We start from the raw sequence: 57671 nt of genomic DNA, 5'->3' as shown, positions 1-57671 counted from the left end.
TACGGCTTCGGAGGAGGTTTTGTACATGGAGGTTTGCTCCTGAAATGGAAGGAACCGTTGAGCAAAAGATAAACACTGGCATATGTTATACAAATAGCGTCCCTTCCCCGCGAAGGGACCTTCATTTGGAACATTCTCCTTTACAAAATGGACGAAAGCTGCGATTCCGCTGGGCCAATGCCAATGTTCCCGTTTACCGGAGCAGCATATATTATGGCATAATTTTGTTTATAAGGGAGGATGAATGATGCATCAGCAAGCAACCAGCATTATCGAACATATGGCCTCCTCGCATTGGGAAATGTCGAAAATTCTGGAGTCGGAGAGGCATGTCGCCGTACGGATGGCCGAGCTCGTTCATGAAATTCCCGAGTATAACCCGACTTTTGATGATATTCCGGCATTGATGGAAGGTTCTCTGCTTGTCACCAAAAACGTTGCGGCCTATCTGAACAGCCTTGCCGATCTGTCCGACGCCATTGGGGATAATTTGAATTTGATCATGAAAGAACAGCGAAGCTCCGACGGGGAAGAATAACGTATGTTGATAATGGAAAGAGGGTAACCATGAGCAGAGAGGACTCTTATTACAGAATCTTGCAATCCGTTTCCCGATTACAGTTCAATATATCGCTAATTCTTGAAGCAAAAGCTATCGATGCCTCCCGTTCAAGCCAATGGCTTTGCCATCACATATCCTCCATGCAATTTGAAAATCAAGGTGAACAGGTTGCAAAAACCGTGGAAATCCACGATCATCTGCTGGAAGTCATTGACGGTTTGACCAAAATGGAGCTGGCGCTTTCGAAGAACCTTCAGGCTCTTTTAGGGGACCAAGAGGGCGGCGGCGCCAATGATCCGGGGATCACAGGTTGATCAATCCAATATCGTTCGGAGGAAATTCAAAGTGAACTGGCATGAGGAAGAAGCGCGAACAAAGCTTCATATTCTAATTTCGCTTGCCCGAAGTCAGCGTGCGCTGTCCAGAATTTTGGAAAGCGTAGCGGACGTTGCGGAAAAAACGGAGCCGGCCGGTGAGAGGCTTGTTGAGCAAATGGAAGCGCTCAGCAAGTACCAAAGGCAGATTGCAGTCAAAATGATTGGAATCAAAATACGAAAAAAAACCAGCGGAATCCCTCAAAAACCGTGGATCAACCAAACGCTGGTTCATTACCGTCCTCAAACTATTTCTGCGAAGGAATAGTTTTTTTATTGCCTCTCTGTACTTTACTTCACGTCAATCCGCATGCTCAATGTACGATCCCATTAAATGCCTACGATACCTGTCCAAACCCCCTTTCCCCCGGTCACATATGCTGTATGGTCAAGTATTACTCCGAATCCGGGGACAAAGTCCAGCGGTAATATGTCAAGTCCCTGATTCGTGGAAATTGGAAATTATTTTGGCCCAAAACGCGATGACTCAGGGAAAAAGGCAACACCAAACTAAACCCAGTCGAAAATCGAGTTAATTACCAGATTTTAACTGGGAATCCGTGAAGGACTTTGGCAAAGGAGGCGTTAATCCTTCGCAGTTGTCACCTTCCTTCCAGGCGTGTAGAGTTGGCCGTTGCGTAGCAGCACATCGACCAGACGCACAAGTTTTCTTGCCGTTAAGACGAGGGCGCGTTTGTGTTGATGCTTAGGCACTTCAACGTACTTCTTCCGGTAATACTCGCCGAATTCCGGTTCGCGGTTTTTCACCGAGTTGGCAGCTTCAACAAGGTAATAACGAAGGAATCGGTTGCCGGAACGAATGCGTTTGGTATCTTCGGCCTCAAAGCCCCCGGACTGATGTTTACGCCATGTCAGGCCTGCATATTTAGCTACGGCGGCCTGATCGCTAAAGCGTTCGATGTCGCCGATCTCCGCCAGAATGCCGGCGGCGTACACCCGGTCGATGCCCGGAATGGAGCGCAGGCACTGAGCGCCGGGGATGCCAGCCAGAATGCGTTCGATCGCCTTGTCCAGCTCTTTCAGTTGGCTCTGAATACTCCGGATGGCCTGTATGGAAGTGCCGAGAACCAGATCAATGGAATCCTCTACGACCTTTGAAAGGCGGTAGGACGCTCGTGCAGCCTTCTGGATGCAGCGGGCGACATGCTCCGGGTCAGGGAAACGGTTCTTTCCCTTCTCCTTGAGATAGTCGGCCAAGTCGGCGACTTCCATGTCGGCAATCTCATCGAGGCTGAACTTTTCCGAGAGCATCTCCATGATGGCGTGGCCGAAAACGGAGCTGTCGACTTCGGAACGAAACGCATTGCATTTGTAGAACAGATTCTGCAGGAAGTACTGCTTCTCGCGTGTCAGGTTGTGAACCAGATGGTACCGCATGCGCGTCAGGCGCTGAAGCGCGATGTACTGCTCCTGCATGACGATGGTCGTCGTGAGACGGCCGAAGCGCAGGCGTTCGGCGATGATCCAGGCATCGATCCGATCGGTCTTGTCCATATCCGCGTAGGCTTCCCGGAACTTGTTGATAAGCTTCGGGTTGATCGTGAACACCTTGGTTTTCCGCTCTTGAAGCGAGGCATCCTCATGCAGGTACATAGCCGGATGCCAGCTATAGACCGAGGTTGCTTCAAGGCCGATATGGATTTCGGAAGCCGGCAGCTTGTCCGCAGCAGCCACGATGCGGTCGCGCAGATGCGAGGCACCGTGCAGATTGTTTTCTACCTTGAGCGTTTCAAGCGTATCGCCTTCCGGATTCATGAAACACGCTTCCAGTTCTTCTGAACTGACGTCAATACCGACAAATAATTTCAAGGGTGATCCCTCCCTTCTGGATTCGGGATTTAGGGAATTGGACTCTTCGGGATGCCCCCAGCGCGCTCGCCGATCAGTCACCCTCGCATATGAGAACTTCCTTCGGTCCATGAGCTGCCTCGAAGCTGCTATCTTCGAGCATGGGTTGCCGAAGGGGACAGCCAGCGGGTAAGAAGTTCAAACGAGTGCTGGGGAAACAGACTTTAGATGTAGTCGAACTACAGGAGTGAGACGAATTTCCCCAAATGACCCTAAGCTCATTGTCTGGGAACATCACGAAAAGTCCAAGACCCTAATTGTATTTTTTAAAGTTGTCAAAGAGCGGTTTTCTCTCTGGACCCCGACTTCCGCTCCTTGCCCTTCGGGCTGCGGTGCGGGTCGGCTACGTCCACCATAGTTTCACTGCAGATTAACTGGAAATTCTTCAAAAAGAAGATTCTAAACATACTATACGAGGAGTGATAGCCATGCTGCCTCCCTACGTAGGCATCCTCGTCAACGATGTGATGTACGCTGGAATACCTTTAGGAAAAACCAAATACGAGAGGATCGATTATTACCTAGAGGCGGGCAAGAAATTCGGGATTACGCCATGCTTTTTTCGAATCCGTGATTATAAGGCAGGAAAGGCTTGGATTAAAGCTTATGTACAAACGGACGACGACAAATTTGAATTGGCTGTCGTCCCTATGCCTCAAGTCATTCATAATCGCGCCATTTATAACGGTATAAAGGAATTCCGCACACTTCGAAGCTGGTCCGATGAAGGAAGGGTGCTCTTTAACTCTTGGAACCGTTACGGCAAGCTCTTCATTCACAATGTGCTGATGAAAAACCCCGGTTTGCAGCCCTACTTGCCGCGGACCCGCAAAGCCACCCCCGCCAATGTAAAATCGATGATGAAACAATTTGATTCCATCATTATTAAACCTGACCGAAGCAGCAAGGGACGCGGAGTCATGAAATTATCCCGCACGCAAAAAAAGTGGAAATTGCTTTATCCGTCCACACTTCATGTGCGCAATACCAAATGGCATTCGATTGTATTCAACGGCCTCAAACTGCCCCCCGTCCTGCGCCGCAGATTGCAAAACGGAAAATATATCGTTCAGCAGTGTGTCGCCCTGGCAACCTATAAGAAACGTCCGTTCGACCTCAGGGTTGCCGTCCAGCGAGGAGCTGCGGGCGAATGGAAAATTACAGGAATCGTCGCCAAAGTGGCTTCAGACCGGATATTTTTGACCAATGTATCCCAGGGCAGCACGATTCACCGGTTGGAGGAGATTTTGCAGCAGGAATATCCCCACCTGACACACGAAGAAGTGATACGGAGTATCCATCATTTGGCCCTAAGCGTGGCTGATCAGCTGGGACAAAGCCTCCCCTGCATGGCCGACCTGGGACTGGATATCGGTTTGACCACAGACGGTGTCCCTATGTTCATTGAATGCAACGGGAAGGACCAGCGATACAGCTTCCTTAACGCCGGTATGCTGAAAGAGTGGAAAGCCTCCTACGAGAATCCGATGGCTTTCGCCAAACATCTTCTTACCTCCGGCAAGGAAGTCGATCGCCCTCACGCCGGCAAAGCGGATCGTTGACTGAGTTTAGCGAAATGCCGGAACAAGCGGAATTCCACCCAGAGGCCGGGAGGCACGAGACGTATAAAAGGCTTGCTCCTGCCGGGAACAAGCCTGTATTGATTTATTCATACACGCTTCCGATGGCAATCCAGTTGACAACCCCTTGGAACTCGCCGGAAACATTGCATCGTACGACTTCGATAACCGCACCGCTATCCTGTTTGCTCTGGATCACGGCGTAGCAGCCGGGGTGGCTCGTTGTTCCGACAAGAACATAGTTATCGTCAGCGTACGGCCGATCAAAAATGACGGGAATGGCCGCACTTTCCGTTTCACTGGAGAAAGAGAAGCTGCTCAGACCGAACTGCTGCGAAGTGGTCAGCAGCTTTCTTTCCGGTGCGGGGAAAAACAACGGATGCTGCCGTTCGTTCTTATCGTCCAGGATCGTATTTTCCTTATCGTTCTCCGTCTCTATATCGATCGCATGCAAATATATTTTGTCGCTCTTCGGCTTTTCTGTTCCTTCTGCCGCAGGCTCTTTGGTATGCGCCTTTTCGGACTTTTCGTTTGATTCCTTTGCCGGAGCCTCCGCTTTGTTCTCGGCCGGATTCGGGGCCAAACGTTCCTCCTCCGGACGAATTTCAGCAGCAGGCTTCTTATCCGCAAGCCCCTTCGTCTCCCGCTTTCCTTCTCTAACGGAAAGTCCGTTCAGCAGCGTTTGAAGCTTAGGTTCCAAATGAAGCAGAGAGATCGTTCCCGGGATCAGATGATATCCGGATATAGTTTCCTGCTTAATATGGAATCCATCCACCGTTTCATCACCCAAATGCTTCGACGTGACGGCCCCGTCGGCCAGCCGGCTGCTGTCCACCGCGCCCAGCGCGATCTTCTCCATCGTCACCGCATACGGCCTCAAATTGGCTTCACCCACGGCATCGACTGCCAGATGCTTCGATTTAACCGAACCGGACGTCAGATGCTTCGATTTAACGGAACCGGACGTCAGATGCTCCGAGCCAACAGAGCCCTCAGCCAGCCGGCTGCCGTTCACCGCTCCCGGCGCCAGCTTCTCCGTCGTCACCGCCTCCGCACCCAGTTGGGCTGCACCGACCGCTCCTGCAGCCAGGTGCTCCAATCTGACGCACTCCAAGGTCAAATGCTCCGGACCAACGGAGCCTTCAGCCAACCGGCTGCCGTCTACCGCGCCGGGTGCCAGCTTCTCCGTCGTCACCGCCTCCGCACCCAGCTGGGCTGCACCGACCGCTTCTTCGGTCAGGTGCTCCGAGCCGACAGAGCCCGACGTCAAATGCTTGAAACTGACGGAGCCTTCAGCCAGCCGGCTGCCGTCCACCGCGCCAGGCGCCAGCTTCTCCAAGGTGACGGCCTGCGGTCCGATTTGTGCTTCGCCGACCGCTTCAGGAGCCAGGTGCTCCGAACCGACAGAGCCCGCAGCCAACCGGCTGCCGACGACCGACCCGGGCGCCAGCTTCTCTGCGGTGACGGCCTGTGGTCCGATTTGTGCTTCGCCGACCGCTTCAGGAGCCAGGTGCTCCGGACCGACAGAGCCCAAGGCCAAATGCTCCGGACCAACGGAGCCTTCAGCCAACCGGCTGCCGTCCACCGCGCCGGGCGCCAGCTTCTCCGTCGTCACCGCCTCCGCACCCAGCTGGGCTGCACCGACCGCTTCTTCGGCCAGGTGCTCCGGACCGACAGAGCCCAGGGTCAGATGCTTCGCCGTGATCGAGCCTTCGGCCAACCGGCTGCCGACCACCGCGCCATGCGCCAGCTTCTCCGTGGTCACGGCATACGGCCTTATCTGCGCTTCGCCAACCGCATCGACGGCGAGATGCTTCAAAGCAACGGCGCCCGGGGTCAGATGCTCGGATGTTACCGAGCCCGCGGCAAGACGACTGCCGACCACCGCTCCCGGCGCCAGCTTCTCCGCCGTTACGGCCTGCGGCTGAAGCTGCTCTTCTCCTACCGACTCCGAAGCGAGGTGCAGGGGACCGACGCTTCCGGGTGTCAGGTGTTGAGAGCCGACCGAACCCTCGGCCAGACGGCTCCCGTCCACCGCGCCGGGCGCCAGCTTCTCCAAGGTCACGGCCTCCGGCATCAAATGCACCTCACCGACAGCATAGAAAGTAAGGTGTTCCGAGCCGACGGAATACGAGGTCAGATGCTCCGAGGAAACGGCGCCCGCGGCCAGACGGCTTCCGTCCACCGCTCCCGGCGCCAGCTTCCCCGTCGTCACCGCTTGCAGTTGCAGCTGTTCTTCGCCTACCGACCCTTCGGCGAGCTGAAGCGATCCGACGGCACCGGGGGCCAGATGCTCCGAGGAAACGGCGCCCGCAGCCAGACGGCTTCCGTCCACCGCTCCCGGCGCCAGCTTCTCCGTCGTCACCGCTTCCGCCTCCAACTGCGCTTCGCCTACCGCTCCGGCGGCAAGCTGGACCGATCCGACGGCACCGGAAGCCAGATGCTCCGATACGACGGCACCCGCGGCCAGACGGCTCCCGTCCACCGCTCCCGGCGCCAGCTTCTCCCTGGTCACCGCCTGCGGACTCAGCTGATCTTCACCTACCGACTCAGGCTCGAGCTGTGTTGGGCCGACAGCCCCCGGGGTCAGGTGCTCCCTTGCAACAGCTCCCCAAGCCAGACGACTGCCGTTTACTGCGCCGTAAGCCAGCTTTTCCGTCGTTACCGCATTGGACATCAAATGCTCTTCACCTACGGCTTCGGCAGTGAGATGTTCCGGTCCTACGGAGCGTTCAGCCAGATGTTCCGATGTCACAGCGCCTGCAGCGATTCTCCGGCCGTCGACGGCGCCTTCGGCCAGATGTGAGGCGCTCACGGCGCCATCTGCGATTTGAAGTCCCGTCACGGCGCCTTCGGCCAGCTTCTCCGTCCTCACCGCGCCATCCTCCAAGTGCTGCGCCTTCACGGATCCTGTCCCAAGGTGCACATGCTGAACCGATCCGGGGGACAGATGATCCGCCTGCACCGCTTCCTTGGCAAGCTTTTCCGAAGTCACACTGGCATGCGCCAGCTTTGCCGTTGTGACTGCCAGATTCGTAAGCTTATCCGTGGATACCGATTCGCTGGATATTTTGGAGGTTGTTACGCTATGATTCGAGAGATGTCCGGTATGAACGGCTCCCTCTTGCAAATGCTGCTGCTGCACCGCACCGTTGCTCAGCTTCTCGGAAGTGATGGAGCGGTCGTGCAGCTTCTCCGTTGTCACAGCACGGTCCTGAAGGTGTTCCGCTGCGACGGTTTTTTCCGCCAGATGCCCCGAAATTACCGCTTTATCGGCAATATGCGCCGATCCTACCGTCCCGGGCGTCAAATGCTCGCCTTTTACCGAAGCCTTCGCCAGTTTACGGGAGTTGACCGATTGCTCGGCAAGCTTCTCGGCAGTCACGGCCCCGTCGATCAGTTGGGATACACCGACACTGGAGGCTGCCAATTTATCACCGGTGACCACACGCGGAGACAAATGCCTGTTCTCAATCACCCCTTGCTGGATATGCTTAGCCTCAATGACCGCCTCCTGCAGATGAATTCCTTGTACAGTCCCTTTGGACAGCTTCGCGGAAGTCACCCCACCGTCCTTGAGATGGACGCTTTGCACCGCTCCGTCCGAAATGTGATTGGGTTGAATCTGCTTATCGGCAATGTGTTCGCTTCGAACAAGCCCTGCCGTCAAATGCTCGTTAACAATCGAGTGCATCTTCAAATGCTCGGACGAAACGCTCCATGGCGCTAATTTTTCCTCCGTCACCGCCCCCTCCGCCAGCTTGCTGGAGGTGATTTCCCCGTCCACCAGCTTGGCGGACGTCACGGACTGGTCCCTCAGCTTTTCTGTGGTCACCGCCTCATCAGCCAATTTGGATACATTGATGGCCCCGTTGGCCATATGAATCGTTTGAATCGCGCCGCTTTTGATTTTATCGGACGTGATGGATTGATTCTGAATCAGCTCTTCCGTTATGACTTCGTCCGCCAAGTGCTTGGTGTGTATCGAATGCTCGGCGATCTTCATGGCATCGATCGTTTTATCCGCCAATTTGTCTGACGTGATGCTGTTATTTTGAAGCTTCGAACCGCTGATCGCACGGTCCTGAATCTTATCCGAGGTAACCGCGCCGGCCGCCAGATGCTCTTCTGTTACCGCTCCGGGGGCCAGCTTTTGTTGGGTTACACTGCCATTAGACAATTTCGTACCGTCTACCGCATAATCTGAAATATGGTCCTTTGCAATGCTGCCGCGTTTAATTTTGGATCCGTCCACGGCATAGCGGGCTATTTTTTCCGATGTTACCGACTCGTCGGCCAGATCGTCCGTATAAATGATAGCGCCTGATGATAGCGGGGATGAAAGCTTCAAGGAAGGGCGCCTCGAGACGGGCGGCAACGTTTTCGGTTGAGCGGACTCCGATTCCCTGACGCGTCCGGGTGCAGAAGAGCTCAAGCCGGCTTCTTCCTTCCGTGCCGTTTCTCCCGAATCCAACCAGCTCAATTCATTCGTAAGCGCATCAACCCGTTTTCCTTGTGTCGGCCTGACTTTGCCGGAACTCCGGCGGCTCACTTTTTTCATATGTGTCCTCCTATATTCCGTAATGACCTTTCATGCTACGATGAAACCTTCGCAATTAGTCATTGCTAACATATGCATTCACCTAGAAGGACGTCATACAAACTGTTAAAAATAGGCAACTATACAGGAAATGCGCGCAGACGAGCACTGTCTGACCGACGGAGAGAAAGCCCTGGGCTTTTCTTGCCGAAGAAGCCCGGGGCTGCAAGAAACCAAGCTACACGCCCCGCTCTCCCTCTTCATAACGGAAGCAGTCCGTCGTATGATCCATCACCATGCCGACAGCCTGCATGAACGCATAACAAATCGTCGACCCTACAAAAGTAAAGCCCCGCTTCTTCAAATCCTTGCTCATCGCATCGGATTCGGGCGTGCTGGCGGGCACCTCCTGAAGCGAACGCCAAGCGTTGCGTATCGTCTTTCCGCCGACAAAGCTCCAAATATAACGGTCGAAGCTGCCGAATTCCTCCTGCACCTTGAGGAACGCCTGCGCATTGGTAACGGCGGCCCGCATCTTGAGGCGGTTGCGAATCAAACCGGGGTCGGCAAGCAGCTCGTCCAGCTTCGCTTCATCATAGCGGGCTACAATGGCCGGGTCGAAGCCGTCGAACGCTTCGCGGTACCGTTCTCTTTTTTTCAGCACCGTATACCAGCTTAACCCCGCCTGCATCCCTTCCAATATCAGCATTTCAAACAGCTTCCGGTCGTCGTGAACAGGCACTCCCCATTCTTCATCATGGTATTGGATATAAAGCGGATCTTCATTGACCCAGCGGCAGCGGCAAACCATCCGATGACCAACTCCTTTTTTTCTCTATTATAGCGTATAATTAATGACGGGTATTGCTATATTCCTAACCTCAAGCGGGGGATTGCCATGAAACATGAGTTGACGGTTTACGAACAACAGATGGAAAAACAGCTGATCCGTTGGGAAAAGGAACTGCTCAAGCCTCCGGGGATGCTGGAAAAGACGTCCAGGGCGGTCCAATCGCGCGTAAATCAGGTCATTCCGGAAAAAGTCCATACAACGCTCACTACTGCGGTGAAGGGCATTGTCCAAACCGCTCTCTTCAGTATGGATTACATTCCGAAGAATGAACCGCTGTCGTTCATGTCTCTGGCCATGCGCGACCACCAGGCCGAAGAGAAGATTTCCTTTTACAAAAAGCTGGCGGCCGCAGAAGGCGCCGGCGCCGGTGCAGGCGGTATCCTGCTGGGAATCGCCGATTTTCCTATCCTCATCGGCATCAAGATGAAATTTCTGTTCGAGCTCGCTCACATCTACGGACATTCGACGCTGGATTACCGGGAGCGGCTCTTTATCCTTTATGTGTTTCAGATCGCTTTTTCCAGCCAAAATAAAAAACCGGCCCTCTTCCGAACGATTCTGGAATGGCCGGAGACCGTGAAATCACTGCCCCCCGAAGCTTCCTACGCCCAGTACATTAATTGGCGGCAGCTGCAGCAGGAGTACCGGGATACGCTCGACTTTCGCAAAATGCTTCAGCTGGTTCCCGGTATCGGCGCTTTCGTAGGAGCATGGGCCAACTATGGTCTGCTGGATGAGCTCGGGCAAGTAGGCATGAACTGCTACCGCTTGCGATGGCTGCAGGAAGCGAAGCGGCGCAAGCATGACGCCGATCAGCAGAGCCAGGACGACGACGGGGTAAAACCGTTTCAAACGGGCAGCCCTGAGTGACAAACGAACGGTGAGGAAGCCGCAGGACGATCCATAGGATATTTGCCGGCACATAAGCCCCCTTGCAGTCTCCGTCATCCGGACGAGGCAGCAAGGGGGCTGTGATATGGGAGGGCCACCCGTTAGGAAGGTTCCCTGATGGGCTTAACCTATATATACAAGAATATCCCCATCCGTGATGAGCTTCGACGTCCCCGGAGGTACATCTCCCGTGATCCGCAGCTGCACACCCTGACCCAGTTCCTCCGATGCCAAGCTGGTCCATTGGGCTTGAAGCGCCTGGGCGCGTTCGGAACAAATCGGAATAATGGCGACCTCCGGACGGGTCAAGCGAAGCGTTGCGGCGTTGAAGGCATCGTTTACACCGTGGTGTGGAGCCTTCCATACCCTGCAGCGGAGCTGCAGCCGCTGTGCCAGCCTTTTCCAGCCTTCTTCCAGCAAATCCCCGCCGAAGAGAACGCCGCCGTCCCCGGACGCTTCATCACGCGTCAAGAGATAGACGGAGCTGTCGTGGTTGGACAGTTGATGAAAACGTTCCAGCCAACCTGCCCCGGCCGCGCCGATCTTATCGCGGCATGCAAGCAAAGCTTCGGTCAAGGCGGCCCAAGCCGGGAGATAGCCGTAGGTTGCGTTTACATCCTGATAAAACTCCGGCGCCCAATGTGCAGCGAGCTCGGCGGCGGAAGCCGCCTGTACGGCCGGAGGCCATGCGCTTCCCGCCACTCCCAGCGTGATGACGAAGGCCAACAGCCGGCTTCGGATCCTTTTCTTTCCCATACCAATCCCATCCTCCCCTAATATAGCCAACGCTTGGAAGCGTCAGCTGTGGTCGGCGGGTGTCTAGACATCATTATCATAATCGAATTGGATTAGCGGAGTGTAAAAGCGATATAAAGATTTTATTAATTCCGCTCAACAGAAAAAAAAGCCTCCGCCGGGGCAAAAGCCATGGGCGAAAGCTTTAGAAGTAATGCTATTCGGTATACCGAACATCACCAGGTGACGAAGCCTTTGGCGCCGACTCCGGGATTGGTGATCATCTCTGTTACCGGAATCGCGTAAGCCACGAGAATCAAGACGACCAGCACGCCGATCCACACGCCCCAGCGTTCGAAGACGGCCGGTGTTTTTTCCGCCTGCTCGCTGACCTCGGCAATCGGAAATTCGGTCTCCCCCTTCGGCGCGCTGAGCAGCATGACGATGTTGATGATCATCAACACGACGCCGACGAACAAAATCGTTCCACCAATCGCCATCACCACATGATAAGGAATCCACATGATGGCATCCGGATGATCCTGATAGGTAGTGAATGCCGTACGCCGGGGCGATCCGAGCAAACCGACGGAGTGCATCGAGCCTGACATGAAGAACATGCCTACTGCCCAAATCACGGTTTGAATGATGCCGAGACGATGCATGAGCGGTGTCATCTGGCGGCCAAGAATCGCCGGTATCAACCAATAAGTAATGCCGAAGAAGGTCAATGCGACGCTGGAAGCTACCGTCAGATGAAAGTGTCCTGTAACCCAGAGCGTGTTGTGGATGACCGCATTCAGCTGATGGCTTGCGTTAATCAAGCCGCCGGCCCCCGCCGGAATAAAGATCAGCATGCCCATGAACGGGGCGAAAAAGCGCACGTCCTTCCATGGCAGCTTCTTAAACCAGCCGAACAGCCCTTTGGCGCCGACGGAGCGTCCGTGCAATTCGAAGGTGGCAAACAGCGAGAACGCCGTCATCAAGGAAGGAATAACCACCATAAACGTCAGAATCACCTGCACAAACTTCCAGATGTTAGAAACCCCCGGTTCCATCAGCTGATGGTGGAACCCGACCGGAATAGAGAATATCAAAAACATAATGAAGGATAGTCTGGCCAAGGCATCGCTGAATATTTTGCCGCCGATGACCTTGGGGATGACGCAATACCAGCACATATATGCCGGCAGCAGCCAGAAGTAAACAAGCGGGTGGCCGAAATACCAGAACAATGTACGGCTGAGCACCACATTGACGGTGTCCACCCATCCGAACGACCACGGAATGAGCTGGAACAGCACCTCAACGGCAACCCCCAGCGTAGCGATAATCCACAAGAGCATCGTGATGACGGCCATATAAGCGAACAGCGGCGTCGTTTGGCCGCGATGCGTCTTTTTCCAATAGCGGTAGTTGATAAAAATGCCGAGGCCGCTCATCCAGCTGCCGACCACAACGAAAACCAGCGCGATGTAGAACCAGGGCGATGCTTTCATCGGGGCGTAAAAGGTGTAAAGCACGGTCGCCTTATTCAACAAAATCAGAATGGTGGCCAGGATCGTGCCGAACGTCATCAGTCCGTAGCCCAGCCAGCCCAGCTTACGGGCAATCGGCAGCAGGTGCCCTCCCAGCGTCCGTGCAATCCCTGCAAGCATAAAGCCGATAATGAAATAGGTGGTGAACACTAACGCCATCAGAAGACCATGCGCCGTGAGCAGTTGATAGTAGCCGATCTCCATCGGAAGATGGATCATTCCCCCGCGCACCAGTCCTTGAAGCACGCCCGCTACACCGCCCAGAAACAGGGCGAAAAAGGCGAACAAAATATGAGCAAGCACCAGCGCGGAATCCCGGCTGTCAAAACGCTTGATATCGTTAATCATCGTATACACTCCTCGTATAGTATGTTTAGAATCTTCTTTTTGAAGAATTTCCAGTTAATCTGCAGTGAAACTATGGTGGACGTAGCCGACCCGCACCGCAGCCCGAAGGGCAAGGAGCGGAAGTCGGGGTCCAGAGAGAAAACCGCTCTTTGACAACTTTAAAAAATACAATTAGGGTCTTGGACTTTTCGTGATGTTCCCAGACAATGAGCTTAGGGTCATTTGGGGAAATTCGTCTCACTCCTGTAGTTCGACTACATCTAAAGTCTGTTTCCCCAGCACTCGTTTGAACTTCTTACCCGCTGGCTGTCCCCTTCGGCAACCCATGCTCGAAGATAGCAGCTTCGAGGCAGCTCATGGACCGAAGGAAGTTCTCATATGCGAGGGTGACTGATCGGCGAGCGCGCTGGGGGCATCCCGAAGAGTCCAATTCCCTAAATCCCGAATCCAGAAGGGAGGGATCACCCTTGAAATTATTTGTCGGTATTGACGTCAGTTCAGAAGAACTGGAAGCGTGTTTCATGAATCCGGAAGGCGATACGCTTGAAACGCTCAAGGTAGAAAACAATCTGCACGGTGCCTCGCATCTGCGCGACCGCATCGTGGCTGCTGCGGACAAGCTGCCGGCTTCCGAAATCCATATCGGCCTTGAAGCAACCTCGGTCTATAGCTGGCATCCGGCTATGTACCTGCATGAGGATGCCTCGCTTCAAGAGCGGAAAACCAAGGTGTTCACGATCAACCCGAAGCTTATCAACAAGTTCCGGGAAGCCTACGCGGATATGGACAAGACCGATCGGATCGATGCCTGGATCATCGCCGAACGCCTGCGCTTCGGCCGTCTCACGACGACCATCGTCATGCAGGAGCAGTACATCGCGCTTCAGCGCCTGACGCGCATGCGGTACCATCTGGTTCACAACCTGACACGCGAGAAGCAGTACTTCCTGCAGAATCTGTTCTACAAATGCAATGCGTTTCGTTCCGAAGTCGACAGCTCCGTTTTCGGCCACGCCATCATGGAGATGCTCTCGGAAAAGTTCAGCCTCGATGAGATTGCCGACATGGAAGTCGCCGACTTGGCCGACTATCTCAAGGAGAAGGGAAAGAACCGTTTCCCTGACCCGGAGCATGTCGCCCGCTGCATCCAGAAGGCTGCACGAGCGTCCTACCGCCTTTCAAAGGTCGTAGAGGATTCCATTGATCTGGTTCTCGGCACTTCCATACAGGCCATCCGGAGTATTCAGAGCCAACTGAAAGAGCTGGACAAGGCGATCGAACGCATTCTGGCTGGCATCCCCGGCGCTCAGTGCCTGCGCTCCATTCCGGGCATCGACCGGGTGTACGCCGCCGGCATTCTGGCGGAGATCGGCGACATCGAACGCTTTAGCGATCAGGCCGCCGTAGCTAAATATGCAGGCCTGACATGGCGTAAACATCAGTCCGGGGGCTTTGAGGCCGAAGATACCAAACGCATTCGTTCCGGCAACCGATTCCTTCGTTATTACCTTGTTGAAGCTGCCAACTCGGTGAAAAACCGCGAACCGGAATTCGGCGAGTATTACCGGAAGAAGTACGTTGAAGTGCCTAAGCATCAACACAAACGCGCCCTCGTCTTAACGGCAAGAAAACTTGTGCGTCTGGTCGATGTGCTGCTACGCAACGGCCAACTCTACACGCCTGGAAGGAAGGTGACAACTGCGAAGGATTAACGCCTCCTTTGCCAAAGTCCTTCACGGATTCCCAGTTAAAATCTGGTAATTAACTCGATTTTCGACTGGGTTTAGTTTGGTGTTGCCTTTTTCCCTGAGTCATCGCGTTTTGGGCCAAAATAATTTCCAATTTCCACGAATCAGGGACTTGACATATTACCGCTGGACTTCATGTCGGCCGGCTGTCTTATTTAACAACGATTTTCATCATCATCACTTCATGCGCCGCCCCGCAGTATTCATTGCAAAGCACCAAATATTCCCCGGGCTTGGTGAACGTGTAGGTTAGCCGGTTCACTTCCCCGGGCACCACCATCATGTTGATGTTCGTTCCATTGACTTGAAATCCGTGTACGACGTCCTGGCTGGTGATTTGAAAATGAACCTTCGCCCCGAGCGGTATTTCCATTTGATCAGGCGAGTATCCGAAGGCAAACGCCACGAGATTGGCTTCGTACTCCTGATCCCCGATTTGCTTTAAACCCGGCTTGTCGAACGGTGCGGTCGTGCTGAGCTTCTCCGGATCTACGGTATGACGATGATCGCCGGGAGGCTCCATCCCCAGCGCGAAAGCGCCAACCCCCACAACGGTCAAAAACAGGCCAAGCATGGATATGCCGAATATCAGCCAAATTTTTTCCAATCGATGAATGTGCATGTAAGTTCGACTCCTTCTCCTCTAGTGTCTTGCCATGAACAACAGAAACACACCGACCCAAGACAGCACCAAGAACAATCCGAGCAGCATCACGGATACAAAGGTGCCTTTTAACGATTCTTCACTATGCTTCCCTTGAGATGGCGTCATTTGGTAATGTTCATGCTTCGTCACGTTTTGCGGCTTTGTCATCGTCTTTTCCTCCTTCTTCCCGGAAGTATTTGATGTATACATTGTAAAATTTGCTTTTCATCCCCAACTATGATTTAAGTCACATTAGATGTTAAGCATTCGTGAACGATTAATAAGGCGAAGAACTGGCCCCGCCCTTTGGATGTATCATACTTTCAAATTTTCAACTGCCGGAAGCAGGCATATGTTGTAAAATAGAAGGAAGCAAGAAGCCCCAGCCAATAAAGGAGGAGAATGGGATGGAATTAGGACTTGGCGGGAAAATAGCCATTGTTACGGGAGCAAGCGCCGGAATCGGATGGGCCTGCTCTAAAGCGTTGTTTGATGAGGGCGCTTCCATTGTCATGGTCGCGAGGGACCCGGAGCGCATGGAGCAAGCCGCTGCCGCAATTCTTGAAGGTGATCCGGAGAAGGACGCTTCGCGCATCGTCACAGTGAAGGGAGATTTACGCGAGCCGGAGACCGTGAAGCAAACGGTGTCCGCCGCGATGGAGCGTTTTGGCCGCATCGATATTTTGATCAACAATGCCGGATCGGCTAAGGCCGGATCGTTTTTTGAGATGCCTGAGGAAGCCTTCCTGGAAGCGTGGAATTTGAAGCTGCTCGGCTACATCCGCATGGTCAAAGAAACCGCCCCGCACATGATCCGTCAAGGTGACGGGCGCATCGTCAACATTGTCGGAGCAGCGGGACGTACACCGGGCCCTACGTTTCTTGCCGGCAGTACCGCCAACGCGGCTCTGCTGAACTTTACAAGAGGGATCTCCAAGGAACTGGCCCGATCCAATGTCAGAATTAACGCGATTTCGCCCGGCATCACGGCTACGGAACGCATGCACAGGATGGCGGAGCAGCATGCGAAGGCCAAGGGAATCACGGTAGATGCTCAAATCGCGGAGCAGAACGCCAACATTCCGCTGGGCCATGTCGTAAATCCCGCAGAAATCGCGGCAATGGCGCTGCTGCTGGTGTCCGATCGCGTCCCGTCGATAACGGGTACGGAAATCGTTATCGATGGCGGACAGCAGCCGGGCGTTTAGACAAAACGATAAAAAAACCGCAGCGCTAACCGCTGCGGTTTCGTATTATACCGGCCAGGCTTCTTTACGGTAAGCCATATCCCAGAACATATATTCATACCGGCTGCTGATCACAAAATGGTTGCACATCCGCTCCCGATCCTGCGGCGTCACCTGCTCCGCGATGTCATCGATTCTTGCGATTTGCTCCTCCACCAGCTCGCGGAACCATTCACCGCCGTACGCGGCGATCCATTCCCGGTAAATCGGCTCCTCCGGCGTGCAGCCTGCAAGTCTCTCTCCAATCTCGTAATAGAGCCAGTAGCACGGCAGAATGGCGGCAATAATATCGCCCAGCTGTCCGGTGTACGCCGCCCGGAGCATATGCGACGTATACGCATAAGACGTCGGCGCCGGCTCGAACGCTTTTTGTTCCTCTTCGGTGATTCCGAGAAGCTTCGCAAACTTTTCATGCAGCGCCAGCTCTGCACTATATGTACCCTGTGCATGTACAGCCATGCGGTTCACCGTGTATAAATCGTTTGCCTTGGCAGCCCCTAAGGCCTGAATCCTTGCAAACTGGGACAAATAATAGGCGTCGTTCAGAACATAATGACGAAAGCAGTCCAACGGCAGCGTACCGTCGCCGATTCCGCGAATGAACGGATGCTCGAAGCTGGCCTGCCAGCTGGCATCTGCCGCCTGGCGAAGGTGTTCGGAAAATTTCATAAGTAATCCTCTCCATTTCTTCCCGTAAGATTCGTTAATCGCCTTACCTATCCCGTTCTAACATCCCCTATGTTGAAATACGGGAAATCCCGTCCGAGCCAGAACGCCGCGAGGCAGATCAGCAGCATTACACCGGCCAGAAGCCCGTCCCGCGCCGACCATCCGATCAGGTAATAATAGGACCGCCGCTTGGCCGAGGAGAAACGCTTGGCCTCCATAGCCACCGCGATTCTCTGGGCCCGGCGAATGCTTTGAGCCAACAGCGGTATGGCATACCTGTTCAGTGATTCCATCCAGCCCCGGATCCCTTTGGCTCTCTTCACACCGCGGACCTTGAGCGCCATCTGAAGCGTCCGGTACTCGCTGGCCACCATCGGCAAAAGCCGCATTGCGGCCATAAAGCTGTAAGCATACTTGGCCGGCAGCCGCACCTGCTGCATAAGGGAATAAAACAACCGGACGGGGCTTGTCGTCAGTCCGAACAACAGGCCGATCAGCGCCATATTAACCGATTTCAGCCCGATGTGCATGCCGCGATAAAAGCTTTCCTCCGTAATATGGATGAGACCCCAGCGCAACCAGGTTGTTTCCCCTTTGCCAAAAAATACCATGGACGTCGCGGAGGAGACGAACATCAGTGCAAAGGGCAGCGTCAAAAGCAGCAGCCGGCGCACCGGGTGGCCGGCTGCTGCAAAGAACAAAAGCGCAAGCATCCAGGTCACATGGATCAGAACATTCAAATGATGTGTCAGCAGTACGACCATAAACATGCCGATGGAGACGATCAGCTTAAAGGCGGGGTTGACGCGGTGCAGCCACGTTTCCCTGTAAGACCATGACAAAGCCCCTCAACTCCTTAGTTCTGCGGTGAGCGGCGGGCATGCCGCAGCGAATCGGCTTGCATATTCTTTGGGACTGAGCTCGGCGGCAAGACGACCCTGCCGTACCTCCCATACCCGGGTGGCAAGCCTTCTTACAATTTCCAGATCATGCGTGACCATGACGATGGCGATCCCTTCCCGGCGCCATGATTCCAGCATCTCCAGCAGCGCGAACGTATTTGCGGCATCCTGGCCGAAGGTGGGCTCGTCAAGCAGGACAAGCCGCTGGGCTTTCACCGTCGCCGCCGCTACACTGAGTCGGCGCTTCTGCCCGAGCGACAGCTGATACGGATGCAGATTGCGGTGCTGATCGAGGCCGAACCGCTGCAGAAGCTCCTCCGTTTTCACCCGGATCGTTTCTTCGGAATCCCTGTCACGCCTGAAATTAAAGGCCAACTCATCATAAACGCTGTGGGTCACAAACTGCATCTCCGGGTTTTGAAAAACATAAGCCGCCATGTCGGAGACGTCGTCGAAGCCTCGAACCGGCCCTCCTGCAAGCACATAGTCGCCGCGCGTTGGAATCAACTGCATTAGGGACTGAAGCAGTGTGCTTTTGCCCGCGCCGTTCTCCCCCACCACGGCAACCCAATCCCCGGGATACAGGGCTGCCGAGGCGGCTTCGATTTTCGGCGCCTTCCCGTGGTAACCGGTAAATCCGCGGAGCCGGACCAACGGCTCCATCTCCCCGGGTGTACCGCTTATGAATCGGTCGTTATCTTTTGGGAACCGGTCCTCTTCGTCTTCCCACACGCCAGGATACCAAATTCCGTATTCCTTGAGCTTCGGCTTAAAATCCCGGAAAACCTGCTCCGGCCTTCCGTCTGCCGCAATGCGCCCGTGAGCGTCAAAGAGGATCACCCGGTCGACGAAATCTACAATCTCGTCAATTTTGTGCTCTACGATAATGACCGTCTTATCATGAGCGACTTGTTTCACGGCTTGCCATACCTCCGCCGTCCCTTCCGGGTCGAGCAGCGACGTTGGCTCGTCGAGAAACCAGACGTCCGGCTCGAGCGCCAGCAGCGAAGCGATAGCCAGCCGCTGCTTCATTCCCCCGGAAAGCGAAGCAATCGGCACATGCGGATCATCCAGCACCAGCCCGACCTGCTCCAGGCATCGCCTGATTGTCTCCGGCATCCGTTCGTGAGGCACCCCGATATTCTCAAGCACAAATGCAATCTCTTCATCTGCATAGGGCATGCAGAACTGGGCGTCGGGGTCCTGGAACAAATATCCCCACGAATGCGGAATACCGATGTCTTCATATTTGAGCGGCACCTCCAGCGCATCCGGGATCAGCCCGCTCCAAACCTGCAGAAGCGTGGATTTGCCGCAGCCGCTTGGGCCAAGCAGCAGCACCTTTTGCCCTGCGGGCACGCCCGCCGTCAAATCGTCGAACAAAAGCGACGAACTGCCGGGAAATTTCAGCCTAAGCCGCGAAACCCAGGCGACAGCGCAGTCCGCCCCGTTCAATGCACGTTCTTCCTGTCCAGAGCCTGATAATCTTCGGCGGTTGCCGGGCGCACAAGCTGGGTGACTCCGGTTTTCTCCAATGCCTTCACCAGCAGGTAGGCCAGAGGCCCGCAGAAGAGATAGCCGCCGATAAACCGCATGACGATGTAAAGAATAAGATTCCAGGTTTGCAATTCGATGAGATAGCCTTTGAAAAAATCGAGCGCCAGCGCGCCTGCGCCAGCCGCAACCCCGGCCAGACCGGCTGCGGCCGCGGAGTATCGTTGATACAGGAATGCAGCGAAAACCAGCTCGGCGCCAATCCCCTGCAGCACTCCGTAGGTAAGCAGTTCGACTCCGTATGGCGAACCGGTGATCAGCTCGCCAGAGGCTGCGGCCACTTCCGCCAGAAATGCCACCCCGGGCTTGCGGATGATCAGGAACGCAACGGTCGCCGCCATAAACCACATACCGTACATCAATTGATCAAGCTGAATACCCGGAAGCTTGGCCAGATTGTAGATGTCGGTCCATACCCGATAAATGATGCTGAACACAACCGCAATGACGACCGTGACCAAAATATCCGTCAGTTTCAATTGTTTGGACATGGTATCCCCTCTCCTTTTCTATTATTTCACGGGAGCCTTGGGGAGAATGACGCCAAAAAGGCCGCTCCCCAATGAAGGAAGCGGCCATATAGGCACAAATAAAGGCGTGTGCGCCAATGATCTCCACTTTCCTACGCTGGTATAACCCAGATCAGGTTCAGAGGGTCTAGGATCTATTGATCCAATCTCAGCCTATTCGGCTCCCCTAGTGATATACATCATATTATCACGATTGAAATATTTGTCAATACCGAGATATCGCAAAAACTCTATAGCCAATACTTACCTCTTCTGCTACAATAATCCTTGCCTAGCGTTTTAAATTTTTATTCGGAGACGCCTTTTATTGGAAGCGCTATCTTTACGGAAGGGTGAGAAGGAATGGATGGAATGATTTCAATGGAACGGGAAGCAGAAAGCTTGATCACTGCAGAGATGGTATCCGACTGCTCTTACTGCACCATGGTTTCTCCCGACCCTCTGTACAAAACACCCGTGTACTGCACCAAATACTCCGGTTCATGCCAACCGATTCAGGTGAACCTGGCCGCTTGCCTCACCTGCGGAGAATACAAAAAAACGCCTATTAGGCTTAATCTGTAGTTATAAGTTGACAAGGGAGCTCCTTTAGGAGCTTTTCTTCCTTTTTAAGGGTCGATTTATGTTTGCTTTGTGCTTCGTTCTGTGTCAAGATAAGCGTTAGATTCGCTTACTTAACATTATGAAGAGAAAACAGGTGAACCTTTCGATTATGAAGATTTCGCTATTCCGGCTTCTGACCGAGCTTTCTTCGCGCAAGACCGTATCAAAGCTGACAGGGGCATTCGCCAAATCCAGAGCCAGCAAAGCATTGATTCCACGCTTTATTCGTACTTATGGCATTCGCGAACAGGATGCGGAAAAAGCGGTTCATGAGTATGCTTCTTTAAATGATTTTTTTACCCGCAGGTTAAAAAGCGGATTGCGTCCGATCGATGAAACGCCGGATACGGTGGTCAGTCCCGTCGATGCCCTGATTACAGGAATGGGCGGCGTTCAGGAGGGGTTGATCGTCAATGTCAAAGGCCAGGACTATACGATTGATGAGCTGCTTAATCAAAGTCCCCGCACGATCAATTACAAACACGGATTCTATTTTGTCTTGTATTTGAGTCCTACCGACTATCACCGGATCCATTCGCCCGTAACAGGGACGATTCTGGAGAAGGAGCATGTCGCAGGCAAGGTATATCCGGTGAACGATTTCGGACTCAAGCATATGCGCCGGGTTCTCAGCCGCAATGAGCGGTTGATTACGTATATTCAGCATGAAACCGGGGAAGTCGCCGTCGTGAAGGTAGGGGCGCTGAATGTGAGCAGCATCCAATACGTTACCCCGCTTCCGGCAGAGCTAAACCGCGGCGACGAGTTAGCCTACTTCGAATTTGGATCCACCGTCGTGCTGCTGACCGAATCGGGCACCTTTAACCCGCGCCAGGATTTGAAGGTCGGCAGCAGGGTTGCCATGGGAGAAGCGCTCGGAACAACGAAACGGAAGGATTAGGCCGTTAGCACCTAATCGGGAAAGGAGCTTCCTGCCATGCAGGTACAAACCGGAGCAGCGGCTTCAGGACCGGTCTTTCAGAAGGCCCCGGAGTCCAACGTGAAACCAACCGTATTCCGCATACTGCTTGCCATCAGTTTAGTTCATTTGTTCAACGATTCGATTCAATCGATTATACCGGCGATTCTGCCTATTTTGAAGGATTCCATGAATTTGACCTACATGCAGTCTGGTCTTATTGTGTTTGCGTTAAACATGACCGCTTCGGTCATGCAGCCGGTCATCGGCCTTTATTCGGATCGCCGCCCTTCTCCCTACATGCTGCCCCTGGGAATGGGGTTCACCTTCATCGGGGTATTGGGATTGGCTCTGGCGCCGACGTATTGGATGGTTCTGCTGTCCGTGCTGTTCGTCGGACTCGGCTCCGCCGTTTTCCACCCGGAAGGCTCGCGCGTGGCATACATGGCCGGGGGCTCTAGGCGCGGACTAGCGCAATCGATCTTTCAGGTCGGCGGCAACTCGGGCCAATCCTTGGCTCCGATCATGACTGCCCTTATCTTCGTACCGCTCGGACAATTCGGAGCGATCTGGTTCACAGCCGTAGCCGGAATGGCCATTCTTGTCCAGCTCTTCATTTCCCGCTGGTACAGCGGGTATATCGCGGCTCATCGGCCCGCCGCAAAGAAGAACGGCGTACGGGTGATGAGTCCTCTGCGCAAAAAACAAATCACTTTCGCCGTCGTGACATTGATTTTTCTCGTGTTCGCCCGGTCTTGGTATCATGCGGGCGTGACCATTTATTATCCGTTTTACTTGATGGAAAAGTTCGGCATTCCTTTGGAAAAGGCCCAAATCTACATCTTCCTGTTCGCCGCGGCGGGCGCGCTCGGCACCTTCATGGGCGGTCCGCTGTCCGATAGATTCGGACGGCGCAACCTGATCTTCTTCTCCATGGTAGGCTCCGCGCCGCTGGCTGTGCTTTTGCCTTATGCCAATGCATTCTGGGCGTACGTCATTCTGCTCATCAATGGGTTTATCCTCTTGTCGAGCTTCTCCGTCACAGTCGTTTACGCTCAGGAACTGATCCCGGGCAAGATTGGCACCGTATCCGGACTCATCACGGGTTTGGCCTTCGGTCTCGGGGCACTGGGAGCCGTGGCGCTCGGCGGACTGATCGACATCCTGCACCTTCCCGCGGTCATGCAGATGGTCAGCTGCCTTCCGCTGATCGGCCTGCTGACCTTCTTCCTTCCGCGTGACCGCATCCTCAAGGAATGGGCGCAGGAAGGATAATGAAAAGCACGATACAACCAGGTTCAGGTGTATCGTGCTTTTGGCTTTCGGGAGTATCCGGAACATTACTGCGCCGCCTGCTCAACGCCGCGCGATATGGATACTCTGTATCCGCTGAACTTTTTTACATTCATGACCGCCTGCCCGAACATGAGGTAGCTGCCCTTGATGCCGATCAGACGATCCGTAATGACCGGTGATTTGTCCAGGTCATACGTCTTGATTTTCTGAACCGGCTCCAATTGCGGATAGAGGAATTCAAATACCTTCGTGTCGTCGAGCAGATACGGCTTAAAGGCTTCCGGAACGTGAGCGAGAATTTCATCTCTGCTTTGAAGCAGTTCAATCTCGCTGACTTCGCCCTTCAGCATTTTGCGCCAGTCCGTTTTGTCCATCACATGCTTGCTGAGCTCAAATTCCAGCTCTCCCGCAAGCTTTCTTGTCGGCAGCTCGGCAATCGGAATCGCCTGTACGGCTCCTTGATCCGTCCAGCGCTTCATTTGGTTGCCCTTTCGGGTCAGACCCACCTTGAGACCGCTGCTTACCGCCAGATAAACATAATGCGGAACCATGCAGTGGGTTTGGGCGAAAGCTTCATCCCTGCATGTTCCTTGATCAAAGTGGCATTCATGCGGTTTTACGATGCACAGGTCATTTTCGGCTAAAGCGATAAAGCATGGATAGCAGTAGCCGGAATTATATGTTTTTTTATTTTTCTGCTGCAATGAATGCATCGGATTTCATGTAAAAACCGGATTTCAAGCTGCTCTCCAATCCAGTCATTCAGTTGAACCTCGTTTTCATCCAGCCGCAATATATATTGAACCGGAGATTCGTGCCGGTGCATAAAGCCTCTCAAAAAACCGCTATACATACGCTAGACCACTCCTGTATTATGTAGTATTGGAAATCTATCACTCTATCATCATTATATCTCCCCCGGTTGAAAAAGGATACTCAGGCTCCATGGATAACGCTGAGTTCTCCTGCACCCTTTTGACAGGGTTGTCATACGATAAACTATGCGCCATGACATTAGCCCGGAAAGGTGTGACGGTGATGAGTGGAATCGTCGAAAACTTCTATGCGAGCGGAAATACCGCTCGCGGCTTTGCCAATCTGTTCGATTCATCCATACAAGGTCTGGAGCGGCTTTTTATTTTAAAAGGGGGGCCGGTGACAGGAAAATCGAGTTTGATTCGGACGATAGGAAGCCGCTTGGCTGAGGAGGGCTATGATATCTGGCTGATTCATAGCCCTTCGGACAATGACGCGCTGGACGGTTTGATTATCCCCGCTCTAAAGGCGGGAGTCATCGATGGGACGGCCCTGCGTGAAATAGAGCCCCTGGAGCCGGGGACGGTTGTGCGATACGTGAACTTGGAAGAGACCGTGGATGCGGCACGGCTTACCGCCCGGCAAACGGAGATCGAACTCCTGCATGAGACCATTCAGCAGGCCCATGAACGCGCATATGCCGGGTTTGCGGAAGCGCTGCGCATTCATGATGAATGGGAAAAGGTTTATATCGCCAACATGAATTTTCAAGCAGCCGATGAACTGACGAATGAGTATATACAGCTCCTCTACGGCGATCGGAGATTGGAGAAGCGGAGCCGGGTCGACCACCGTTTTTTGGGAGCGGCCACTCCGAAAGGCGCGGTCGATTTTGTTCCGAATCTGACCGAAAATCTGAAAAGGTACTTCATTAAAGGCCGGGCCGGTTCAGGTAAGTCCACCCTGCTGAAAAAGCTCGCGGCCGCAGGGATGGAACGCGGCTTCGATGTGGAAATCTACCACTGCGGCTTCGACCCGAACAGTCTGGATATGGTCATCGTGCGGGAGTTGGGCTTCGCCATTTTTGACAGCACGGCGCCGCATGAGTATGATCCCGACCGCGCTTCCGACGAGATCGTGGATATGTATAAGCGCTGCATCCAACCGGGTACGGACGAAGCCCATGCGGATGCGTTAAGCGGCATCAAAGCGCGGTACGCCGCACAAATGAAAGCATCCATACAGCACCTGGCGCAGGCCAAATCGCTTCAGGATGAACTGGAGCAAATCTATGCCCAGTCCACGGATTTCCGCCGGATAGATCAGATCAAGGATGAAATTTTGCGGGAAATCTCCGGCTTGGCTGCGGTTCGTGACTGAGGCGGCATTGACAGCAATAAGCATCTTCCCTCGTCAAGCTGAAGGAAGATGCTTTTCGCTGTTCCCGGTTTGATTTCCGAATTATACGGTTGACTTGGGCTGTCTGCCATGAATGCCGTACTTCTGTCTCATCCCTTCAAGCACCCGGACCTTGTCCAGCGGGATTTCATCCATCTTCCCCAGGCTCGATGCATAGTTCATGATTTTTGCCAAATGTTCTAACGATTCCATCTTATAATAAGCCGTCATCAGATCGATCCCCATCGTTGTCGCTCCATGATTTTTCAATAGAAAGCAATCATGCTCTGAAAGCAAATCGACGAAAGAGTCCGTTAATTCATCCGTGGAAGGCGTAGCATAGGGAGCAATCGGAACCTTCCCCAGCTCAAATACCGCTTCGGCCAGAATATATCGGTCTAAGGGTATGCCTGCAACGGCAAATGAGGTGGCGAATGGAGGATGGGCATGCACGACGGCATTGACATCCGGACGCATTTCGTAAATTTTAAGATGCATCTTTAACTCTGAAGTGGGCTGATAGGTACCCTCGAGGACATGCCCCTGCCGATCGACAATGGATAGCATCCCAGCGGTCATATAGCCCTTGCTTTGCCGGGTAGGGGTAACCAATACCCGGTCGGCGTCCAATTTTACGCTGATGTTCCCGTCGTTGGACGCCACCCACTCTTTGCGGTACATTCGTTGTCCAATATCAAGAATCATGGCTTTGGCCTCATCCGGATTCATTCGGGACATTCACCTCCAAACCGGTTTTTCATTCAGGAGAGCGCCTTTCGGTGCCGAAACGATAACGGCAGTGAAATTCACCTTCATTTTACGGGTGTGCATGAGCAGCAGTGTGAACCCGCACCTCTATGCTGAAGTAAACGTCCCGGCATTGACATAGTTTGAAAATCCTTTAAAGAAGAGTGCGCCGACCGTAGCTCCCGGATCCTGAAGCCCGATGGAACGTTCGAGATACCTCCCGGCCCTGCCGTGTCTGGCCTGCATTTCAATGGTGTGCCTGGCACCCTTGTCTGCCGCAGCATAAGCCTCGTTAATCGTCTCCTTCAAAGACTTGCCTTCTTTCGCAGCCGCCTCTAATGCCTCCATCGCCGGAATAATCGAATCCAAAACCGTTTTTTCGCCAGCCTTCGCTTTACCGCGCTCCACTAAAGCGTGAACCATCGCTCTGGTCATTGTCAGCAAATCCTCGGCAGTCAATTCCGATTTGCCCTGAGTCACTTTCCCGCCACGGATGATGGCGGAAGCCATTAAGGTTCCCATCGTTGAAGCTACCGTTTCCCCCATCACCACAGCGCTATTCATCAATACGACACCGATATTCTCGTTGGAGGTATTCGGCAGGTTTTCAACCACGGCCCGAAATCCTTTCGACATCGTCAATCCGATATCGCCGTCTCCTAAAGCGCCATCCAGCTTACACAGGTAATCTTTGTTTTCATCCATAATTCTGCTGATCTCTTGTAAAATGTTTTTGATGTCTTGGACATTCAGTGTTTCTTTCATATGATCTCTCCTTGTCGCCAGCCTTTGTATCTTTGCAGGAAGTGATTTAATTCTGAATTCGAAACGGAGTGGCAAATGGGGCATCCAGCAGTTCGCGCAATTCATCGTCAAGACGCAGGATGGATATGGAGAGACCCGCCATCTCCAAGGATGTGGCATACTCGCCGATATAACGGTTATAGATATGGATCCCTTTCTCCTCTAACAGCTTATGAACAGACCGGTAAAAAATATATAGCTCTTCTAACGGCGTAGCGCCCAGTCCATTAATCAGAACAGACACATCGCTGCCCTTATCGATCGGCATATCCTGAAGAATGGCGGTGACCAGGGTTTGCGCCACTTCATCGGCGGTTTGAAGTTTTCCGCGTTGAATGCCCGGCTCCCCATGAATTCCCATCCCGATTTCCATTTCTCCCTCTCCGATTTCGAACGTAGGGCGGCCGACGGCAGGCAGAATGCAAGGGGTAAGGGCAACCCCCATGGTACGCACGTTTGAATTTGCTTTCTCGGCGATTCGTTTCACCTCATCGAGGCTGGCAAACTGCTCCGCTTTGGCAGCGGCTAATTTGTACAGGTAGAACATCCCCGCTACACCTCGGCGTTGGTGTTCATATCCCTTCGGCATCGAGGCCGCATCATCGGTGGCCACGACCGTCTCCACACGAATACCGTCCAAATCGGCTAATTCAGCGGCCATATCAAAATTCATGACATCTCCGCCATAATTCCCGTAAATATATAAGACGCCTTCTCCGCCATGGATCGAACGGGTGACATCCAGCATTTGCTGCGAGCTTGGAGAAGCAAAAATGTCTCCTACCGCTACGCCGTCAAGCATTCCTTTGCCGACATAACCAAGAAATAAAGGAAGATGCCCGGAGCCCCCGCCGGTAGCGATAGCCACTTTCCCCTGGATAGGGGAATCAGCTCTAACCAGGGCGCGGTTATCGCTTCGGACGCTCTTCAATTGATCGGAATGGGCAATAAGCAAGCCTTCCAGCATATCATCCACTACGGTTTCAGGATCGTTAATAAATTTTTTCATCCCATTGGTTTTTTGCTCCATGATTGATCTTCCTCCAATAATTAAATGTTATAGAAATGCAGGCCATCCATTTATTTGGATTTTTTATTGCTTACAGAATCAATCAGCGCAGCTAAGAGGATAACCGCACCCATGATTAATCCCTGGTAGTGGGAAGATATATTCATGAGGTTCATGCCTGTATTTAATACGTTAATGAGCAGAACCCCGATCAGCGTGCCGAAAATAGTTCCCCTTCCGCCGGAAAGACTCGTTCCGCCAATCACCACAGCGGCGATGGCCATTAACTCCAGGTTTACTCCGGCGAGAGGCGTCCCGGACCCCAGCCTCGCGGTCATCATGAGTCCGCCGACCGCAGCCAATGTGCCGGCAATCACATATACCATCATTTCGATCCGTTTTACAGGAATACCGGAAACTTCAGCCGCCTTTTTGTTGCTTCCTATCGCATATACATGACGGCCGAATACCGTGTTAGACAGCACATAGCCGGCGATCAGGAACAATACCGCGGTAATCAGGATCATCACCGGAATACCCGCGATTTTGCCCATTCGGAGATATTGCAGGAACGGGTCCTTATATACCGAGATCGTTTGGGCATCGGAATATACAAGGGTAACCGAACGGGCCGCAGCCATCATTCCCAAAGTGACAATGAACGGCGCCATATGAAATCTGGTAATGAAGAATCCGTTGATGATGCCGCTTATCATCCCGATCAACAGCCCCGCCAGGATGGCTGCGATGATCGGTACGCCGGAATTAATCATACCTGCAATGACCATTCCGGTGACTGCAACAATCGAACCGACCCCCAGATCGATGCCGGCTGTAATAATGACATAAGTCATGCCGATGGAAACAATTCCCATGATGGCGCTTTGCAAAAAGATATTTTGAATGTTATCCATCCTTAAAAATTGTTCTGTAGATATGGAAAAAAATACGCAAAGCAGCAATAACGCGATAAGCACTTTATTTTTCGATAACCAGGCAAGCATCTGATTCTGTTGGTTCGCGTATAGTGCCTTCTTGCCGGCAATACCTATTTTGTCTGTGGAGGACTGATTGGCTGCCAAGTTTTCTTCGTTCATGTGTACCCCCCTCTTGTAGCGCAAAGCATAATTTTTTCAGGCGTGGCTTCCTCCCGATGGAATTCGCCGGTGATTCTTCCGCCGGCCATCACCAGAATCCGATCGCTCAGGCCAATCACCTCCGGCAATTCAGAAGAAATAAGAATAATAGCCGTACCTTGGGCGGCAAGCTCATGGATGATGTGATAAATTTCGGCTTTAGCCCCGATATCAATGCCTCGCGTAGGTTCATCCAGAATCAGAATCCTTGGTTGGGACTCCAGCCATTTCGCGATGATGACCTTCTGTTGATTGCCTCCGCTCAGGTTGGAAATCACGGTTTCCCCGCTGGGGGTCTTGATGCGGAGTTGGGCAATATACCGATCGGCAATTTCCCTTTCTTTCTTAAAATTGATTTTTTGAAGAAATCCGGATATATTTTTCAGGGTCGCGATCGTTACGTTTTGAATCACGGTAAAATGACCGATCAAGCCATGCTTTCGGCGATCTTCCGGAACCAGGGCGAACCCCTTTGCGATCGCATCCTGAGTCGATCGGATGTTGACCCGGCTCCCGTGAACCATGAATTCCCCACCGGTAACCGGCTCCATTCCAAAAACAGATTCCATTAACTCGGTTCGGCCGGAGCCCATTAATCCGGAGAAGCCGAGAATTTCCCCTTTATGCAGCCGAAAAGAGATATTCTCAAATACGCCCTTTCGAGTGAAGTCCTTTACTTCCATCACCACTTCCCCGCCAGGCCGTCCCTTTCGTTGGGGAAAGATTTGCGTCATTTCCCTTCCGACCAGCATCCTCACAATCTGCTCCGGCTTCAGGTCGGCAGATAACCCTTCTCCGGCATTGCAGCCATCGCGAAGAACGACAATCCGATCGCAGATTTCGTAAATTTCCTCCATGCGGTGGGAGATGTAGATCGTCGCAATTCCTTTTGCCTTTAAAGAACGTATGATTTCAAACAGCTTTGCCGTTTCTTGTTCCGTAATCGCTGATGTGGGCTCATCCATAATGATCACTTTCGATTGAAAGGATAAGGCTTTCGCAATCTCTACCATCTGTTGGGCGCCCACGGTGAGCTCACCGACAAGGGTCTTCGGATGAATATGGAATCCAAGCTCATCAAGAAGCTGCTGGGCATCCTGGAACAGCTTTTTCTTATCCAATGCGATTCCTTTTTGCGGCAAGGATTGAATAAAAATATTTTCCGCTACGGTCAAATGAGGCAATAAATTAAGCTCCTGATGAATGATGCTGATTCCTGCGCTTTGGGAGTGCCTGGGACCCCGCAGAGATAATTTCTGATTTTCTAACCAGATCTCGCCGGTATCCGGTGTGTAGATGCCGCTTAATATTTTCATTAATGTCGATTTTCCGGCTCCGTTTTCCCCGAGAAGACCGATGACTTCACCTTTGTTCAATTCTAAATGAACTTGATCCAAGGCTTTGACCCCGGCAAAGGATTTGGAGATCCCCGTCATCTTCAATAAGGTTGCTGACTCAGCCACCATTGGCCCCCCTTATCTTGGTTTAGAAGAGTACGAATGGCGAAGCTGTACCCCTTTAAATTTCAATTTCGCGAATGGCTCAGTTCTTCAGTTCCGTTGCCCACAATTTTTCTTTATCTACATTCTCCTTGGTGACAAGGAAGTTACGGGTAAAGGTATGCTTTTCTACCGTTTTTTGATCCACCAGAGCCTGCTTCGCATATTCTACCGCCATTTCCCCCATCTCGATGGGAACTTGAGAAATCGTGGCATCGATTCGTCCGTCTTTAATGGCCTGGATCGCTTGGCGGGTGCCGTCAATCCCAATAATGACGATATGCTCCTTATCTCCGATCGGCTTAAATCGTCCGGCTTGATCAATCGCATTGGCAGCGCCTACCGTATTGTCGTCATTATGTCCAAAGATCGCATCGATTTGGGCGTTGGCCTGGAGAATATTCGTCGTCACATTCAGCGCCTTCTCCTGGTTAAAGTCCGCCGCTTGGCGTGCAACGATTTTGATGTCCGGGTATTTCTGCTGCATCTGATCATTAAATCCCTTGCCTCGGTCGCGGGCTGCAGTCGTTCCTAACAGCCCTTGCAATTCCACCACATTTCCTATGTAATCCCCATTCTTTTCTTTCAATTTTTCCGCAATATAATCTGCTGCTTTACGTCCCATTTCCACGTTATCCGTTTCAAGGAAGGACAGCAATTCACCGGCCGAGGCACCCCGGTCCAAGGCGATCACGGGGATTTTCGCCTGATTCGCTTTTTCAATCGCAGGAACAATAGCATCGACATCCTGCGGGTTTACGATAATCGCGTCCACGCCTTTTTGAATCATATCCTCAATGTCGGCAACTTGCTTGGCTGCATCACCGTTGGCATTAGTATTAATGACTTGGTACCCGTTTTTAGCGGCCCCCTGCTCAACACCCTGCTTGAGCGCAACGAAAAAATCTATGCTTAAAATGGAGTTCGACATCCCGATGGTCAGCTTTCCATGATCCGGCTTGTTTTCCGCATTAGTGCCGGGCTCCGGAGTATTTTTAGCGGAAGAATTACCCGTTTCATTACTACTGTTCGATCCGCAAGCAGCCAGCAAAACCACCATGGTTACTGCAAAAAGCAAACTAAACATTTTTTTCATCGACATCACCCTCCATAATGTTGTAATGAGAACCGCCTTTTTACCATGCCTGAATCCAACCGAATGCAGCGACCAGTATTTTGATTTTTATACCCTGCATCACTCCCAACCTTGATGTAATCGCTTTCAATTAGAGTGAAACGTTTTACTGCATGCCTTAAATAAAACTTCTTGTGGTACTTTATGGTCTGACGTGAGTACCGCAAGAAGTCCCGATCGTTATTTTAGGCGTTACAAGAAACTCTTTAGGCTGGTCAACTTGCTTATCGAATTCGATCCTTTCAAAAAGGAGCTCGGAAGCGATTTTCCCTACTTCGCAGGGGTCTTCCTTCGCTAAAGTGAAGCTTGGACGCAACAGGCCATAGGTATCAATATCACCGAAGCCCGCCACCGATACTTCTTCCGGCACCTGAACGCCCATATCCCATAAAGCTCTAACCGTTCCGGCTAAAGCCAAGTGATTCGTCGCATATATGCCCTCCGGCAATCCCGAATGCTCCAGATATTTTCGCACTTCTGCCGAAATGTGTCCGAGCGCCACTCCGACTTCTAGAAACACTTGTGCGCTCATATCGAGCCCCAGAAGATGAATCGCTTTTTTGATACCGTTAACTCTTTCGATCTCGACCGAATGACGGAGGGCCCCATGGATAAAAAGAAATTTGCGGCGGCCATGCAAATACAAATGCTGAACCAGCGTGATCGAAGTATTGATGTTCTCATGGACTACCGTATCGAAGCGGGCATTTTCAACCTTTCTGTCAACCAAGATCACGGGAATGTTATTCGGCATATTGAGTTCATCCAAGTTGCTTCCTGTAGGCACCATGATAATACCGTCCACGCGCTTTTCCATCAGCCGCTGGAGCGCCTTCCTTTCTTCCTCCGGCCGGTTATTGTGAGAGCAGGAAATGAGATTGTACTCCATTTCCGTCGCCAGATTCTCGACTGATTTTATGATTTTCATCATGTACAGGTTGGAAATATCATCGACAATGATGCCGATCAAATGCGTCTTGGATTGTTTCAAGCTCCTGGCCACCGCATTCGGTTTATAATTTAATAGAGTAATTGCAAGCAGGACTCTTTCTCTGATCTTCTCGCTGACAAAGCCCGATTTGTTAATCACCTTCGAAACCGTACCGATGGAAACTCCCGCGGCGGCGGCTACATCTTTTATAGTCGGCGTCATGATCCACTCCTTAATGAAACGTTATTAAAAAATGAATAAAATGGGTCCGTTTGTCAGTAAAACGTTTCATTGAACTCATTATAAAACGATAGCGCTTTCATTTCAATGATAAATTTTAAAATTTTTCCTTTTTTGTTACTTTCCCGGCTTCATAAAAAAATCGCCCCCAAAACCAGGTACGGGAGCGATTGGCAACGACGTATTAAGCTTCCTGAACAACCTCCGCGGCGGCGGCATTTCGCTTGGACAGGAACAGATTCAAAAGAATGGCGGTCAAGGAACCGGACACGATGCCGTTTTGCATTAACATTTTGGCGAAGCCCGGAAGCTGGTCGAACATCTGGGGAAGGGTGGCCGAGCCCAGACCGACAGCGATGCTGCAGGCGGCAATCAGCAGATTGTCTCCCTGGCGCAGGTCAACACCCGACAAAATCGATATCCCCGCGGCAGCGACCGATCCGAACATGACGATCATCGCACCCCCAAGCACCGCATTGGGAATGACGGTCGTTAAGGCCGCCAGCTTAGGCAGCAAGCCCAGAACAACCATGATGCCTCCCGCAGCAAAAATGACATCCCGTGATTTCACGCGAGTGAGCGTAATCAAGCCGACATTTTGAGAGAAAGCGGTATAAGGAAACGCATTGAAAATCCCGCCCAGCATAATGGCAAGACCTTCGGAACGCAGCCCGTTGACGATCTGCTTGTTCTCGACTTTTTGATCGGTGGCTTTGCCGACGGCAAAATAAACGCCTGTGGACTCCACCATGCTGACGATATTTACGATGATCATGGTAATAATCGCGGTGATGCTGATTTCAGGAATGCCGAAGTAAAAAGGCTGGGCAACGCTAATCCATGACGCTGACGAAACGGACGAGAAGCTGACGATACCCATGGCATAGCCTGCGGCCGTTCCGGCAATCAACCCGACAAGCACGGAAATGGCCCGTAAAAATCCGGTAGCCAACCGGTTCACTACAAGAATAACCAGCAGCGTGAACAGCGCGAGCAGCAAATGGCCCGGCTGGCCAAAATCGGGGCTCCCTTGACCGCCGGCGGCGTTGTTCATCGCTACCGGAATCAGGGAAAGCCCGATAATCGTCACGACCGAACCGGTCACAACGGTAGGGAAAAATTTAAGCATCTTTCCATACAGCGGGGCGGCTAAAATAACGAATAAACCGGACAGGATAATGGCTCCGTACGCTGTCGCCAAATTCGACGTAGAGGCGATGGCAATGATCGGACCGACTGCCGTAAAGGTACATCCCAAAATAACGGGCAGCCCGCTGCCAAAATATTTTGTTCCCATCACCTGCAGGATCGTGGCGATGCCGCATGTAAATAAATCGGCCGCGATCAGATATGCGATTTGCGAGCTGGTCAGATTGAGCGCTCCCCCGACAATCAGCGGTACGATAACAGCCCCGGCATACATGGCCAGCACATGCTGAAAACCCAGGGTAATGACTTTTTGTTTGCTTAACATGCTACATTCTCCCTTGACCTTGATGGCATAAACGATGGTCTTGCACAAAATGAATCTCACCCGGCGACATCGAAGCAATCCGGGCCAAGGAATGTACAAGGACACCCTTTTTTTCCAGCAGACTGCGGCCTTCCTGAAAGCTTTTTTCGATCACGCAGCCTACCCCTACCAGCTCGGCTCCCGATTCTCTTACGATATCGACCAGCCCCGCCAGCGCCGCGCCTGTAGCCAGGAAATCATCTATAATCAGCACTTTATCGCCCGGGCTCAGGTATTTCTGCGAAACGCTAACCTGGTACATTTCTTGCCGGGTAAACGAATATACGGGTGCCGAATACACCTTCTCGGAAAGCGTGACGGCCTTCTTCTTTTTTGCATAAATAAAGGGGACATTCAGCGCAATTCCCGTCGCCATCGCAAACTGAATGCCGCTGGCCTCGATGGTCAGCACCTTGGTTACGGACTTATCGCCGAACAACCGCGCAAACTCCCGTCCAATCTCCAATGCGAGCTGCGTATCCACCTGATGATTCAAAAACGAATCCACCTTCAGCACCGTGTCGGACAGAATCAATCCCTCTTGACGAATACGTTCCATCAATAATTCCATTCTGCGTTTATCGCTCCTTTTCCAACTGAAAAAGGACAGGCTCCTTGAGCAGTTCCTCTCAAGTGAAGCCTGTCCTTCTGGGTTTTTATCCCTTTTGGTGTAACACAAAAGTGTCCGCATCGCTTGGTCCAGCCTTTCTTTCTTTGTAAAATCAAAAAAAGAAACGGAACCCTAGATGCGCTTTCACTCATAGTCGGCCGATTATAGTGGTCGGCCGGTAGAAACTTATGGGCCATATTCCCAAAATTATACGAGTTGTTGTATGAGGTTTTACCTTGTATATAGTACACACTCTTCTCCATCGTTTCAAGAGAAAATTTCACAACATCTGACACATTTCGCCGGTTTGAACATGATAGAACCATCTTGTGGCTTTCTTTAAACGTTGTCGCTTTGAAAACCTCTTTCAATAAGGCTTGTATAAGAGATTGGAAGGACGTGCGATATGGAATTGAACTGGACAAAAGCAGGGAATTTGTTATGATGTTGGTAAGCCCCGAATAGGGGTTATTTTATCGTATGGAGGGATTAGTCATGAGAAAAATAGCGTTTTCGAATCAAGCTTTCGTGTGTGCCATCAGCGGAAACGGGGGTGCTGCCTTTTTTGAACCCTAGGCGTTGCGATGAAGCGCGAAATGGATATTTTTACTGATATTACAACTACTGACGGGTCATACTAAGGCTGTGTCTATACCGGGACAGAATATTTTATGCAGAAGGGGTGAAGACTTTCTTTCAGGTTACCAAGTAAGAAACAACAGGGGGGATAAACATTGGATCATATGATTTTTGAGGTTGGAACCGCATTAATGTTAATTGCAATTGCTTCCGTCATTGCCGGCAAACTAAAGTTCTCCATCATACCCTTTTTAATTATTCTCGGCATGGTCGTCGGCCCGCATGCGCCGACACTCGGTATATTTGACTTTACATTTATAGAAAGCCAGGAAGTGATTTCATTCCTCGGGCGAATCGGGGTTCTCTTTCTTCTATTTTACATAGGACTGGAGTTCTCTGTTTCCAAATTGATCAAATCCGGCCGTAACATTGTTTTTGGAGGAACAGTATACGTTCTATTGAACTTCTCGATTGGGTTAGCTTATGGTTTTTTGGTCAATTTCCCATTGTATGAAACTTTAATCATCGCTGGCATGCTGTCCGTATCCTCTACGGCGATCGTGGCTAAAGTTCTGGTTGACCTCAGACGTACCGGGAACTCCGAAACCGAGTTAATCCTGGGTATGATTTTGTTCGATGACCTTTTTCTTGCCGTATTCCTGTCGGTCATGTCAGGCCTGCTTCTGGGAGGCGCGACATCCATCGGAGGAATCCTTCTTTCTGTAGGGATCTCCATCGGGTATATGCTTTTGTTTTTCCTGATCGCCAGAAAAGGAACTCCTGTATTAAACAAATTGTTAAATATCACCTCAAATGAAATCTTTATTATTGTCGTATTTTCTACGTTATTTTTCATTGCCGGATTCTCAGAAACCTTACATGTAGCCGAAGCGATCGGCGCATTGTTGTTTGGCTTGGCTTTATCCGAAACGGAGCATAGCAAGAGAATTGAGCATCTGGTTATTCCATTCCGGGATTTCTTCGGTGCCGTGTTCTTCTTTAGCTTTGGTTTAAGTATTGATCCTCTAACCCTTGGCAATGCTGCATGGTTAGCTATTGGAGCCGTGCTGCTGACCATCCTGGGAAATATGATTTCCGGAATGATAGCCGGTCGCAAGGCAGGTCTGTCCCATAAGGCTTCTATGAATATCGGGCTTACCGTTATGGCGCGTGGGGAATTTACCATCATTGTAGCTAACTTAGGCGTAGCCGGAGGGCTAATGCCGCTGCTTAAACCATTTTCCGCTCTTTATGTCTTGGTATTGGCAATTGTTGGACCCCTGTTGGCAAAAGAGTCGAAACACATTTATAATGGCATAAATAAAATATTCAAATGGAGCAAGTCACAAGAAAAGCTTAAAAATATGGGGTAATCCGAACGGAGGATATTGATAATGAGTACGATAAGAGAATGCGATCTGCCGGGGATCGGAAAAAAATTCCAGTTGGAAGCGAGATCGGGGGATAAAATGGTGATTGTCATTCATGACGACGGCAGAAGGGAACTATACCATTTCGAAGATGACGACCCGGACAAGACCATCTCCCAGGTCACCCTGGATGACGATGAAGCCAGACAGATCGCGGCTATCATCGGCGGAATGAACTATAAACCCCAAGCGTTGGAAACGATTGAGGTATCCCTAGACGAATTGGTTATTGAATGGTGCAAAGTCGAGTCGCACTTTAAATGCATTAATCAATCTATCGCTGAATTGCAAGTTCGTCAAAGGACCGGAGCCACGATCCTTGCCATTGTGGAGAAGCATCGACAGAAAATCAATCCCGGCCCGGATGACCGGCTGTCGGCGGATATGACGCTTGTTATAGCTGGAGAAAGAAAGCAAATTAAGCTGCTTAAAGATCTCTTAGTGAACGGATAATCAAAGAAGATCAAGTAAATACCAAAAATGGGAAGTACATCCGATTCATGAAGAAAACGGATGCACTTCTTTTTTCTTTGTTAGGTAAATATTTAGGGCTTGCTGAAAAATCAAAAAATCCTTATCTCACAAGGGTTTAGAGGCACTTTTGTCGAATTCATCTGCAAAGAAAACACGGAAAATCGGTAAAAAACCTTGCAGATGGAGTGAGCGAAAGTGTTCGTGCTGAATCGAGATATGGCAGACTTGTTGGAAAACTTCTATTTGCCCTTTGGCGGAAAATTAAATCCAACCAATCGGTGGGTGCAGCTTGCGGCGATCATCCCTTGGGACAAAGTAGAAGAGAAATATGTGAGCTCGTTCAAGTCCCCAGCCATCGGCCAAAAGGCGTACTCGGCACGTATCGCCCTCGGCTCGCTCATCATCAAGGAGCGCCTTGGTTTAAGTGACCGCGAGACCACCTTACAAATCCAGGAAAATCCATATTTGCAGTTCTTCTTGGGCTACACTGCGTATGTCGATGAAGTGCCGTTTCATCACTCCCTGCTCACGCATTTTCGGGAACGGCTCGGCTTGGAAATCCTAGCTGAAGTCAACGACTGGATCGCCCAAGCCGCGCTGCAAGCAGAGCGAGAGGTCGAGGCGAAACCGAAATCGTCCAAGCGAGATCGCGATGACGACGACAACGACGCGGGCGGCTCGCAGCTCACCATGGAGGTAGGGGACGCTTTCTCTATTCCCGAGGAGCCCCCTGTTGTGGCGAAGAAACCCCGCAACATGGCGAAAAAGCTACACGTCCTGCCATCTACAGCCGCACCGACAGCGGAAGTCATGAACAAGGGCACCCTCATGCTGGATGCGACATGCGCGCCTGCGGACATCAAGTATCCGACTGACTTGGGGCTGCTGAATCACGCCCGTGAAATCCTGGAAGACATCATCGACGTACTGCACCGTCCCCATGTCGGAGCGATGGAGAAGCCGCGCACGTACCGCGAGAAAGCCAGAAAATCGTACCTGAGTGTTTCCAAGCAACGCAAGGCATCGGGCAAGGTGATCCGCAAAGCGATCAAAAAGCAACTTGGCTACGTGGGACGGAATCTGCGGATTATTGAAGCCCTCGTGAAGTATACGCCTCTCACGGAACTGAGCAAAAGACACTATCGCCAGCTTCTGATCATCTCGGAGCTCTACCGTCAGCAGCGCGAAATGATGGAGAAGAAGACACATATCGTCGCCGATCGCATCGTGAGTATCGAACAGCCGCATGTACGTCCGATGGTTCGAGGCAAAGCTGGAGCGAACGTGGAGTTCGGCGCCAAAATCGCCGCCAGTCTGGTGGACGGTTACGCTTGGATCGAAACGGCACAATGGGACAGCTTCAACGAGGCAACCACGCTGCAAGCATCGGTGGAAGCGTACAAACAGCGATTCGGGTATTATCCCGCCGTCATTCTAGCCGATAAAATCTACCGCAATCGAGACAACCTGAACTATTGCAAAACGCTAGGGATTCGCCTTAGTGGCCCGAAGCTCGGCAGACCCTCGAAAGAGCAAAGTGAAGTCGCCGATCGTCGGCAAGAGCGCCAGGACGCTGTACAGCGTAATGCGATCGAAGGAAAATTTGGAGAAGGCAAGCGCAAATTGGGCCTAGGTCGCATTCGGGCGCGTGGCGCCGAAACCAGTTTGACCGTCATCGCCCTTCAGTTTCTGGTCATGAATCTGGAGCGGCGACTGCGTGTTCTCTTTTTGCATTTTTTCAGACTGCTTGGGTTTAGAGACTTACGTTGGGTGTAAATGGAACGAATCTTGTTCAGCAAGCCCTATTTATAGTTTTCCGCCTTCAACAACAATTTCATCCGGATTGATTTCAGGACCAAATTCTTTTTTCAGGTATTCGTCATAAAGTTTATGCAAAAACTGCTCTTTCCCTAATGCTTCAAGCTCGCTATTAATCCAATCATTCAATACTTTTTCTTGGGAAGAGATCTCCTGAGGTTCGTGAGTATTATTCAATAAGGGGGAAACATAGAGCGCATCAACTGGACAATATAATTCGCAGATAAAACATGTCTGGCAATCTTCTTGTCTGGCAATAATCGGAATGCTGTCTGATACTTTATCAAACACGTCTGTAGGACATACCCTAACGCATAGATTGCATTTTATGCATCGATCTTCGCTTACAAACTTAATCATTTCTTACATCTCCACTTCTATCGTTTACGGGGCTACCGGCGCTATTTGTATTTCGTCAACTCCATTTAGTAAGAGTCGATAAGGAGTATGCAAGTTTTCGGAGGGATAGTCATCACGTTGATGCATACCGAGTGACTCTTTTCGTTCCAATGCGCTAGCATACATCCATCGCGCAGTAGCTATCATCGAAGCAGTTTCTCTAAGTTTAACTCTAACTCTGGGATCAGCATGATCGTAATGTCCACCTCGAATTACCCTCCATAGTTGGTTTAACTTGCTCATAGATGCTTGCAGCGTTGCTTCTGATCTGAATAAATTTTTTTCAAAAGGAATTACCTCGTCTTGTACAGCCTTTATAATTTCCCTTACATTAAGTGGCTTAATAAGCGTAGGAGTAGAGCTAGACTTTTTACTTCTATATATTTTCTTATCTCCAAATGTTCTGAGAGAGACGGCATATTTTGCCGCCGCTTATCCGTAAAAACTGGGAGTGGGTCACGCTGCGCGGTTTTCGCAGCCAGCCCGCAAACACCTGCGACCAAGGAATGTCCGCTGTCTTTCCGGTGTACGGCCTTGGTACCGTCCGCATCGGTTCATGCCGGTGGTCGAGCACCACAATACGATCCCAAAACAGCTGCGCCATCACTTCTGTACCGGGAGAAGCTTGTCCCAGCAATGGAATGACCGCATCATCCACCTGGATTTCGCCGTATTTGTTCACCACCGCGGTTTGCAGCCGGAATGCTTCGAACGGTTCCTCCGGCAACTGCAGCAGATGCCGTCTTTCTTCTTCCTGCCATAATTCCTCGATCTGTCTCTCTTTGACATAATGGTGGCGTTTGCGATCCTGCTCGGCCTGATCCGTGAAGTGAGCGGTAAGCTGCTCTTGGCTTGTGAACAGCGGAATCGGCACCGCCCAGTTTCGCTTCGAGTATCCGCACTTGGTTTCCACATGTCCTTTTTCATGGCCGCTGTACGGGTTGCAAAACACCGCTTCAAATCGGTAATGGGCGCAGAATCTGCGGAACATGTCTGTCAGCTGCCGTTCACCTTGTTTTTCGATGTGCACGACGGCAGCAGAAAGATTGTCGAACCAGATGCGCTGCGGAACCCCGCCGGTCTGGTCGAAGACCTGTTTCATTGCTTCGAGGAAGCATTCCTGGTTTTCGGACGGCACCGGGTACACAAAGGCCGCATTGCTATACGGGAACGAGAGGACGAACAATTTATAGGAAACCAGCTTCTGGTTTTGGCACACTTCCATGGTCGTGAAGTCTGCTTGTGCTTCACCCGGCGGATGCTCGAGCCGTTCGTACGTTTTGGCCCGTTCCAGTTCCATCTCGGTCCTGCGCCGTTTCACATAGGTGGAAACGGTGCGTTCGCTACCGGGAAACTGGTACTCGTCGCGCAACCGTTGGAAGATACGAGCAGCGGTATGCCGCTGTTTCCGGGGAAGCAATCGATCTTCTTCCAACCAGGCATCAACGATTTCCATATAGGGTCCCATGACAGGGGAACGGCTTTTTCTATTGGTCATCCGGAGGTTCCAGTTGTCCTGATCCGCATATTTTTTAGCGGTTCGCCAGTGGACACCAACCCGATCGGCGATCTCTTGAATGGAGCAACCTTCTGCTTCTCGCAAAAATCTGATATATTGTTGTTGAGGCATTTTCAGCATCCTTTCGAGTCTCTCCTTCGTCAGTCTTAAGCAAACTTAACGATAGGAGGATTTTGGAGTGCTGACAAGTGCCTTTTTTTGTTGCCGATCAAGTCGGCAATTTTCTCGGCATTTTTACGCTGCAATTCTCGGCACTTTTATTTTGCGATAAACAATAGAGCCCCGGTACTTTGGTTGCACAACTCTCGTCTATGAGATTAATGCCACCAGTACCTCGTACAGTCCCTTCAAAGCGGAGTGTAATCGGAAATCGCTCTTGAAACGGATCAATACCCAACCGATCAAAGGCTAAAAAAAAGTTTGGCTGTGCATGTCTCATCGCAACCTTAATATCTTCTGTCGCTTTGTCCAATTTGGCATAAATCGGATTTACCTGCAAAATTTTCGCCTGCGATCGTTTATCTCTTTTCTCTATGATAGAACCGTAAAAATGCGCATCCCCCGGTGGCTATGACAACTGATTTTGCTTTTACTATCCAATCTTCTCCAGTATCCAAATTCACGCCGATTGCCCCGCCAACTCCAGAAAAATCTGCTAGCAGTTCCAAAGCCGGAGAACGATCAAATATTTTAACCCCTGCTTTTTGGATGGTTCTTCTCATAAGACGCATATACTCTGGCCCTTGCAAATTTCTGCAAATTGGAATTCCAAGTTCATCAGTTGGGAATGGATAGCCGAATTGGACTAACTTTTGAGTTCCTGTTTTTGTCTGATCATATAATGTTTCAAGCCAATTACGCTTCGCGAGAGAATTCCCTCTTGCGATAAATTTCTCTATATCTTCTTCTCTTTTTTTTAGGTCTGATCGGACATTCCAAAGACTTGTTCCAGAGGGGGCGGTTGCTCCGCTGCTGCCACAATAACCTTTATCTACGAGTACAACTTTTACGCCTAGTGATGCAGCCGTATAGGCAGCCCACGTACCTGCAGGACCACCGCCAAGCACTAGTACATCCGCTTCATAAATCAAATGATTATCAGAATTGATGAAGAATGGATCCCAAATCCTGTATATTAACAACTTTTAATCCACAACCAGCCTGCGCCGCTGCTCCCATGGAAGCTTTTCTTTCATGTGCAAAAAAGCTATTCTATTGATAAAGGAGGTTTTTGGTTTGAGCAACGAATCCGAATTAAACCAGCTTGCACAGAAGCTGCCCGAATGGTTGGAAGCGAGCCGGAGCGTAACGTCTCAAGGCCGGCCGGCTTCCTATATTCCCGAGCTGGGTCACGCTCCTGCCGATGCGCTCGGGATTACAGTGATGGACGGCAGCGGCCGGGTGGTGACCTCGGGCGACTGCGGCTTGCGCTTTACCATGCAGAGTATTTCCAAAGTGTTCACACTAATCCTTGCACTAATGGATCGGGGCGAGGAAGGCGTATTCCAGAAGGTCGGGATGGAGCCGACGGGCGACGATTTCAACTCCATGCTCAAGCTGGAACTGGTGGAGCCGGGCAAACCGTTCAATCCCTTGATCAATGCCGGGGCTATTGCCGTTTCCTCTTTGATCCACGGAGTCACACCGGCGGAAAAAACGGAACGCATACTCGCTTTTTTCCGGGAGCTTGCCGACGACGCGTCGCTCACATACAACGAAGCCGTGTATCGTTCAGAGTCGTCTACCGCCCACCGCAACCGGTCGCTGGCCTATTTCCTTAAGGATAACCAGGTGCTTACCGAGGCCGACGAGGTAGAGGAAATCCTCGACGTTTACTTTAAGCACTGCTCGATCGAGGTTACCTGCCGTCACGTGGCCCGAATGGCTCTGGTGCTGGCGATGAACGGCACGGACCCGCTGACCGGACGCACATTGATCCCCCGGCGTTACGTGCAGATCGCCAAAACCTTCATGGTTTCCTGCGGCATGTACAATGCTTCCGGGGAATTCGCCATCCGTGTCGGCCTGCCGGCCAAGAGCGGCGTTTCGGGGGGCATTATGACGCTGGTTCCCGGCCGTTACGGCATCGGCGTCATCGGTCCGGCGCTCAACGACAAAGGCAACAGCATCGCCGGCGTACATCTGCTGCAGTCGCTTTCGGTGCATTTCGATTGGAGCATGTTTTAAGCCGCCGGAAGCAAACAAAACACAAGACTCGTCCGCCAAAGCGGTTGAGGCTTGTGTTTTGTTGGTTCATGACGGCTTATCTCAGGTCCTGCATCGCGATCATATCCATATCGGCGAATTCCTGATTTTCTCCGGCCATTGCCCAAATAAACGTATAATGGCATGTGCCGACGCCGCTGTGGATCGACCAGCTCGGACTGATGACCGCCTGCTCATTGCGCACTACGAGATGACGCGTTTCGCTTGGCTCCCCCATCATATGGAACACAACGCCGTCCTCCGGCATATCGAAATAGAGATACGTTTCCGAACGGCGGCTATGCGTATGGCTGGGCATGGTATTCCACATGCTGCCCGGCTTCAGCAGCGTCATGCCCATCACGAGCTGGCAGCTTTGCACGCCGTTCGGATGGATGTATTTATAGATCGTGCGCTCGTTGGATTGGGCGAGGGATCCCAAATGCGCCGGTTCCGCCCGGCCGATCGCTACTTTTTCGGTCGGGTAATGTTGGTGCGCAGGTGCGGAGCTCAGGTAGAAGCGTGCCGGATTCAATGCGTCGGCGCTTTTGAACCATACTTCCCTGTTGCCGAGACCAACATACAAGCCGTCCTTGTTGTCCAGCTCGTACCCGGTTCCGTCCACGATTACGCTTCCCTTGGCACCGATATTGACGATCCCGATCTCGCGGCGCTCCAGAAAATAATCCGCTCCGATATCATGCTTGTCGGCCTCCAGCTTGACCGGCTCTTTTAGCGGGATTACGCCGCCCGTAATCAAGCGGTCTACATGACTATAGACCATGTTCAGCTGTCCGGGAACAAACAAACCCTCCATCAAAAATTGTTTGCGCAAGCGTTCCGTATCGTACGATTTCGTATCTGTCGGATGGGTGGCATAACGGTTTTCCATCATGATATGAATTCCTCCCGATAACGTATTCACTTGCTATTATAATACGAACGTTCATTTCAGTACATATAAATTATTTTTGAACTAAAATGAACTCATTTGAACATATTTTTATTATCCCTTCGTACCCCGGGAACCTCCCTGTTCAATGCGAACGCCTGCCTCCTCATATTTAATCGCCGTTGCTTCAGGCAAACCGCTGTCCGTAATGATGACCGGAATGTCTGAAAGCTTGGCGAACGTAATAAGCGCGCACTTATCGAATTTGCTGTTGTCGGCAACGCAAAACACCTGCTTGGCTGAACGGATCAACGCCTGCTTCTGCTCCATATGCATATACGTAAAGATCGTAAAGCCGTACTCGGGATGGATCCCGGTGGTCGACAGGAAAGCCTTCTGCACGTTCAGCTTCTGCAAAAAACATCCCGCATCCTCGCTGACCAGCAGATTCCGGCTCCGGAAGCCTCCGGGAACGACAAGCCGGATCTGATCCTTCCTGATCAGCTCGCTAATGATGTAAAGATCGTTCGTGATGACCGTGAGCGGTTCATTGTCCAAAAGACGGGCGATTTGCAGCGTGGTGCTGCCGCTGTCCAGGGCGATAATATCGTTAGGCTCTATGAAGGATAATGCGCACATGGCGGCCTCGTATTTTTCATTCGTCTGTTTGCCGTTCGGCGTCTTGTCCGGGAACAAACCGGAATATCCCTCGTTTGCCAGGATCGCACCGCCATGGGTTCGCAGCAGCAGTCCCTTGGCCTCCAGCTTCTCCAGATCCTGACGAATCGTTTTACCCGTTACCCCAAGCCGGGCGGCCAGATCGGCAACGGTCACTTCTCCTTTGGCTATCAGCTGCTCCATTATGCTTTCGTAACGTTTGATGGCTGACATCGGATGCCTCCGCTCCTGCAAATATCGTTTCACCCATCGTAACACAGCTTTCCCGGCAAAACCAAGATGTCTCCGCTTGAAAAAAAACGAAACGTACGCTCCGGCATCCGCGCTTGTAAAAAGCATCGTGACGCTCCCGGGCTAAAATGATATAATATGGGCTAATGCCAAAGAAGAACATGGAAGGAAGAATTAGAATGAACCCACTTGCACGCCAGCTGAACGAAACGATCGCGAAAGAAAACCAGCATGTATACGACATGCTTTCCGATCTTGGCAAGCAAATCTATTTCCCCAAGGTAGGCATTCTCAGCCAATCCGCAGAAGCTAAGGCAAAAGCCAAGAAATTCAACGCTACCATCGGTACGGCGCTGGAGAAAGGCCAGCCGATGCATCTGAAGGTGATTCAAGATACGCTGTCCGCATATAATCCCAAGGACATTTACGAATATGCGCCGCCTGCCGGCAAACCGGAGCTGCGTGCCGCTTGGCGCAGCAAAATGCTCGAAGAAAACCCGTCTCTTCAGGGCAAAAGCCTGGGCAATCCGATTGCAACCAATGCGCTGACGCACGGGCTGAGCATCGTGGCCGATTTGTTCGCCGGACCGGGAGACGCTGTAGTCATCCCCGACAAGAATTGGGAAAACTACGAGCTGACCTTCGGCATTCGCCGCGGAGCCGAGCTCGTATACTATCCGCTGTACAACAGCGAGCGCAAATTTAACGCGGACGGACTCCGTGACGCCCTGCTGGCGCAGAAGGACAAAGGCAAGGCGATCGTCCTGCTGAACTTCCCGAACAATCCGACGGGCTACACGCCGGGACCGGAAGAAGGGCGTACCATCGTAGCGGCCATCAAGGACGCCGCGGAAGCCGGTATCAACGTGGTTGCCGTGACCGATGACGCCTACTTCGGACTATTCTTCGAGGATTCCTTGCATCAATCGCTGGCTGGAGACTTGGCGGATCTGCATCCTCGCGTCCTGTCGATCAAAATCGACGGCGCCACCAAAGAAGAATACGTATGGGGCTTCCGGGTCGGCTTCATCACCTATGCCGGCCAAAGCGACGCCATGCTGGCCGCGCTTGAGCAGAAAACGATGGGCATCATCCGCGCGACGATCTCCAGCGGTCCGCATCCGTCCCAAACGTTCGTGCTGCGCGCGCTGCAATCTCCGGATTTCGATGCGCAGAAGCGGGAGAAATTCGAGATCATGAAGGGCCGTGCCAACCGCACCAAAGCGCTGCTCGACAGCGGCAAATTCGACGACGCCTGGGAATACTACCCGTTCAATTCCGGCTATTTCATGTGCCTGAAGCTGAAGACGGTCGATGCCGAAACGCTGCGCGTCCATCTCTTGGAGCAGTACGGCATTGGCACCATCGCTCTTGGCGAAACGGACCTGCGGGTTGCTTTCTCCTGCATCGAGGAAGAGAATATCGAAGAGCTGTTCGAAACGATCTACCAAGGTGTGCTGGATATTGAGAAGCGCTCCTCCAAATAAAATTCATGAGAAAAAGCCAAGTCCCCCGCTCCGTATGAGCCGGAGGACTTGGCTTTTTTATGCGGGGCGCGGGTCAGATCAGCAAGCTGAACAAATTCGGATCTTTGTTGATTTCGCTGAAACCGAGGCCTCTTTGCTTCATCCTCTCGATCAGAGGACCGTAATCCTCCTTATGCTTCAGCTCGATACCGACCAGAGCCGGTCCGTTTTCTTTGCTCGTTTTCTTTGTATACTCAAATCGGGTAATATCGTCGTTTGGCCCCAGCACATACTCCAGAAACTCCCGCAGGGCACCGGCGCGCTGCGGAAAGTTGACGATGAAGTAATGCTTCAAGCCCTCATAGATAAGCGACCGCTCCTTAATTTCCTGCATCCGGTCGATGTCGTTGTTGCCACCGCTGATGACGCACACCACGTTCTTGCCCGCAATCTGTTCGCGGTAGAACTCCAGCGCCGCAACCGGGAGCGCACCCGCAGGCTCCGCTATGATCGCGTTCTCGTTATACAGCTCGAGAATCGTCGTGCAGACTTTGCCTTCCGGCACTACGACAATATCGTCGACGACCTCGCGGGCGATGTCGAAGTTGATCTCGCCGACCCGCTTGACGGCTGTGCCGTCTACGAACTTGTCGATCTCGCCCAACGTCACGATCTCCCCCGTATCGATCGACTGCCGCATCGAGGGCGCACCGGTGGCTTCGACACCGATGACCTGCGTTGCAGGGCTGATGCTTTTGATATACAAGCCCAATCCTGCAATCAGACCGCCGCCGCCAATGCCGGCAAACACGTAATCGGCCTGCTCCCGCATGTCGTTCATCAGCTCCAGACCTATAGTTCCCTGTCCCGCCACTACCTTAGGGTCGTCGAACGGGTGAATAAAGGACATATCTTCCCGGTCGCAGTAGGCCAAAGCCTCCCTCAGCGAATCGTCAAACGTATCGCCGATCAGCAGAACTTCTACGAACGGGCCTCCGAACAGCTTCACTTGTGAAATCTTCTGCCGCGGTGTCGTTGTCGGCATGAAAATTTTCCCCGGTATTTGCAGCGCCTTGCAGGAATAGGCGACACCCTGCGCATGATTGCCGGCGCTGGCGCACACCACGCCTTTTTGCAGCTTCTCTTCGGGAAGACTGCGGATCATATTATAGGCACCGCGTATTTTGAACGAACGGACGACCTGAAGATCCTCCCGTTTCAAATAAACGTTACAGCCGTATTTCTCGGACAGGATGAAATTTTTTTGCAGTGGGGTGTGTTGGACAACATCCTTCAGCACGTGGCTGGCAACGATAATGTCCTCGAGCTTGATGTGTTGTGCAGTCATTTGGGCGCTTCCTCCAACGTTTATCACCATATTTTCCTACTAATTATACACCTAAAGAAGATCGTGTCCACCCTCGCGTCTTTACCGGCAAAAAAAGAAGAGCCCTTCACCAAGCGCCGGGCGCTGAATGAAGGACTGCAGTTTCATGTAATTCTAACCTTTTTTCTGATCTGATCTGTCATCTATCGAATAATGATGGTGTGTACGATTTGGTTTTTGCCTCTCAGCTCGAGCGAGCGGCCTGCAGTCAGCAAGCTGAGGTCACCGGAAATGTACAGCTCGGGAGATACGCCGTATACCGCAGACTGAACTCCGCCGTTTACCGACTGATTAATGGAAATGGTGGCAAGCTGTCCTTTGGAATTCAGCGTGTAGTTGTTCAGCGTGCCGGTTACCGTGAAGTCCACGCGCTGCTCGGAGTCATTCGTTTGGTTCAAAACCTCAACATAAATGGCTTTCCCGTTATAGGTGCGGATCAGCACTTGATCTCCCGCGCGCAGTTCCGTCGCCGCTACTTTGGCGCCATTGCGGAAAATAAAGGCGTTTGCGTCGAGTTCAACATTCACCGTTGTGTTGTTTTGCAATTTGACCGGGAGCAGGTTGTTGCTTACCGCCGCATTGACCGTTCCTTTTACGGAAGTACGATCCGGCAGTTGGGTTCCCGTACGGTCAAGCAGCGCTGCGAGCTCGGCGCGGGTTACGGGCTTGTAAGGACGGAACGTATTGTCTTCATAGCCGTCAATGAGATTTCTCTCCAATGCAACCGCTACGTAACCGACCGCTCCGGCAGGGATTTGCTTAGCGTCCTTGAAAGGCAGCTGCGCGTTCATTTTCGCCTTGGCTTCATCCTGGAGCTTCAGCGCTTTGACAAGCAGCATCGTTGCCCAGAGACGATCCGCTTCTTTCTCCGGCTGCACCTTGTCGTCCGTCTCCAGGAACAGGTCGTTTTGCAGCGCTACCGAAACATAGCCAGTCGCCCAAGGGTAGTCTTTTTTAATTTTGTCGGCATCTTTGAAGTTCAGGTTGGCTTGCTTCGCCGCATCGGATTCGGCTTGATCTCTGAGACCCATCAAACGGACTGCTGCTGTAATCGCTTCAATGCGGGAAATCGTTTTGCGCGGCTGGAAGGTGCCGTCCTCATATCCTTCAAATACGCGCTTGGATGCCAAACTTGCTATGTATCGTGCCGCCCACTCGACGTCTTTTCCTTTCAAGTCGTCAAAGCTCAGTTTAATATTGACATTGATGTCTTTACCGGCATATTTTTTATCATCATTTTTCTTATTATCATAACGGAACTCATAACGATCTTTCCAATCGTCGTTCTTGGCCTTATCGCGTTCTTTACCTTTACCGTCGGCAAACGCGGCGGTAGAACCACCCAGCACCATAGCCAGAGTCAATGCGGAAATAACCGTCTTTTTAAATGTTGTGTTCATCGTCATTCTCCTTTGAAGGTTTTGTTTTGTCGACAGGCGCAAGCCGCACCGTCCAGACAAAAGACCGGCGAACGGCGGCATCCCGTAACGCTGGATAACGCTTGTCCGGACGCCACTTCGTAAAGCGGGTGCACGCATGTCATGTAGTCTTGTGTAGAGGATGATCTCAGAACCTTCGCGAAGAGTTCCTTGCTTCACCAAATCATTTCGCCGCCTCAAAAATGTTTGTGGGGGTGCTTTTGCCCAACCTTGCCAAAAATGATAAACTTAACAGAGCAGAAACGATAGAAATATGGAGCTTGAACCCCATCGATTAAAGGAGCGAATGTGTTTGAGGAGGAATGCCAAAGAAAGAAACATGACCGCCCTGCTGGCGGTTCTGGCACTGGCCATCCTTGCGGCGGTTTATGCTTTGGCCATGGGCGGCGGCACGGGCCCGCCGAATATGGCGTCAACATTACCTGAGAGCGTGACCCCTGTTAACGGGCCGATACCACCCCCTTCGGAACCGGACCCGAATTCCTCCCTCACAAGTGAACAGGCGGACGTCGTCATTATCGGCAGTGAGTTGGAGGGCCTCTATTTGGCCCGTGCCGCCGCGGACGAAGGGCTTAAAGTAAAAGTTCTCGATACCCGCGACGCCTTCGGCGGACAAGTGCTGCAGGGAGAAATGCTCTTTTTGGACGAGACCCGCGACGACGCGCGCCGTCTGCTGGTTCAGGGACGAGCCAAGGAGCTGTTCGACGGCTTTCGTAACGGAAAAATCCGCAAGCTCAATGAATTCCAGCAATATTTTGATAAGCTTATTCAAGGCATTCCTGTAGAGCAGGGCATCCGTATCGACAGCATCGAACAGCTTCAGGGACAGTTCGGCACCCATAGGGTGGGAGCGCTTCAATACACCGACAGGGAAGGCCAAAAGAAACGGATTGAGTCTTCTTATTGGGTGGAGAATACCGATTACGCCGCGATGGCGAGCAGGCTTGAGGTGACCCGTCTGCCGGGACTGGAACAGTTCTACGGACAAAGCCGGATCGAATATATGAGCTCCGGCATGATGATGAAGTTTAAAAACGTCGACTGGACGAAATTCCAGCAGCATTTTAACCGTTTGACCCCGCAGGAACGCAGCCAAAAGTACGGTTACGGTCAAGTCGATCACAGCTATGCGATCGGACTCACGGGGATGACCAACAGATACAAGCCGACCAACGATCGCGTCTTTCTTCGCGGACTGAATGCGGTTCATCAGCGGGATGGCGAAGTGATCATTAATGCGTTCCTGATTTATACCGTCGACCCCTCCGACGACAAGTCGGTCGCCGAAGCGATGGAGCTCGGCAAAAGGGAAATTCCGCTGATTCTGGACCATTTCCGCAAAAACATCGTGGGCTGGGAACATGCGGAGCTGAACGGCTTCCCGAACTACTTGTATATTCGTGAGTATAATCACTACGAAACCGATTATGTGCTCAAGCCTTCGGACATGCTGGGGGCCAACATGTTCTGGGATAATGTCAGCATCGGAGGCTATCCGCTTGATCTGCAGGGCACCAGTGCGAATAAATGGGGCATCGAGATGGGCCGTCCCGACAAATACGGAATGCCGCTGCGCAGCTTTCTGCTCAAGGATTACGATAACGTGATCATGGCCGGCAAAAATGTCGGAGCCTCCGCCATCGCTTTCGGCAGCGCGCGTATTCAGCCGAACACCAGTCTCGCGGCGGAATCGATCGGCGTCATCCTAGGCCAAATTCAAGGCAAAAAGAAGCTGCGCGAAGTGAATGAAGCCGACATGTCAGCGCTTCATGACTATCTTGCAAGCAAATATGCGATCAAGCTGGCCGGTGTGACCGGCAACAACAAGATCGCCGGTTGGACGGCGGATGAAATCGCCAAGCTGGATACGGGCGAAATCGTCTACGCCCAGTATGTAAAAAAGCGAAAGCAGCCATAAATGGCTGCAGCATAAAAAACGGACCTTGACGGGTCCGTTTTTTATTCATCTGGCGTGGGTTGTTATATTTTGCGCTAACGTATATTAAAACCTAACCTGACCGTAGAACCCTCAAAAGCTACCTCACGAATCCTCAACTGCTTCGGCAAATCGGCGTTCAAGTCCAGCTGCAGCGGATCGAGCCGAAACCATTCAAGCGGAACGGATATTCCGCGAATCTCGGTGCCGGTATGGACCGCCGTCAAATAGGGCTCCGTCCAGCTCAGCTTAAACCACAACCTGGCTCCCGCCTCAAGCCGCTGCCTCACAAGCAGATTCACGTCAGCGGATAACCGCTCGTCTTGCAGCGCAAACGCAGCTCCCGTCACCAGTACACCCGGATGCAGCTCAGGTCTTGCCGAGAGCGCCTGCTTCAGCAGATCGTTTACCTCACGCCCGGTCAGGACCATCTCCGGCCTTCGGGTCGACAGCATCGCCGTCAGCTTACCCCGTAAATCCGGCTGTACGTAAGACAGGTCGAGCGGCTTGGCCGGACGAACGTACCATGCCGCACCCGCTGCTAGAAGCGCAAGTATGACGGCCAAGGCCGCGAGCCGTTTGATGAACACGATCACTTGAACATCCCACCCCGGTCTTTCGTTACGGCTTCCGGTTCTCCTGCTGCTTCTCCTTCAGCCACCTCGGAGCGCCCTTGTTTTTGCGGTCGCGCTCCCTCTCCGGCTTCCGTTTATCAGGCGCCTTCCGCCCGGCCGGCGCGCCCTTGGCGCTCACCCTGGCAGACTTGCCCTGACCCGGACCCGCCGGCGCAGCTTCGCCGCCCGGCCCTTTGCGCTCTGCGGGCTTCTTTCCCCCCCGGTGCGGTCCTCTCTCCGGCCTTGGATCGATTACTTTGCCTTGATACATCGCTTTCTGTTTAATTTCAATACCGAGCGCCCGGGCAAATTTGTCCATGATAAACTGCTCCCGCGGCGTAACGATCGACAAAGCCAGTCCCTTCCGCCCCATCCGGCCCGTGCGGCCCACGCGATGCACATAATGGTCCGCATCCACCGGCGGGTCCAGGTTGATGACATGCGTTACCTGCGGCAGATCCAGACCGCGTGCGGCGACGTCGGTAGCCAGCAGCAGCTGGAATTTGCCCGCCCGAAACGCCTGCATGACATTGGCCCGGTCCTGTTTGGACGCTTCGCCGTACAGACCTTCCACGGACAAGCCGACATACTGCAGCTTGGCCACCGCCTCACCGATATTGTCCGTTTCGTTGATAAACACGATCGCGGCCTTCGGGTTATACAACCGGACAAGCCTGCGCAGCGTGTCAATCTTATCCCGCTCCTCACAGACGAAATACAGATGCTCCAGCATCTCCGACGTACGCTGCGCCGGATTGACGCGCACATAGGCCGGATCATTCATCCAGCGGTCGATCACGTTCTGAAGCGGGGCCGGGAGCGTCGCCGAGAAGAACATAAGCTGCCGGTCGCGGAGCATGCCTTTGAACAGCGCCTCGACCTCCTGCATCGAACCAAGCTCAAACACCTGGTCCACTTCGTCGACAACCACCGTGCGAATCCCGTGAAGCTTCAATTTTTTCAGCTTGACGAGCTCATATACGCGGCCGGGGGTACCGACCACGATCTGGGGCTTCAGCTTGAGCTTGTCGATTTGCCGTTCGATGGAAGCTCCGCCGATCAGCTGCTGTACCCGAATCCCGCTGTCCTTCGTTAAATCCCCCAGCGTTGCGACGATCTGCATGCCAAGCTCCCGGGTCGGTACCAGCACCAGCGCCTGTACCTCCCGCACCGACTCCTCCACTTTGTGCAGCAGCGGCAGGGAATAGGCAAGCGTCTTTCCCGTTCCCGTCTGCGACTGGGCAACAATATCCCTTCCTTGCAGGGCGATCGGTATCGCCTCCGCCTGAATCGGCGAAGGCTCGGTGATGTCCAGCTCCTGCAGCCGTTTGACATACGCCGGAGCAATAGGTAAAGAAGCAAAGCCCGTATTCATTCCATCATCCCTTCTGCATCTCTCGTTTTCCTAGTATACCAAATTGCAGCTTTAATTTCTCTTGTGTATCTTCCGGCCGGGAAAAATGAATTGATCCATACCGGACAAGCGCGATATAATACCCCTAATCAAAGGAAGGAAGGTATCTATGAGCATCGATATCGTGTCCATTAACACAGGACTGCCAAAGACCGTTTCCTATCATCAGAAAGATCTTCTTACGGGGATCTATAAATATCCTGTCTCAGGACCGGTTTTTTTGACCCGATTGCATTTTGAGGGAGACGGACAAGCGGACCTTGTCCATCATGGAGGAGCGGACAAGGCCGTTTGCGTATATCCGCATGAACATTATGCTTACTGGGAGTCCGTCATGGGCCAGCCTTTGCCGCCGGCAGCCTTCGGAGAAAATTTGACGATCCGCGGGTTGACGGAGGAGCAGGTTTGTATCGGGGATACGTTCCGTTTAGGCGAGGCGGTCGTTCAAGTCAGCCAGCCGCGTCAGCCGTGCTTTAAACTTTCGGTCAAACTGGGCAGACCCGATATGCCTCTGCAGGTTCAGAACACCGGATATACGGGGTATTACTTCCGCGTTCTGAAAGAGGGCCGGGTGAGTAAAGAAAACGGGCTTATTCCCGTCGGCCGGCTTTCCAAGCCAATCACCATCGCATACGCCAACCGTATCATGCATCAGGAGAAAACGAATTGGAAGGCCATGGAGGAGCTGCTTCAGGTGGAAGAGCTGTCGGCCAGCTGGAAGGAGACGTTTCGTGCAAGACTCGAGGGCAAAAGCGGCGGCTCCTGAGAAAATCAGCGGTCGCAAGCCCTGGAGCCCATAAAAAAACACCTGCACCGATCACCGAAGCAGTGCAGGTGATGTATGTCATCTTGACTCCCTATGCCCTGAAACGGTTCATCTCCTCCTGTTTTCGTTTAATCCAGGCGAATACGGCATCCAGCGCACGCTTATCGTCCTCTTTCGGAAACCGGTGCTCCAAGCCTTCGTACAGCTCCATTGCGTAGTCCTTGCCCGCCCGCTCCAGCGCCGCGGCGAGCTTGCGCGCATGGGATACGCTGACCTGCGTGTCGTTTGTCCCGTGGACGATCATCACAGGCACCTTCACCTGCTCGGTCCAATATACCGGCGAACGCCGCTCATACGCTTCCGCCTGTTTCCTCGGGTGCCCCACGACTCTTTTGAGCATCCGCCTGAGATCCACACGCTCTTCGTAGGTGTCGAACAAGTCGCTCACGCCGCCCCAGACGACAACCGGACCGACGTCCGGACATTCCTTGGCCGCCTGCATCGCCATGATCGCTCCTCTGGAGAAGCCGATCAGCGGAACCGGACCGGGCACCGTTTCCGGCAGAGACTGCATGAGCTTCACCGCATGGTATACGTCGAACCGGTCCTCTCCGCCGAAGTCCTCCCGGCCTTCCCCGCCTTCATTGCCGCGATAAAAGGGGGCGAACACCACATACCCCCGTCTGGCCAAATCGAAAATACGCCGTTTGCGCACCATTCCGACCTTGCGGATTCCGCCGCGGCAGTAAATTAGTCCCGGTCCCGGAACCCCTTCTTCCGGAACGGCCAAATAGCCCTTGACCTTCAAGCCCTGACTGATATAGGTCAGCAGATACAGCTTGATCCCTTTGACCAGGCTTCTCAGGGGTTCACGCTCCACCAGCATGCCATCCTCCGGGACGCCGGCACATGCGCCTTCCGCAGGCAGCGCCGTTTTCCGCCCGGCAGGCTTGTCCTCTCCGCATTCCGTACTCCCTTGCGTTTTCGTTTGCATGCTTCTTCACTCCGTTTTTGACACTATGGTAACTTCAGGATAAACTATGATGTAGTATGACCGGAAAGGTGGGTTTTCAATGAATTCACGATTTACGGAAGAGTTCGACGGGCTCGTGGAGAAGTTCTCCGAGCTTGTCACAGGCGATGCCTCTCCCGAAATGGTAGAGAAAATAAAAGTATGGTCGATTTACAACCACATACATAAAACCATGCCTGCTCTGACCAGCCACTGGAATCAGCTGCATCCCGAAGGCAAAGCCGAGATACGCAAGCTGTTCGAGGAAGTGCGCAGCCTCCATCTCAAGCTGAAAGACGAGAATCAGAAACAGGAATAGACGGGCTTAGGCCTCGCTGGAATAGACGGCCTCTTCCTCCTATTTTTTATTCAACAGCCGATAGGCGATCTTATCGAACAAACGCGGGAACAGCTGGTACAGCTTCACTCCGAAGGCCGCCATAAACGGTATGTTCACTTCCGGCGTCCGGCGTTTGATCGCCGTGAGCACTCTCTGAACCACCTGCTCCGGCTTTAGCATAAACCATCTGACGTTATTCACGTAATGTCCGGTAGGGTCGGCCCGGTCGAAGAACGGTGTGTCAACCGGTCCCGGATTGATCGCGGTCAGATGAACGCCGGTACCGACAAGCTCCTGCCGCAGACAGTTAGTGAAGCCCAGCACCGCATGCTTTGAGGCCGAATATCCGCTGGATTTGGCCGATCCGATCTTACCGGCCATAGAAGCAATATTCACGATATGTCCGCTGCCCTGCTTCAGCATGTGCGGCAGCACGGCCTTCGTACAGCGGACGACCCCCATGTAGTTGACGTCCATCATGCTCTCGATCTCGGACAAATCCGCATGAATAAAGGCTTCGAACACGCCGTATCCGGCATTATTGATCAGAATGTCGATACGTCCGTGCTCGGCGATCACCCGTTCCATCGTCCCGGCCACCTGTTCCCAGGAAGTCACGTCAAGCACATAAACGCTGTGCGAACCGTTGATGTGAGAGGCGATTTCCACCAGCTTTTTCTCCGAACGCGCCATCAGAACCGGAATTGCGCCCAGAGCGGCCAGCCTCTGCGCCATCATAGCCCCTATACCGCTCGAAGCGCCGGTAATCACCACGATTTTGCCTTGAAAGTCCATTGTATGTATGCCCCCTTAGCACACCTGCTTGACATTGAAAGAAAGAAAAAAGCGAAAGCTCTTCACGGCCCGTACGGTCCGGAATGAAGCCTTCGCTATCAGCTTACACGTAATTTAGCTATCATTTCAACTGCATGATCATTAAGCAATCAGCACTTGAATGTCCAATTCCCCGATCCCATCCATAATAAGCGGAATGGTGAGCGCTCTCTTTGCATCAAAGCCTGCCGCGTTCGCGGATTGCATCAGCTTTGGCGGCGTAATGTCTACGCGTACCCCTTGATTGTATAACATCGTACTGGCATTGCCGCTGATCATATTGCCGAGCTCCGATATGGCACTTTTGCTCATATCATCCATCTCGGTAATGAGAAAGCCTCCCATCATTGCGGAAACGACTTTCAACGCCACTTCTTCGTGAAGCCCGAATACGATGTCTCCTTCCATCTGCCCGGTCATCCCGATTTGAATCCAGATGTAGTTTTCAACAAGTTTCACTTCCTTGATGCCGAGCTGACCGGTGGACGGCCGGATATTGGCGACTTGCTCAATAACGATTCTAGCCGATTCCAAGAACGGATTGATGAGCTCTGCCTTCATAACATTAATGGTCTCCTTTTTTCGGCAATTTTCTTCGAAATCATAGGACTTTTTTCGTTACTTCATTATACCCAAAGCAGTACGATAAGTATAGAATAATGTCCTGTTTCGTGTGAAAATTCACAGTTTATAGACGATTAGACTCAGGAATTTAGTTTCATTCCACGATTTCATCCCATCCGTAGCTGTCATAGAAGACACCATCAAGCACATTGCGGATCGCCTTACGCACATGAGGGATCGTGTCATCCGGCAGCCGATCCAATGGAAACCATCCCATTTCGGAGCATTTATCCGGCTCCTTGTTCACCGGTTCCCCTTCCCACCGGTTCACCTTAAGAAAGAAATCGATCCACTCTCCCTTATCCGACAGCCGATGCATGACGCAGGCTACCTCCAAATCCTCCGGGCTTAGTTTTATGCCGCTTTCTTCCTCCGCTTCCCGCACCGCCGCACGCTTGACTTCCTCGTTTCCGTCCAGCTTCCCGGCAACCA

General features: G+C 52.2%; 54 protein-coding genes, 1 pseudogene and 2 riboswitches (2 of these 57 cut by a window edge). Of the genes and pseudogenes, 20 read left to right on the top strand and 35 right to left on the bottom strand.

Features of this window, described 5'->3' with window-relative positions; genetic code table 11:
- The 4 genes from EXW96_RS05825 to EXW96_RS05810 form a co-directional block, all read left to right on the top strand.
- Nucleotides 1-72: the end of a ketoacyl-ACP synthase III gene (locus tag EXW96_RS05825; RefSeq protein WP_074727105.1), read on the top strand. The gene continues 933 nt to the left of window position 1, outside the view; the window shows 72 of its 1005 coding nt (coding positions 934-1005); the start codon falls outside the window, past its left edge; its stop codon occupies nucleotides 70-72.
- A 172-nt stretch (nucleotides 73-244) separates the two neighbouring features.
- Nucleotides 245-538 carry a nucleoside-diphosphate sugar epimerase gene (locus EXW96_RS05820; RefSeq protein WP_235594136.1) on the top strand — a complete coding sequence of 98 codons (294 nt, stop codon included), beginning with the start codon at nucleotides 245-247 and terminating at the stop codon, nucleotides 536-538.
- A 29-nt stretch (nucleotides 539-567) separates the two neighbouring features.
- Complete coding sequence (locus tag EXW96_RS05815; RefSeq protein ID WP_174350133.1) at nucleotides 568-876, top strand: alpha-helical endospore appendage domain-containing protein; 309 nt, start codon at nucleotides 568-570, stop codon at nucleotides 874-876.
- A gap of 31 nt (nucleotides 877-907) precedes the next feature.
- Nucleotides 908-1204, top strand: coding sequence for a hypothetical protein (locus EXW96_RS05810; RefSeq protein WP_054818995.1), 297 nt, complete (start codon nucleotides 908-910; stop codon nucleotides 1202-1204).
- 317 nt (nucleotides 1205-1521) lie between these two features.
- Here the strand turns inward: EXW96_RS05810 and EXW96_RS05805 are convergent, their stop codons facing one another.
- On the bottom strand, nucleotides 1522-2766 hold the full coding sequence (locus tag EXW96_RS05805; protein ID WP_074730232.1) for an IS110 family RNA-guided transposase: 1245 nt from the start codon (nucleotides 2764-2766) through the stop codon (nucleotides 1522-1524).
- A 467-nt stretch (nucleotides 2767-3233) separates the two neighbouring features.
- Between EXW96_RS05805 and EXW96_RS05800 the strand changes: the two genes are divergently transcribed.
- Nucleotides 3234-4367: a YheC/YheD family endospore coat-associated protein gene (locus EXW96_RS05800; RefSeq protein ID WP_074727104.1), complete on the top strand. Its 1134-nt coding sequence runs from the start codon at nucleotides 3234-3236 to the stop codon at nucleotides 4365-4367.
- A 103-nt stretch (nucleotides 4368-4470) separates the two neighbouring features.
- Here the strand turns inward: EXW96_RS05800 and EXW96_RS05795 are convergent, their stop codons facing one another.
- Both EXW96_RS05795 and EXW96_RS05790 read right to left on the bottom strand, forming a co-directional pair.
- Nucleotides 4471-8946, bottom strand: a complete 4476-nt coding sequence (locus EXW96_RS05795; protein WP_174350132.1) for a WIAG-tail domain — start codon at nucleotides 8944-8946, stop codon at nucleotides 4471-4473.
- A 217-nt stretch (nucleotides 8947-9163) separates the two neighbouring features.
- Nucleotides 9164-9736 carry a DNA-3-methyladenine glycosylase I gene (locus EXW96_RS05790; protein WP_174350131.1) on the bottom strand — a complete coding sequence of 191 codons (573 nt, stop codon included), beginning with the start codon at nucleotides 9734-9736 and terminating at the stop codon, nucleotides 9164-9166.
- An 87-nt stretch (nucleotides 9737-9823) separates the two neighbouring features.
- Between EXW96_RS05790 and EXW96_RS05785 the strand changes: the two genes are divergently transcribed.
- The gene (locus EXW96_RS05785; protein WP_082660820.1) at nucleotides 9824-10648 is read left to right on the top strand and encodes an EcsC family protein; all 825 of its coding nucleotides are present in this window, start codon (nucleotides 9824-9826) and stop codon (nucleotides 10646-10648) included.
- Nucleotides 10649-10792: 144 nt separating this feature from the next.
- Here EXW96_RS05785 and EXW96_RS05780 read toward each other — a convergent pair whose 3' ends face one another.
- Nucleotides 10793-11425 carry a ComEC/Rec2 family competence protein gene (locus tag EXW96_RS05780; RefSeq protein ID WP_174350130.1) on the bottom strand — a complete coding sequence of 211 codons (633 nt, stop codon included), beginning with the start codon at nucleotides 11423-11425 and terminating at the stop codon, nucleotides 10793-10795.
- A 215-nt stretch (nucleotides 11426-11640) separates the two neighbouring features.
- Complete coding sequence (locus EXW96_RS05775; protein WP_062409310.1) at nucleotides 11641-13290, bottom strand: b(o/a)3-type cytochrome-c oxidase subunit 1; 1650 nt, start codon at nucleotides 13288-13290, stop codon at nucleotides 11641-11643.
- A gap of 467 nt (nucleotides 13291-13757) precedes the next feature.
- Here EXW96_RS05775 and EXW96_RS05770 point away from each other — a divergent pair, with 467 nt between their 5' ends.
- Nucleotides 13758-15002, top strand: coding sequence for an IS110 family RNA-guided transposase (locus EXW96_RS05770; RefSeq protein ID WP_074730232.1), 1245 nt, complete (start codon nucleotides 13758-13760; stop codon nucleotides 15000-15002).
- 187 nt (nucleotides 15003-15189) lie between these two features.
- Here EXW96_RS05770 and EXW96_RS05765 read toward each other — a convergent pair whose 3' ends face one another.
- Nucleotides 15190-15660 (bottom strand): cytochrome c oxidase subunit II, encoded by a 471-nt coding sequence (locus EXW96_RS05765; protein ID WP_062409311.1) that lies wholly within the window; start codon nucleotides 15658-15660, stop codon nucleotides 15190-15192.
- 21 nt (nucleotides 15661-15681) lie between these two features.
- On the bottom strand, nucleotides 15682-15852 hold the full coding sequence (locus tag EXW96_RS05760) for a cytochrome c oxidase subunit 2A (protein WP_375256439.1): 171 nt from the start codon (nucleotides 15850-15852) through the stop codon (nucleotides 15682-15684).
- A gap of 239 nt (nucleotides 15853-16091) precedes the next feature.
- Here EXW96_RS05760 and EXW96_RS05755 point away from each other — a divergent pair, with 239 nt between their 5' ends.
- Complete coding sequence (locus EXW96_RS05755; RefSeq protein WP_174350129.1) at nucleotides 16092-16892, top strand: SDR family oxidoreductase; 801 nt, start codon at nucleotides 16092-16094, stop codon at nucleotides 16890-16892.
- 45 nt (nucleotides 16893-16937) lie between these two features.
- Here EXW96_RS05755 and tenA read toward each other — a convergent pair whose 3' ends face one another.
- From tenA to EXW96_RS05735, 4 genes are read right to left on the bottom strand one after another with little or no spacing between them, the layout of a single operon-like run.
- Nucleotides 16938-17600, bottom strand: coding sequence for a thiaminase II (tenA, locus tag EXW96_RS05750; RefSeq protein ID WP_062409313.1), 663 nt, complete (start codon nucleotides 17598-17600; stop codon nucleotides 16938-16940).
- Nucleotides 17601-17647: 47 nt separating this feature from the next.
- A complete protein-coding gene (locus EXW96_RS05745) occupies nucleotides 17648-18442 on the bottom strand; it encodes an energy-coupling factor transporter transmembrane component T family protein (protein WP_174350128.1) in 795 nt (264 codons plus the stop codon).
- Nucleotides 18443-18448: 6 nt separating this feature from the next.
- Complete coding sequence (locus EXW96_RS05740; RefSeq protein ID WP_062409315.1) at nucleotides 18449-19957, bottom strand: ABC transporter ATP-binding protein; 1509 nt, start codon at nucleotides 19955-19957, stop codon at nucleotides 18449-18451.
- Entirely contained in the window at nucleotides 19954-20547 is a 594-nt protein-coding gene (locus tag EXW96_RS05735; RefSeq protein WP_062409316.1) for an ECF transporter S component, read from the bottom strand. The genes EXW96_RS05740 and EXW96_RS05735 overlap by 4 nt, the downstream gene beginning before the upstream one ends.
- A 111-nt stretch (nucleotides 20548-20658) precedes the next feature.
- A riboswitch (TPP riboswitch) is annotated at nucleotides 20659-20764 on the bottom strand.
- Between the two features lie 164 nt (nucleotides 20765-20928).
- Between EXW96_RS05735 and EXW96_RS05730 the strand changes: the two genes are divergently transcribed.
- The 3 genes from EXW96_RS05730 to EXW96_RS05720 all read left to right on the top strand — a co-directional run bounded on the left by EXW96_RS05730 (nucleotide 20929) and on the right by EXW96_RS05720 (nucleotide 23383).
- Nucleotides 20929-21150, top strand: coding sequence for a hypothetical protein (locus EXW96_RS05730; protein ID WP_082660821.1), 222 nt, complete (start codon nucleotides 20929-20931; stop codon nucleotides 21148-21150).
- Between the two features lie 148 nt (nucleotides 21151-21298).
- Nucleotides 21299-22090: an archaetidylserine decarboxylase gene (gene asd, locus EXW96_RS05725; protein ID WP_062409317.1), complete on the top strand. Its 792-nt coding sequence runs from the start codon at nucleotides 21299-21301 to the stop codon at nucleotides 22088-22090.
- A 36-nt stretch (nucleotides 22091-22126) separates the two neighbouring features.
- The gene (locus EXW96_RS05720) at nucleotides 22127-23383 is read left to right on the top strand and encodes an MFS transporter (protein ID WP_174350127.1); all 1257 of its coding nucleotides are present in this window, start codon (nucleotides 22127-22129) and stop codon (nucleotides 23381-23383) included.
- A gap of 65 nt (nucleotides 23384-23448) precedes the next feature.
- On the opposite strand, the pseudogene EXW96_RS05715 reads toward EXW96_RS05720, so the two are convergent.
- Nucleotides 23449-24257: pseudogene (locus EXW96_RS05715) on the bottom strand (DUF2797 domain-containing protein).
- 185 nt (nucleotides 24258-24442) lie between these two features.
- Between EXW96_RS05715 and EXW96_RS05710 the strand changes: the two are divergent.
- On the top strand, nucleotides 24443-25540 hold the full coding sequence (locus EXW96_RS05710) for a PRK06851 family protein (protein ID WP_174350126.1): 1098 nt from the start codon (nucleotides 24443-24445) through the stop codon (nucleotides 25538-25540).
- An 81-nt stretch (nucleotides 25541-25621) separates the two neighbouring features.
- On the opposite strand, the gene EXW96_RS05705 is transcribed toward EXW96_RS05710, so the two are convergent.
- The 9 genes from EXW96_RS05705 to EXW96_RS05665 form a co-directional block, all read right to left on the bottom strand.
- On the bottom strand, nucleotides 25622-26287 hold the full coding sequence (locus tag EXW96_RS05705; protein WP_174350125.1) for a class II aldolase/adducin family protein: 666 nt from the start codon (nucleotides 26285-26287) through the stop codon (nucleotides 25622-25624).
- A 126-nt stretch (nucleotides 26288-26413) separates the two neighbouring features.
- On the bottom strand, nucleotides 26414-27070 hold the full coding sequence (gene dhaL / locus EXW96_RS05700) for a dihydroxyacetone kinase subunit DhaL (protein ID WP_062409322.1): 657 nt from the start codon (nucleotides 27068-27070) through the stop codon (nucleotides 26414-26416).
- 46 nt (nucleotides 27071-27116) lie between these two features.
- Nucleotides 27117-28118 carry a dihydroxyacetone kinase subunit DhaK gene (locus EXW96_RS05695; RefSeq protein ID WP_074727208.1) on the bottom strand — a complete coding sequence of 334 codons (1002 nt, stop codon included), beginning with the start codon at nucleotides 28116-28118 and terminating at the stop codon, nucleotides 27117-27119.
- 71 nt (nucleotides 28119-28189) lie between these two features.
- The gene (locus EXW96_RS05690; RefSeq protein WP_174350124.1) at nucleotides 28190-29215 is read right to left on the bottom strand and encodes an ABC transporter permease; all 1026 of its coding nucleotides are present in this window, start codon (nucleotides 29213-29215) and stop codon (nucleotides 28190-28192) included.
- Nucleotides 29212-30720 (bottom strand): sugar ABC transporter ATP-binding protein, encoded by a 1509-nt coding sequence (locus EXW96_RS05685; protein WP_074727090.1) that lies wholly within the window; start codon nucleotides 30718-30720, stop codon nucleotides 29212-29214. Before EXW96_RS05685 ends, EXW96_RS05690 begins: the two co-directional genes overlap by 4 nt.
- 76 nt (nucleotides 30721-30796) lie before the next feature.
- Nucleotides 30797-31849 carry a sugar ABC transporter substrate-binding protein gene (locus tag EXW96_RS05680; RefSeq protein ID WP_062409324.1) on the bottom strand — a complete coding sequence of 351 codons (1053 nt, stop codon included), beginning with the start codon at nucleotides 31847-31849 and terminating at the stop codon, nucleotides 30797-30799.
- A gap of 181 nt (nucleotides 31850-32030) precedes the next feature.
- Nucleotides 32031-33041 (bottom strand): LacI family DNA-binding transcriptional regulator, encoded by a 1011-nt coding sequence (locus EXW96_RS05675; protein WP_174350123.1) that lies wholly within the window; start codon nucleotides 33039-33041, stop codon nucleotides 32031-32033.
- A 202-nt stretch (nucleotides 33042-33243) separates the two neighbouring features.
- Nucleotides 33244-34533: a nucleobase:cation symporter-2 family protein gene (locus EXW96_RS05670; protein WP_062409326.1), complete on the bottom strand. Its 1290-nt coding sequence runs from the start codon at nucleotides 34531-34533 to the stop codon at nucleotides 33244-33246.
- Nucleotide 34534: 1 nt separating this feature from the next.
- Nucleotides 34535-35143, bottom strand: coding sequence for a xanthine phosphoribosyltransferase (locus tag EXW96_RS05665; protein WP_174350122.1), 609 nt, complete (start codon nucleotides 35141-35143; stop codon nucleotides 34535-34537).
- A 170-nt stretch (nucleotides 35144-35313) separates the two neighbouring features.
- Nucleotides 35314-35417: riboswitch (purine riboswitch) on the bottom strand.
- Nucleotides 35418-35916: 499 nt separating this feature from the next.
- Here EXW96_RS05665 and EXW96_RS05660 point away from each other — a divergent pair.
- The 3 genes from EXW96_RS05660 (at nucleotide 35917) to EXW96_RS05650 (ending at nucleotide 39441) form a co-directional block, all read left to right on the top strand.
- Nucleotides 35917-37134, top strand: a complete 1218-nt coding sequence (locus EXW96_RS05660) for a cation:proton antiporter (RefSeq protein ID WP_174350121.1) — start codon at nucleotides 35917-35919, stop codon at nucleotides 37132-37134.
- A gap of 21 nt (nucleotides 37135-37155) precedes the next feature.
- Nucleotides 37156-37644 (top strand): cation:proton antiporter regulatory subunit, encoded by a 489-nt coding sequence (locus EXW96_RS05655; RefSeq protein ID WP_054818933.1) that lies wholly within the window; start codon nucleotides 37156-37158, stop codon nucleotides 37642-37644.
- A gap of 216 nt (nucleotides 37645-37860) precedes the next feature.
- Entirely contained in the window at nucleotides 37861-39441 is a 1581-nt protein-coding gene (locus EXW96_RS05650; RefSeq protein WP_375256423.1) for an IS5 family transposase, read from the top strand.
- A 30-nt stretch (nucleotides 39442-39471) separates the two neighbouring features.
- Here the strand turns inward: EXW96_RS05650 and EXW96_RS27305 are convergent, their stop codons facing one another.
- The 4 genes from EXW96_RS27305 to EXW96_RS27300 all read right to left on the bottom strand — a co-directional run bounded on the left by EXW96_RS27305 (nucleotide 39472) and on the right by EXW96_RS27300 (nucleotide 42543).
- Nucleotides 39472-39843, bottom strand: coding sequence for a 4Fe-4S binding protein (locus EXW96_RS27305; RefSeq protein WP_254611260.1), 372 nt, complete (start codon nucleotides 39841-39843; stop codon nucleotides 39472-39474).
- Between the two features lie 24 nt (nucleotides 39844-39867).
- A complete protein-coding gene (locus EXW96_RS28495; protein ID WP_375256446.1) occupies nucleotides 39868-40176 on the bottom strand; it encodes a hypothetical protein in 309 nt (102 codons plus the stop codon).
- A gap of 94 nt (nucleotides 40177-40270) precedes the next feature.
- A complete protein-coding gene (gene istA / locus EXW96_RS05635; RefSeq protein WP_174350119.1) occupies nucleotides 40271-41521 on the bottom strand; it encodes an IS21 family transposase in 1251 nt (416 codons plus the stop codon).
- A 398-nt stretch (nucleotides 41522-41919) separates the two neighbouring features.
- Entirely contained in the window at nucleotides 41920-42543 is a 624-nt protein-coding gene (locus tag EXW96_RS27300) for an FAD-dependent oxidoreductase (RefSeq protein ID WP_254611259.1), read from the bottom strand.
- Between the two features lie 94 nt (nucleotides 42544-42637).
- Here EXW96_RS27300 and glsA point away from each other — a divergent pair, with 94 nt between their 5' ends.
- A complete protein-coding gene (gene glsA / locus EXW96_RS05625) occupies nucleotides 42638-43588 on the top strand; it encodes a glutaminase A (protein ID WP_062409370.1) in 951 nt (316 codons plus the stop codon).
- 76 nt (nucleotides 43589-43664) lie between these two features.
- Here the strand turns inward: glsA and kduI are convergent, their stop codons facing one another.
- Nucleotides 43665-44498, bottom strand: coding sequence for a 5-dehydro-4-deoxy-D-glucuronate isomerase (gene kduI / locus EXW96_RS05620; RefSeq protein WP_174350416.1), 834 nt, complete (start codon nucleotides 44496-44498; stop codon nucleotides 43665-43667).
- Between the two features lie 114 nt (nucleotides 44499-44612).
- Complete coding sequence (locus EXW96_RS05615; protein ID WP_174350118.1) at nucleotides 44613-45389, bottom strand: DeoR/GlpR family DNA-binding transcription regulator; 777 nt, start codon at nucleotides 45387-45389, stop codon at nucleotides 44613-44615.
- Nucleotides 45390-45586: 197 nt separating this feature from the next.
- Here EXW96_RS05615 and EXW96_RS05610 point away from each other — a divergent pair, with 197 nt between their 5' ends.
- The gene (locus tag EXW96_RS05610) at nucleotides 45587-46894 is read left to right on the top strand and encodes an aminotransferase class I/II-fold pyridoxal phosphate-dependent enzyme (protein ID WP_062409371.1); all 1308 of its coding nucleotides are present in this window, start codon (nucleotides 45587-45589) and stop codon (nucleotides 46892-46894) included.
- Between the two features lie 73 nt (nucleotides 46895-46967).
- Here the strand turns inward: EXW96_RS05610 and ilvA are convergent, their stop codons facing one another.
- On the bottom strand, nucleotides 46968-48221 hold the full coding sequence (gene ilvA, locus EXW96_RS05605) for a threonine ammonia-lyase IlvA (protein WP_062409372.1): 1254 nt from the start codon (nucleotides 48219-48221) through the stop codon (nucleotides 46968-46970).
- 182 nt (nucleotides 48222-48403) lie between these two features.
- Nucleotides 48404-49660 carry an S-layer homology domain-containing protein gene (locus EXW96_RS05600; protein ID WP_174350117.1) on the bottom strand — a complete coding sequence of 419 codons (1257 nt, stop codon included), beginning with the start codon at nucleotides 49658-49660 and terminating at the stop codon, nucleotides 48404-48406.
- Nucleotides 49661-49991: 331 nt separating this feature from the next.
- Here EXW96_RS05600 and EXW96_RS05595 point away from each other — a divergent pair, with 331 nt between their 5' ends.
- Complete coding sequence (locus EXW96_RS05595) at nucleotides 49992-51617, top strand: FAD-dependent oxidoreductase (RefSeq protein ID WP_174350116.1); 1626 nt, start codon at nucleotides 49992-49994, stop codon at nucleotides 51615-51617.
- Between the two features lie 74 nt (nucleotides 51618-51691).
- Here EXW96_RS05595 and EXW96_RS05590 read toward each other — a convergent pair whose 3' ends face one another.
- Both EXW96_RS05590 and EXW96_RS05585 read right to left on the bottom strand, forming a co-directional pair.
- Entirely contained in the window at nucleotides 51692-52231 is a 540-nt protein-coding gene (locus EXW96_RS05590; RefSeq protein ID WP_174350115.1) for a hypothetical protein, read from the bottom strand.
- Between the two features lie 25 nt (nucleotides 52232-52256).
- A complete protein-coding gene (locus EXW96_RS05585) occupies nucleotides 52257-53624 on the bottom strand; it encodes a DEAD/DEAH box helicase (protein ID WP_174350114.1) in 1368 nt (455 codons plus the stop codon).
- 148 nt (nucleotides 53625-53772) lie between these two features.
- On the opposite strand from EXW96_RS05585, the gene EXW96_RS05580 reads away from it, so the two are divergent.
- Nucleotides 53773-54429: an MOSC domain-containing protein gene (locus tag EXW96_RS05580; RefSeq protein WP_174350113.1), complete on the top strand. Its 657-nt coding sequence runs from the start codon at nucleotides 53773-53775 to the stop codon at nucleotides 54427-54429.
- A gap of 91 nt (nucleotides 54430-54520) precedes the next feature.
- Here the strand turns inward: EXW96_RS05580 and EXW96_RS05575 are convergent, their stop codons facing one another.
- Nucleotides 54521-55315, bottom strand: a complete 795-nt coding sequence (locus EXW96_RS05575; protein WP_375256445.1) for an alpha/beta hydrolase family protein — start codon at nucleotides 55313-55315, stop codon at nucleotides 54521-54523.
- 187 nt (nucleotides 55316-55502) lie between these two features.
- Here EXW96_RS05575 and EXW96_RS05570 point away from each other — a divergent pair, with 187 nt between their 5' ends.
- The gene (locus EXW96_RS05570) at nucleotides 55503-55760 is read left to right on the top strand and encodes a DUF2573 family protein (RefSeq protein ID WP_054819604.1); all 258 of its coding nucleotides are present in this window, start codon (nucleotides 55503-55505) and stop codon (nucleotides 55758-55760) included.
- Nucleotides 55761-55799: 39 nt separating this feature from the next.
- Here EXW96_RS05570 and EXW96_RS05565 read toward each other — a convergent pair whose 3' ends face one another.
- The 3 genes from EXW96_RS05565 to EXW96_RS05555 all read right to left on the bottom strand — a co-directional run.
- On the bottom strand, nucleotides 55800-56576 hold the full coding sequence (locus tag EXW96_RS05565; protein WP_174350111.1) for an SDR family NAD(P)-dependent oxidoreductase: 777 nt from the start codon (nucleotides 56574-56576) through the stop codon (nucleotides 55800-55802).
- A gap of 141 nt (nucleotides 56577-56717) precedes the next feature.
- Nucleotides 56718-57176 (bottom strand): chemotaxis protein CheX, encoded by a 459-nt coding sequence (locus EXW96_RS05560; RefSeq protein ID WP_054819602.1) that lies wholly within the window; start codon nucleotides 57174-57176, stop codon nucleotides 56718-56720.
- Between the two features lie 157 nt (nucleotides 57177-57333).
- Nucleotides 57334-57671, bottom strand: partial view of an NUDIX hydrolase gene (locus tag EXW96_RS05555; RefSeq protein WP_062409378.1) — the 3' portion only. 115 nt of this gene lie beyond the right edge of the window; 338 of the gene's 453 nt are visible here — the last part of the coding sequence; its start codon lies beyond the right edge, outside the window — the gene reads right to left on this strand; the stop codon is at nucleotides 57334-57336.

This window comes from Paenibacillus sp. JMULE4 (assembly GCF_013337105.1).
Classification (GTDB): Bacteria; Bacillota; Bacilli; order Paenibacillales; family NBRC-103111; genus Paenibacillus_G; species Paenibacillus_G naphthalenovorans.
The sequence above is the reverse complement of the archived record's forward strand: the minus strand, read 5'-3'. Positions and strand labels throughout refer to the sequence as shown.

Coding starts and splice junctions, on each gene's coding strand:
- EXW96_RS05820 (WP_235594136.1), top strand. CDS start 245: ATGATGCATCAGCAAGCAACCAGCATTATCGAACATATGGCCTCCTCG.
- EXW96_RS05815 (WP_174350133.1), top strand. CDS start 568: ATGAGCAGAGAGGACTCTTATTACAGAATCTTGCAATCCGTTTCCCGA.
- EXW96_RS05800 (WP_074727104.1), top strand. CDS start 3,234: ATGCTGCCTCCCTACGTAGGCATCCTCGTCAACGATGTGATGTACGCT.
- EXW96_RS05795 (WP_174350132.1), bottom strand. CDS start 8,946: ATGAAAAAAGTGAGCCGCCGGAGTTCCGGCAAAGTCAGGCCGACACAA.
- EXW96_RS05790 (WP_174350131.1), bottom strand. CDS start 9,736: ATGGTTTGCCGCTGCCGCTGGGTCAATGAAGATCCGCTTTATATCCAA.
- EXW96_RS05785 (WP_082660820.1), top strand. CDS start 9,824: ATGAAACATGAGTTGACGGTTTACGAACAACAGATGGAAAAACAGCTG.
- EXW96_RS05780 (WP_174350130.1), bottom strand. CDS start 11,425: ATGGGAAAGAAAAGGATCCGAAGCCGGCTGTTGGCCTTCGTCATCACG.
- EXW96_RS05775 (WP_062409310.1), bottom strand. CDS start 13,290: ATGATTAACGATATCAAGCGTTTTGACAGCCGGGATTCCGCGCTGGTG.
- EXW96_RS05765 (WP_062409311.1), bottom strand. CDS start 15,660: ATGCACATTCATCGATTGGAAAAAATTTGGCTGATATTCGGCATATCC.
- EXW96_RS05760 (WP_375256439.1), bottom strand. CDS start 15,852: ATGACAAAGCCGCAAAACGTGACGAAGCATGAACATTACCAAATGACG.
- EXW96_RS05755 (WP_174350129.1), top strand. CDS start 16,092: ATGGAATTAGGACTTGGCGGGAAAATAGCCATTGTTACGGGAGCAAGC.
- tenA (WP_062409313.1), bottom strand. CDS start 17,600: ATGAAATTTTCCGAACACCTTCGCCAGGCGGCAGATGCCAGCTGGCAG.
- EXW96_RS05735 (WP_062409316.1), bottom strand. CDS start 20,547: ATGTCCAAACAATTGAAACTGACGGATATTTTGGTCACGGTCGTCATT.
- EXW96_RS05730 (WP_082660821.1), top strand. CDS start 20,929: ATGGATGGAATGATTTCAATGGAACGGGAAGCAGAAAGCTTGATCACT.
- asd (WP_062409317.1), top strand. CDS start 21,299: ATGAAGATTTCGCTATTCCGGCTTCTGACCGAGCTTTCTTCGCGCAAG.
- EXW96_RS05720 (WP_174350127.1), top strand. CDS start 22,127: ATGCAGGTACAAACCGGAGCAGCGGCTTCAGGACCGGTCTTTCAGAAG.
- EXW96_RS05710 (WP_174350126.1), top strand. CDS start 24,443: ATGAGTGGAATCGTCGAAAACTTCTATGCGAGCGGAAATACCGCTCGC.
- EXW96_RS05705 (WP_174350125.1), bottom strand. CDS start 26,287: ATGAATCCGGATGAGGCCAAAGCCATGATTCTTGATATTGGACAACGA.
- dhaL (WP_062409322.1), bottom strand. CDS start 27,070: ATGAAAGAAACACTGAATGTCCAAGACATCAAAAACATTTTACAAGAG.
- EXW96_RS05695 (WP_074727208.1), bottom strand. CDS start 28,118: ATGAAAAAATTTATTAACGATCCTGAAACCGTAGTGGATGATATGCTG.
- EXW96_RS05690 (WP_174350124.1), bottom strand. CDS start 29,215: ATGAACGAAGAAAACTTGGCAGCCAATCAGTCCTCCACAGACAAAATA.
- EXW96_RS05685 (WP_074727090.1), bottom strand. CDS start 30,720: ATGGTGGCTGAGTCAGCAACCTTATTGAAGATGACGGGGATCTCCAAA.
- EXW96_RS05680 (WP_062409324.1), bottom strand. CDS start 31,849: ATGAAAAAAATGTTTAGTTTGCTTTTTGCAGTAACCATGGTGGTTTTG.
- EXW96_RS05675 (WP_174350123.1), bottom strand. CDS start 33,041: ATGACGCCGACTATAAAAGATGTAGCCGCCGCCGCGGGAGTTTCCATC.
- EXW96_RS05670 (WP_062409326.1), bottom strand. CDS start 34,533: ATGTTAAGCAAACAAAAAGTCATTACCCTGGGTTTTCAGCATGTGCTG.
- EXW96_RS05665 (WP_174350122.1), bottom strand. CDS start 35,143: ATGGAATTATTGATGGAACGTATTCGTCAAGAGGGATTGATTCTGTCC.
- EXW96_RS05655 (WP_054818933.1), top strand. CDS start 37,156: ATGAGTACGATAAGAGAATGCGATCTGCCGGGGATCGGAAAAAAATTC.
- EXW96_RS27305 (WP_254611260.1), bottom strand. CDS start 39,843: ATGATTAAGTTTGTAAGCGAAGATCGATGCATAAAATGCAATCTATGC.
- istA (WP_174350119.1), bottom strand. CDS start 41,521: ATGCTGAAAATGCCTCAACAACAATATATCAGATTTTTGCGAGAAGCA.
- kduI (WP_174350416.1), bottom strand. CDS start 44,498: ATGGAAAACCGTTATGCCACCCATCCGACAGATACGAAATCGTACGAT.
- EXW96_RS05615 (WP_174350118.1), bottom strand. CDS start 45,389: ATGTCAGCCATCAAACGTTACGAAAGCATAATGGAGCAGCTGATAGCC.
- EXW96_RS05610 (WP_062409371.1), top strand. CDS start 45,587: ATGAACCCACTTGCACGCCAGCTGAACGAAACGATCGCGAAAGAAAAC.
- ilvA (WP_062409372.1), bottom strand. CDS start 48,221: ATGACTGCACAACACATCAAGCTCGAGGACATTATCGTTGCCAGCCAC.
- EXW96_RS05600 (WP_174350117.1), bottom strand. CDS start 49,660: ATGAACACAACATTTAAAAAGACGGTTATTTCCGCATTGACTCTGGCT.
- EXW96_RS05585 (WP_174350114.1), bottom strand. CDS start 53,624: ATGAATACGGGCTTTGCTTCTTTACCTATTGCTCCGGCGTATGTCAAA.
- EXW96_RS05580 (WP_174350113.1), top strand. CDS start 53,773: ATGAGCATCGATATCGTGTCCATTAACACAGGACTGCCAAAGACCGTT.
- EXW96_RS05575 (WP_375256445.1), bottom strand. CDS start 55,315: ATGCTGGTGGAGCGTGAACCCCTGAGAAGCCTGGTCAAAGGGATCAAG.
- EXW96_RS05570 (WP_054819604.1), top strand. CDS start 55,503: ATGAATTCACGATTTACGGAAGAGTTCGACGGGCTCGTGGAGAAGTTC.
- EXW96_RS05565 (WP_174350111.1), bottom strand. CDS start 56,576: ATGGACTTTCAAGGCAAAATCGTGGTGATTACCGGCGCTTCGAGCGGT.
- EXW96_RS05560 (WP_054819602.1), bottom strand. CDS start 57,176: ATGAAGGCAGAGCTCATCAATCCGTTCTTGGAATCGGCTAGAATCGTT.